This is a genomic window from Paraburkholderia sp. RL18-101-BIB-B, from assembly GCF_046026985.1.
Lineage (GTDB): Bacteria > Pseudomonadota > Gammaproteobacteria > Burkholderiales > Burkholderiaceae > Paraburkholderia.
In genome coordinates this window covers 57,672-115,342 of the sequence record NZ_JARESV010000007.1, presented here as the reverse complement: position 1 = coordinate 115,342, position 57,671 = coordinate 57,672, and the positions used below count along the sequence as shown (strand labels likewise).

General features: G+C 63.0%; 48 protein-coding genes, 1 tRNA gene and 1 pseudogene (1 of these 50 only partly in view). 34 read left to right on the top strand and 16 right to left on the bottom strand.

The features are described from left to right. Positions 1–131 precede the first annotated feature (131 nt). From P0D73_RS13710 to P0D73_RS13640, 15 genes are all read left to right on the top strand, one after another. Entirely contained in the window at positions 132–1,223 is a 1,092-nt protein-coding gene (locus P0D73_RS13710) for a RodZ domain-containing protein (RefSeq protein WP_408175878.1), read from the top strand. An 86-nt stretch (positions 1,224–1,309) separates the two neighbouring features. Further along, on the top strand, positions 1,310–2,626 hold the full coding sequence (gene ispG, locus P0D73_RS13705; protein WP_408175879.1) for a flavodoxin-dependent (E)-4-hydroxy-3-methylbut-2-enyl-diphosphate synthase: 1,317 nt from the start codon (positions 1,310–1,312) through the stop codon (positions 2,624–2,626). Positions 2,627–2,646: 20 nt separating this feature from the next. Then, positions 2,647–3,987 carry a histidine--tRNA ligase gene (gene hisS / locus P0D73_RS13700; protein WP_408175881.1) on the top strand — a complete coding sequence of 447 codons (1,341 nt, stop codon included), beginning with the start codon at positions 2,647–2,649 and terminating at the stop codon, positions 3,985–3,987. 78 nt (positions 3,988–4,065) lie between these two features. Further along, positions 4,066–4,695 (top strand): YfgM family protein, encoded by a 630-nt coding sequence (locus P0D73_RS13695; RefSeq protein WP_408175882.1) that lies wholly within the window; start codon positions 4,066–4,068, stop codon positions 4,693–4,695. Positions 4,696–4,781: 86 nt separating this feature from the next. Continuing rightward, a complete protein-coding gene (gene bamB, locus P0D73_RS13690; protein WP_408282704.1) occupies positions 4,782–5,927 on the top strand; it encodes an outer membrane protein assembly factor BamB in 1,146 nt (381 codons plus the stop codon). 457 nt (positions 5,928–6,384) lie between these two features. After that, a complete protein-coding gene (gene der, locus P0D73_RS13685) occupies positions 6,385–7,722 on the top strand; it encodes a ribosome biogenesis GTPase Der (RefSeq protein WP_408175885.1) in 1,338 nt (445 codons plus the stop codon). 153 nt (positions 7,723–7,875) lie between these two features. Beyond that, positions 7,876–8,112, top strand: coding sequence for an RNA chaperone Hfq (hfq, locus tag P0D73_RS13680; protein ID WP_006051315.1), 237 nt, complete (start codon positions 7,876–7,878; stop codon positions 8,110–8,112). A gap of 57 nt (positions 8,113–8,169) precedes the next feature. Beyond that, positions 8,170–9,357, top strand: coding sequence for a GTPase HflX (gene hflX, locus P0D73_RS13675; protein WP_132373863.1), 1,188 nt, complete (start codon positions 8,170–8,172; stop codon positions 9,355–9,357). Positions 9,358–9,406: 49 nt separating this feature from the next. Beyond that, complete coding sequence (hflK, locus tag P0D73_RS13670; protein ID WP_408282699.1) at positions 9,407–10,813, top strand: FtsH protease activity modulator HflK; 1,407 nt, start codon at positions 9,407–9,409, stop codon at positions 10,811–10,813. Between the two features lie 12 nt (positions 10,814–10,825). After that, complete coding sequence (gene hflC, locus P0D73_RS13665; RefSeq protein ID WP_408431659.1) at positions 10,826–11,728, top strand: protease modulator HflC; 903 nt, start codon at positions 10,826–10,828, stop codon at positions 11,726–11,728. Between the two features lie 44 nt (positions 11,729–11,772). Continuing rightward, the gene (locus P0D73_RS13660; RefSeq protein ID WP_408313416.1) at positions 11,773–11,964 is read left to right on the top strand and encodes a DUF2065 domain-containing protein; all 192 of its coding nucleotides are present in this window, start codon (positions 11,773–11,775) and stop codon (positions 11,962–11,964) included. A 257-nt stretch (positions 11,965–12,221) separates the two neighbouring features. Continuing rightward, complete coding sequence (locus P0D73_RS13655; RefSeq protein ID WP_408175889.1) at positions 12,222–13,373, top strand: ATP phosphoribosyltransferase regulatory subunit; 1,152 nt, start codon at positions 12,222–12,224, stop codon at positions 13,371–13,373. 203 nt (positions 13,374–13,576) lie between these two features. Beyond that, positions 13,577–14,923 carry an adenylosuccinate synthase gene (locus P0D73_RS13650; protein ID WP_132373867.1) on the top strand — a complete coding sequence of 449 codons (1,347 nt, stop codon included), beginning with the start codon at positions 13,577–13,579 and terminating at the stop codon, positions 14,921–14,923. 3 nt (positions 14,924–14,926) lie between these two features. Continuing rightward, on the top strand, positions 14,927–15,517 hold the full coding sequence (locus tag P0D73_RS13645) for a phosphoribosyltransferase (RefSeq protein WP_168794484.1): 591 nt from the start codon (positions 14,927–14,929) through the stop codon (positions 15,515–15,517). A 293-nt stretch (positions 15,518–15,810) separates the two neighbouring features. Beyond that, positions 15,811–17,697: a potassium transporter Kup gene (locus P0D73_RS13640; RefSeq protein WP_408175890.1), complete on the top strand. Its 1,887-nt coding sequence runs from the start codon at positions 15,811–15,813 to the stop codon at positions 17,695–17,697. Positions 17,698–17,858: 161 nt separating this feature from the next. On the opposite strand, the gene P0D73_RS13635 is transcribed toward P0D73_RS13640, so the two are convergent. Beyond that, positions 17,859–20,207: a Tex family protein gene (locus P0D73_RS13635; protein WP_408175891.1), complete on the bottom strand. Its 2,349-nt coding sequence runs from the start codon at positions 20,205–20,207 to the stop codon at positions 17,859–17,861. A gap of 145 nt (positions 20,208–20,352) precedes the next feature. Continuing rightward, positions 20,353–20,757 carry a hypothetical protein gene (locus tag P0D73_RS13630; RefSeq protein WP_408176195.1) on the bottom strand — a complete coding sequence of 135 codons (405 nt, stop codon included), beginning with the start codon at positions 20,755–20,757 and terminating at the stop codon, positions 20,353–20,355. Here P0D73_RS13630 and P0D73_RS13625 point away from each other — a divergent pair. The 3 genes from P0D73_RS13625 (at position 20,639) to yoaA (ending at position 24,179) form a co-directional block, all read left to right on the top strand. Next, a complete protein-coding gene (locus P0D73_RS13625) occupies positions 20,639–21,505 on the top strand; it encodes a hypothetical protein (RefSeq protein WP_408176175.1) in 867 nt (288 codons plus the stop codon). The two genes, P0D73_RS13630 and P0D73_RS13625, sit on opposite strands and share 119 nt — an antisense overlap. A 126-nt stretch (positions 21,506–21,631) precedes the next feature. Continuing rightward, entirely contained in the window at positions 21,632–21,850 is a 219-nt protein-coding gene (locus tag P0D73_RS13620; protein ID WP_408175893.1) for a DUF465 domain-containing protein, read from the top strand. Between the two features lie 64 nt (positions 21,851–21,914). Further along, positions 21,915–24,179, top strand: a complete 2,265-nt coding sequence (gene yoaA / locus P0D73_RS13615; protein ID WP_408431656.1) for a DNA repair helicase YoaA — start codon at positions 21,915–21,917, stop codon at positions 24,177–24,179. A gap of 146 nt (positions 24,180–24,325) precedes the next feature. On the opposite strand, the gene P0D73_RS13610 is transcribed toward yoaA, so the two are convergent. Both P0D73_RS13610 and P0D73_RS13605 read right to left on the bottom strand, forming a co-directional pair. Further along, positions 24,326–24,601 carry a hypothetical protein gene (locus P0D73_RS13610; RefSeq protein WP_083772052.1) on the bottom strand — a complete coding sequence of 92 codons (276 nt, stop codon included), beginning with the start codon at positions 24,599–24,601 and terminating at the stop codon, positions 24,326–24,328. A gap of 232 nt (positions 24,602–24,833) precedes the next feature. After that, positions 24,834–26,084, bottom strand: a complete 1,251-nt coding sequence (locus tag P0D73_RS13605; protein WP_408176177.1) for a JmjC domain-containing protein — start codon at positions 26,082–26,084, stop codon at positions 24,834–24,836. 32 nt (positions 26,085–26,116) lie between these two features. On the opposite strand from P0D73_RS13605, the gene P0D73_RS13600 reads away from it, so the two are divergent. Next, a complete protein-coding gene (locus P0D73_RS13600) occupies positions 26,117–26,656 on the top strand; it encodes an FKBP-type peptidyl-prolyl cis-trans isomerase (RefSeq protein ID WP_132373872.1) in 540 nt (179 codons plus the stop codon). Here P0D73_RS13600 and P0D73_RS13595 read toward each other — a convergent pair. The 4 genes from P0D73_RS13595 to P0D73_RS13580 form a co-directional block, all read right to left on the bottom strand. Next, a complete protein-coding gene (locus P0D73_RS13595; protein WP_408175896.1) occupies positions 26,636–27,994 on the bottom strand; it encodes a hypothetical protein in 1,359 nt (452 codons plus the stop codon). The two genes, P0D73_RS13600 and P0D73_RS13595, sit on opposite strands and share 21 nt — an antisense overlap. Continuing rightward, positions 27,981–30,668: a DNA mismatch repair protein MutS gene (mutS, locus tag P0D73_RS13590; RefSeq protein ID WP_408431654.1), complete on the bottom strand. Its 2,688-nt coding sequence runs from the start codon at positions 30,666–30,668 to the stop codon at positions 27,981–27,983. Before mutS ends, P0D73_RS13595 begins: the two co-directional genes overlap by 14 nt. A 171-nt stretch (positions 30,669–30,839) precedes the next feature. Beyond that, entirely contained in the window at positions 30,840–32,138 is a 1,299-nt protein-coding gene (gene lplT, locus P0D73_RS13585; protein WP_408175898.1) for a lysophospholipid transporter LplT, read from the bottom strand. 210 nt (positions 32,139–32,348) lie between these two features. Beyond that, entirely contained in the window at positions 32,349–33,152 is an 804-nt protein-coding gene (locus P0D73_RS13580; RefSeq protein ID WP_408175900.1) for an inositol monophosphatase family protein, read from the bottom strand. Between the two features lie 366 nt (positions 33,153–33,518). Here P0D73_RS13580 and P0D73_RS13575 point away from each other — a divergent pair, with 366 nt between their 5' ends. Together P0D73_RS13575 and cysE are read left to right on the top strand one after the other, a co-directional pair. Continuing rightward, positions 33,519–34,358, top strand: coding sequence for an RNA methyltransferase (locus P0D73_RS13575; protein ID WP_132376842.1), 840 nt, complete (start codon positions 33,519–33,521; stop codon positions 34,356–34,358). A gap of 203 nt (positions 34,359–34,561) precedes the next feature. Further along, positions 34,562–35,395, top strand: coding sequence for a serine O-acetyltransferase (gene cysE / locus P0D73_RS13570; RefSeq protein WP_408251258.1), 834 nt, complete (start codon positions 34,562–34,564; stop codon positions 35,393–35,395). A gap of 206 nt (positions 35,396–35,601) precedes the next feature. Here cysE and P0D73_RS13565 read toward each other — a convergent pair whose 3' ends face one another. From P0D73_RS13565 to P0D73_RS13550, 4 genes are all read right to left on the bottom strand, one after another. Beyond that, positions 35,602–36,399, bottom strand: coding sequence for a UDP-2,3-diacylglucosamine diphosphatase (locus tag P0D73_RS13565; protein ID WP_408282680.1), 798 nt, complete (start codon positions 36,397–36,399; stop codon positions 35,602–35,604). A 47-nt stretch (positions 36,400–36,446) separates the two neighbouring features. Then, positions 36,447–36,941 carry a peptidylprolyl isomerase gene (locus tag P0D73_RS13560; protein ID WP_074764298.1) on the bottom strand — a complete coding sequence of 165 codons (495 nt, stop codon included), beginning with the start codon at positions 36,939–36,941 and terminating at the stop codon, positions 36,447–36,449. Positions 36,942–37,092: 151 nt separating this feature from the next. Further along, the gene (locus P0D73_RS13555; RefSeq protein WP_408282677.1) at positions 37,093–37,674 is read right to left on the bottom strand and encodes a peptidylprolyl isomerase; all 582 of its coding nucleotides are present in this window, start codon (positions 37,672–37,674) and stop codon (positions 37,093–37,095) included. Positions 37,675–37,724: 50 nt separating this feature from the next. Then, positions 37,725–38,525, bottom strand: a complete 801-nt coding sequence (locus tag P0D73_RS13550) for a tetratricopeptide repeat protein (RefSeq protein WP_408431651.1) — start codon at positions 38,523–38,525, stop codon at positions 37,725–37,727. A 231-nt stretch (positions 38,526–38,756) separates the two neighbouring features. Between P0D73_RS13550 and cysS the strand changes: the two genes are divergently transcribed. The 6 genes from cysS to P0D73_RS13520 all read left to right on the top strand — a co-directional run bounded on the left by cysS (position 38,757) and on the right by P0D73_RS13520 (position 45,742). Next, entirely contained in the window at positions 38,757–40,154 is a 1,398-nt protein-coding gene (gene cysS, locus P0D73_RS13545; RefSeq protein WP_408282674.1) for a cysteine--tRNA ligase, read from the top strand. A gap of 47 nt (positions 40,155–40,201) precedes the next feature. Beyond that, the gene (locus P0D73_RS13540) at positions 40,202–41,251 is read left to right on the top strand and encodes a DNA-3-methyladenine glycosylase family protein (RefSeq protein ID WP_132373882.1); all 1,050 of its coding nucleotides are present in this window, start codon (positions 40,202–40,204) and stop codon (positions 41,249–41,251) included. 124 nt (positions 41,252–41,375) lie between these two features. Further along, complete coding sequence (locus P0D73_RS13535) at positions 41,376–42,347, top strand: acetyl-CoA carboxylase carboxyltransferase subunit alpha (protein ID WP_007181378.1); 972 nt, start codon at positions 41,376–41,378, stop codon at positions 42,345–42,347. A gap of 48 nt (positions 42,348–42,395) precedes the next feature. Then, a complete protein-coding gene (tilS, locus tag P0D73_RS13530; RefSeq protein ID WP_408431649.1) occupies positions 42,396–43,832 on the top strand; it encodes a tRNA lysidine(34) synthetase TilS in 1,437 nt (478 codons plus the stop codon). A 384-nt stretch (positions 43,833–44,216) separates the two neighbouring features. Further along, positions 44,217–45,467, top strand: coding sequence for an aspartate kinase (locus tag P0D73_RS13525; RefSeq protein ID WP_132373884.1), 1,251 nt, complete (start codon positions 44,217–44,219; stop codon positions 45,465–45,467). Between the two features lie 181 nt (positions 45,468–45,648). After that, positions 45,649–45,742 (top strand) — tRNA-Ser (locus tag P0D73_RS13520). 158 nt (positions 45,743–45,900) lie between these two features. On the opposite strand, the gene P0D73_RS13515 is transcribed toward P0D73_RS13520, so the two are convergent. Both P0D73_RS13515 and P0D73_RS13510 read right to left on the bottom strand, forming a co-directional pair. Continuing rightward, on the bottom strand, positions 45,901–46,812 hold the full coding sequence (locus P0D73_RS13515) for an amidohydrolase family protein (RefSeq protein ID WP_408431647.1): 912 nt from the start codon (positions 46,810–46,812) through the stop codon (positions 45,901–45,903). A 278-nt stretch (positions 46,813–47,090) separates the two neighbouring features. Then, positions 47,091–47,449, bottom strand: a pseudogene (locus P0D73_RS13510) (porin); the annotation flags it as partial. Between the two features lie 668 nt (positions 47,450–48,117). On the opposite strand from P0D73_RS13510, the gene P0D73_RS13505 reads away from it, so the two are divergent. Next, positions 48,118–48,465 (top strand): hypothetical protein, encoded by a 348-nt coding sequence (locus P0D73_RS13505; RefSeq protein WP_132373886.1) that lies wholly within the window; start codon positions 48,118–48,120, stop codon positions 48,463–48,465. Between the two features lie 145 nt (positions 48,466–48,610). On the opposite strand, the gene fabI is transcribed toward P0D73_RS13505, so the two are convergent. Beyond that, positions 48,611–49,402 carry an enoyl-ACP reductase FabI gene (gene fabI / locus P0D73_RS13500; RefSeq protein WP_408431645.1) on the bottom strand — a complete coding sequence of 264 codons (792 nt, stop codon included), beginning with the start codon at positions 49,400–49,402 and terminating at the stop codon, positions 48,611–48,613. A 126-nt stretch (positions 49,403–49,528) separates the two neighbouring features. Between fabI and P0D73_RS13495 the strand changes: the two genes are divergently transcribed. The 5 genes from P0D73_RS13495 (at position 49,529) to P0D73_RS13475 (ending at position 56,103) form a co-directional block, all read left to right on the top strand. Continuing rightward, positions 49,529–51,490, top strand: a complete 1,962-nt coding sequence (locus P0D73_RS13495) for an extracellular solute-binding protein (RefSeq protein WP_408431643.1) — start codon at positions 49,529–49,531, stop codon at positions 51,488–51,490. 35 nt (positions 51,491–51,525) lie between these two features. Continuing rightward, positions 51,526–52,563, top strand: coding sequence for a microcin C ABC transporter permease YejB (locus P0D73_RS13490; protein ID WP_132373889.1), 1,038 nt, complete (start codon positions 51,526–51,528; stop codon positions 52,561–52,563). After that, on the top strand, positions 52,563–53,669 hold the full coding sequence (locus P0D73_RS13485) for an ABC transporter permease (protein WP_408251236.1): 1,107 nt from the start codon (positions 52,563–52,565) through the stop codon (positions 53,667–53,669). The genes P0D73_RS13490 and P0D73_RS13485 overlap by 1 nt, the downstream gene beginning before the upstream one ends. After that, positions 53,666–55,300 carry an ABC transporter ATP-binding protein gene (locus P0D73_RS13480; protein ID WP_408313438.1) on the top strand — a complete coding sequence of 545 codons (1,635 nt, stop codon included), beginning with the start codon at positions 53,666–53,668 and terminating at the stop codon, positions 55,298–55,300. Before P0D73_RS13485 ends, P0D73_RS13480 begins: the two co-directional genes overlap by 4 nt. A 137-nt stretch (positions 55,301–55,437) precedes the next feature. Continuing rightward, complete coding sequence (locus P0D73_RS13475; protein WP_408431641.1) at positions 55,438–56,103, top strand: C40 family peptidase; 666 nt, start codon at positions 55,438–55,440, stop codon at positions 56,101–56,103. Between the two features lie 130 nt (positions 56,104–56,233). Here P0D73_RS13475 and P0D73_RS13470 read toward each other — a convergent pair whose 3' ends face one another. Then, positions 56,234–57,181, bottom strand: a complete 948-nt coding sequence (locus tag P0D73_RS13470; protein WP_408431639.1) for a patatin-like phospholipase family protein — start codon at positions 57,179–57,181, stop codon at positions 56,234–56,236. 408 nt (positions 57,182–57,589) lie between these two features. Between P0D73_RS13470 and gltX the strand changes: the two genes are divergently transcribed. After that, positions 57,590–57,671: the beginning of a glutamate--tRNA ligase gene (gene gltX / locus P0D73_RS13465; RefSeq protein WP_408175920.1), read on the top strand. It continues 1,328 nt past the right edge of the window; only the first 82 of its 1,410 coding nucleotides appear in the window; its start codon is at positions 57,590–57,592; its stop codon lies off the right edge, out of view.

Here is a 57,671-nt window from a genome sequence, read left to right as displayed (position 1 = left end):
AGTTTGCAGAAGCGATCGGAAGCGGCGCACAAGGCCGCACATTTTGTTATAAACGGTCTGCGATTCGGACGTGAGGCTTGAGCCCGTCCGGGTTGCACAAGTGAAAAAGAATCGACGCGAAAGGATTTGGGATGAGTGAGCCGCAGCACCCGCAGCCGCAGGACACAGACACGAACGAAGGCCATCCGGCGCCAGTCGCACGGGCGGCGGTGCAGCCTGTTGTGCAGCCGGGCATGGACTCGTTGGCGGCGGCTGGCGCGCGCTTGACCCAATTGCGTGAATCGAAAGGTTGGACGATCGACGACGTGTCAGCGCGTCTGAAGGTGTCCGCCATCAAGCTGCGCGCGCTCGAATCGGGCGACATCAGCCACTTGCCGGACACGACCTTCGCGTTGGGCGTGGTGCGCAGCTACGCGAAGATGCTCGGCGCCGATCCCACGCCGTTCACGGCGGCATTGCGCCGCGAAAAGGGTGTGCCGGCGCCGGATCTGTCGATGCCGGCATCGTCGGGTAGAGATTTGCCGCGCGGCAAGGTATCGCTCTCGCTGGGCGGCAGTGGGCAGAAGAGCCGCTCATGGTTGTGGGGCGTGGCGGCGGTGATCGTCGCCGTGATTGCGCTCGGCATGTGGCACACCAATGGCGGCGATTCGTCGGCGTGGCTTGCACGATTGAAAGCGAGCGCGAGCAGTGCCGCTGGCGGCGCGACCGGCGCATCGGGCGCGGTGGCGCAGGGTCAATCGGCAGGTTCGGAAGCCACCGCGGAAGAGGCTGCTTCGGCGCCGGACACGCAGGCAGCAGCAGACAACGCAGCGTCGGCTACGCCGATGCCCGCACCGCTCGCCACCGGCGCGGCGCCTTCGTCGGCGGCGGCAGTCACGGCAATGGCGGCCGCGCCTAAGGCTGCCGCCACGCTGGGAGCGAGTGCGCCGACGGTGGTCGCGGGGACGTCGGCGGCAACGGTGGCGCCGGCCGCGGGTCAGTCGATTGTTGCGTTGAGCGTAAAACAGGACAGCTGGTTCAGCGTGCGTGGCAAAGATGGCAAGGAAGTGTTTTCCGGCCTCGTGCACGCGGGCGACACCAAGGAAGTAACGGGCGAAGCGCCGTTCAAGGTCACGGTCGGCAACAGGGCCGGTCTCGACTCGCTGACGCTCGATGGCCAGCCGGTCGATCCCGCAAAATACGCGGCGGCCAAAGGCAACGTGGCGCGCTTCGCGCTGCCTTGACAGATACGGTATGCGCCGCGGCCAACCGGTCCGCGGCGCTTTTTCAATTCAGGCGCTACGTCTTTTGTGTGGCGCATGCGGCGTAAATGGGTTTTTCGATGCAATCCGAAGCTCAATCCCAATCCAGTAGCAAGATCGTTTCCAACGAGCCGGTGTTCGGCGGGCAGGCCGCGCGGCGCAAGTCGCACGCGGTCGACGTCCGTTGGGGCGGCCAGCTCGTCACCATCGGTGGCGACGCACCCGTGCGCATCCAGTCGATGACCAACACGGATACCGCGGACGCCATCGGCACCGCGATCCAGATCAAGGAACTGGCGCAAGCCGGCTCGGAACTGGTGCGTATCACGGTGAACACGCCGGAAGCGGCTGCGGCCGTGCCGGCCGTGCGCGAGCAGCTCGATCGCATGGGTGTGTCGGTGCCGCTGGTCGGGGACTTCCATTACAACGGCCATCTGCTGTTGCGCGATTACCCCGCGTGCGCGGAGTCGCTGTCCAAATACCGGATCAATCCGGGCAACGTGGGCCACGGCGCGAAGCGCGACACGCAGTTCGCGCAGATGATCGAAGCCGCGGTGAAGTACGACAAGCCAGTGCGTATCGGCGTCAACTGGGGCAGTCTCGATCAGGACCTGCTCGCGAAGATGATGGACGAGAACGCCGCGCGTTCCACGCCGTGGGAAGCGCAAAGCGTGATGTACGAAGCGCTCATTCAGTCGGCGATCGGCTCGGCGGAGCGGGCGGTCGAACTCGGTCTGTCGCGCAATCAGATCATCCTGTCGTGCAAGGTCAGCGGCGTCCAGGATCTGATCGCCGTGTACCGTGAACTCGCGCGCCGTTGCGACTTCGCGCTGCATCTCGGCTTGACCGAGGCGGGCATGGGCTCGAAGGGCATCGTGGCATCGACGGCGGCGTTGTCCGTGTTGCTGCAGCAAGGCATCGGCGACACGATCCGCATCTCGCTCACGCCGGAACCGGGCGCGTCGCGCACCGGCGAAGTGATCGTCGGTCAGGAAATCCTGCAGACCATGGGTCTGCGCTCGTTCACGCCGATGGTGATCGCGTGTCCGGGTTGCGGCCGTACCACCAGCACGTTGTTCCAGGAACTGGCGTCGCAAATCCAGACCTATCTGCGCACGCAGATGCCGGTGTGGCGCGATCAATATCCTGGTGTCGAGAAGATGCACGTCGCGGTGATGGGTTGCATCGTCAACGGTCCGGGCGAATCGAAGCAGGCGAATATCGGTATCAGCCTGCCGGGTTCGGGCGAGAACCCGGCCGCGCCGGTGTTCATCGACGGCGAGAAAGTGAAGACGCTGCGTGGCGAAAACATCGCGCAAGAATTCCAGCAAATCGTGAGTGACTACGTCGAGCGCCGCTATGGCCGCGCCGAAGCGCTCAACTAAACATCGGCTATCGAAGACAGATGACTGAACAGAAGAAAAAGCTCGAAAAGCTCTCCGGCGTGAAGGGTATGAACGACATCCTTCCGCAGGAAGCCGGGCTGTGGGAATTTTTCGAAACGACTGTCAAGTCGATGCTGCGTTCGTACGGATACCAGAATATTCGTACGCCGATCATCGAGCATACGCAGCTGTTCAAGCGCGGTATCGGTGAAGTGACCGACATCGTCGAGAAAGAGATGTACAGCTTTACCGACGCGCTGAACGGTGAAAATCTAACCATGCGCCCGGAAAATACGGCAGCGGTGGTGCGCGCGGCGATCGAACACAACATGCTGTACGACGGCCCGAAGCGCCTGTGGTACATCGGCCCGATGTTCCGCCATGAGCGTCCGCAGCGCGGCCGCTATCGCCAGTTTCATCAGGTCGGCGTGGAAGCGCTCGGCTTTGCCGGTCCGGACGCCGACGCTGAAATCATCATGATGTGCCAGCGTCTGTGGGACGACCTCGGCCTGATGGGCATCAAGCTCGAAATCAACTCGCTGGGCCTCGCGGAAGAACGCGCGGCGCACCGCGTGGAATTGATCGCGCACCTCGAAAAGCACATGGACGTGCTCGACGAAGAAGCGAAGCGTCGTCTCTACACGAACCCGCTGCGTGTGCTCGATACGAAGAATCCGGCCATGCAGGAAGTCGCGCAGAACGCGCCTAAGCTGATCGATTTTCTCGGCGAAGAATCGCGCGCGCACTTCGAAGGTTTGCAGCGCATTCTGAAGGCGAACAACATTCCGTTCACGATCAATCCGCGTCTCGTGCGCGGTCTCGATTATTACAATCTGACCGTGTTCGAATGGGTGACCGACAAGCTCGGCGCGCAGGGCACCGTCGCGGCCGGCGGCCGTTACGATCCGCTGATCGAGCAACTCGGCGGCAAGCCCACTGCGGCATGCGGTTGGGCCATGGGCGTCGAGCGGATTCTCGAATTGCTGAAAGAAGAGCAGCTCGTGCCGGAAGATGAAGGTTGCGACGTGTACGTGGTCCATCAGGGCGACGCGGCGCGCGAGCAGGCCTTCATCATCGCCGAGCGTCTGCGCGACACCGGCCTCGACGTGATCCTGCATTGCAGTGCCGACGGTCAGTCGGCCAGCTTCAAATCGCAGATGAAACGTGCCGACGCAAGCGGCGCGGCCTTCGCCGTGGTGCTCGGCGAAGACGAGATCGCGAACGGCACGGTCGGCGTGAAACCGCTGCGCGATACAAATGCTAACGGCGGTAAAAACGAGCAACAAAACGTGCCGGCCGAAGACTTGACCGAATTTCTAATCAATGCGATGGTTGCAACCGCCGAAGACGGCGACGACTGATCGCGATGTCGTCGAGCCGGTTGGTTCCCAATCGGGTTCGACACGCACACGTAGCAAGAAAGAGGAAATCGCCGGGCAATGAGTTACCACGACGAACAAGAATCGATTGAAGGTCTGAAGGCATGGTGGGCGCAGTGGGGCAATGCAACCACATGGATCGTGTTGGTGGCGCTGGTGGCCGCGGCCGGCTGGAACGGCTGGAATTTCTGGCAGCGGCGCGAGGCGGCGGAAGCCGCCGTGCTGTATGACCAGGTGCAGCAAGCCGTGGCATCGGGCGACAAGGCGAAGATTACGCGCGTCGCCACCGACATGGAAGACAAGTTCAGCCGCACCGCGTATGCGCAGATGACCGCGCTGGGCGCCGCGAAGGCGCTGTACGCCGCCGGCGACGAAGCTGCCGCGAAGGCGCAACTGCAATGGACCATCGATCACGCGAAAGATGACGAGTTCAAGCAGATCGCCAAGCTGCGCCTCGCTTCGCTGCTGCTCGACGACAAGGCTTACGACCAGGGCCTCGCGCTGCTCGCCGAACCGCAGTCCGACGCGTTCAAAGGCATCGTGGCGAACGGCCGCGGCGATCTGCTCGCCGCTCAAGGCAAGCGCGACGATGCGCGCGCGGCCTACAAGCTGGCCCTCGACTCGTTGTCGAAAAACGATAGTTCGGCACGCCAGTTGATTCAGTTCAAGCTGGACGCGCTGGGCGGCTGATCGCCGCATATGAGCGCCACAATCAGCGCCGCATGCGACGACCAACCGGTCTCCTTTAATTAATTTCCTGAATGCTTCGTCCACCGATGAATCTGCTGAAACGTTACGCTGTGCCCGTTGCCTGTGCGATGACCGTGCTCACCATGGCGGCTTGCTCATCCACGAAAGACGAGCGCCGCGTGCCGACGCCGCTCACCGAGTTCAAACCCGTGCTCGACGTGCAGCAGGCCTGGAAGGCGAGCGTCGGTAAGGCAGGGCGTTACCTGTTCTCGCCGGTTGCGGTCGGCAATGCGGTGTACGCGGCTGGCGCAAACGGTTCGGTTGCGAAGATCGACGCGCAGACCGGTCAGGACGTTTGGCGCGTCAAGCTGCACGACGACCTCTCGGCAGGTGTCGGCAGCGACGGCACGCTCACGGCGGTCGGCGGCCTGAAGGGCGACGTCTACGTGCTCGGCGCGGACGGCAAGCAACTGTGGACCGCCAAGGCGCCGGGCGAGATCATTTCGCCGCCGCTCGTCGGCAACGGCCTCGTGGTGGTGCGTACGGTCGACGGTCAGATCGTCGCGTTCAACGCGCAAACCGGCGAGCAGAAGTGGAACTACCGCAATCGCGCGGTGCCGCTCAATCTGCGCGTGTCGTCGGGTATGACGTTCGCGGGCGACGCGGCGGTGCTGGCCGGTTTCCCGGGCGGCGCGTTCGCGGCGATCAACCTGCAAACGGGCGACAACTACTGGCAAACGCCGGTGTCCTATCCGAAGGGCGTGACGGAAGTGGAGCGTATCAACGACGTGACCGGTCCGCCCACGCTGGTCGGCTCGGAAACCTGCGCTGTGACGTTCCAGGGCCAGATTGGGTGTTTCGACGCGAACTCGGGCCGCGCTGTGTGGGAAAAGGCGTTCTCCAGCACGAGCGGTCTGGCGCAGGATGACAGCGCCGTGGTCGCGGCGGACGACTGGTCGGTGGTATCGGCGTTCGACGTTAGCAGCGGCGCGCCGCTGTGGAAGAACGACAAGCTGAAGAACCGCGACCTGAGCGTGCCGTTCATTCTGGGTCACGCCGCGGTACTGGGTGACTATCAGGGTTACGTGCACTTCCTGTCCCGCGACGACGGTACGCTCGTCGCGCGCGTGAAGACCGACGGCAGCCCGATTACCGCGGCGCCGGTGCTCGCCGGCGAAACGCTGGTGGTGCTGACGCACGACGGCGATCTGTACGGCTACCGCCCGCGCTGATCGCGCGAGGCAATCGCCGTCTGGCGTGCAGGCCGGCTTCGCCGGCCGCACGCGTTTTTGTCGAGTTTTCCGTTTGAGTTGTAGTTGCAGGGCAGAGTGAGCAGAAGAATTCGCCGGACTGGCTGGTCCGGCAAGTCGGATCAGACATGGCGCACGGGCCCACGTGGCCATCGGTGGTTGCTTGCGGCACCACCTTCGGCGGCATCCCCGCACGTACCGCAAAGAATCGTATTCGAACTGGCGTGCGAGCCGTCGAGCAGTAAAGACTGAACCTGGCGGCCCCATGGCGCCGCCCATACAGCCAAACCCCCGTCCGCCCGGGTGCGCATATTGACAGCACATCCGGGGCTGGCCGAATTCGTGATAATTTTCGTCAAACGCTGCCGTGTAGCGGCCGCATGGCGTCGCTACGCGGGCGGTCGATTTCGATCCCGCGTTTCACCGTGAACAACATCTGATGAAACCCGTTATTGCCCTTGTTGGGCGCCCCAATGTGGGGAAATCCACGCTGTTCAACCGGCTCACGCGCTCGCGTGACGCGCTGGTTGCCGACCTGCCCGGTCTCACGCGCGATCGCCATTACGGCGAAGGGCGCACCGGCGAGCGGCCGTATCTGGTCGTCGACACCGGCGGTTTCGAACCGGTCGCGAAAGACGGCATCCTGCACGAAATGGCGCGTCAAACCCGCCAGGCGGTCGAGGAATCGGACATCGTCGTGTTCATCGTCGACGGCCGCAATGGCCTCGCGCCGCAGGACAAATCGATCGCCGACTATCTGCGCAAGGTCGGCCGGCCGATTTTCCTCGTCGTCAACAAGGCGGAGGGCATGAAGTACACCACCGTCGCCGCCGACTTCTACGAACTCGGCTTGGGCGACCCGCGCGCGATTTCCGCGGCGCACGGCGACGGTGTCACCGAAATGATCAACGAGGCGCTCGAAGTCGCCTACGCCGGTCAGCCTGAAGAAAACGACGACGAGAAAGCCACGCGCGGCGTGAAGATCGCGATCGTCGGCCGTCCGAATGTCGGCAAGTCGACTTTGATCAACGCGCTGGTGGGCGAAGAGCGCGTGATCGCGTTCGACATGCCGGGCACCACGCGCGATTCGATCTACGTCGATTTCGAACGCGGTGGCAAGCCGTACACGCTGATTGACACCGCCGGTCTGCGCCGCCGCGGCAAAGTGTTCGAAGCGATCGAGAAATTCTCGGTGGTGAAGACGCTGCAGTCGATCTCCGACGCCAACGTCGTGATCCTGCTGCTCGACGCGCGCCAGGACATTTCGGAGCAGGACGCGCACATTGCCGGCTTCGTGGTGGAACAGGGCCGCGCGCTGGTGGTGGGCGTGAACAAGTGGGACGGTCTCGATCCGCATGTGCGCGAGCGCACCAAGGCGGACCTCGAGCGCAAACTAAAATTTCTCGACTTCGCCAAATTCCATTTCATTTCCGCCGCGGAAAAAACAGGGATCGGCCCGTTGATGCGCTCCGTCGACGACGCCTACGCAGCCGCCATGGCCAAGCTGCCGACGCCGAAGCTCACGCGCGCATTGATCGATGCCGTGGAATTCCAGCAGCCGCGCCGCCGTGGTCCGGTGCGCCCGAAACTGCGTTACGCGCACCAGGGCGGCCAGAACCCGCCGATCATCGTGATTCACGGCAACGCGCTCGACGCGATCACCGAAACATACAAACGGTACCTGGAAAACCGCTTCCGGGAAACTTTCAAGCTGACTGGGACTCCATTGCGCATAGAGTTCAGATCGTCGACGAACCCTTACGCGGACAAAGGCTAGATTCAGGCTGAAACCCGCGTGTGTGCTGGCTTTGGCCGCCTGGCCAGGTCTCTCGCGCAAAAATGAAAATCGGCTATAGTGTAGCGGTTGACGGTGGATCTCTTTTTCTTCCTCGTCAATTAAGTCAACCTGCAAAAAAATACGGAGTTTGCTATGAGCAACAAAGGGCAATTGTTACAAGACCCGTTTTTGAACGCACTGCGTAAAGAGCATGTGCCGGTGTCGATCTACCTGGTCAACGGCATCAAGCTTCAAGGGAACATTGAATCGTTCGACCAGTACGTCGTGTTGCTCCGGAATACGGTCACCCAGATGGTCTACAAGCACGCAATCTCGACAGTCGTGCCAGCCCGTCCGGTGAATTTCCACCCGGATTCTGAACAGTCCTAACCCCCGTCGCGGCCGGCGTAACGTCGCCCGTTGGCGATTACTCCCGGCCGCCTCATTTTGATACCCTCCAATTTGATCAATGCAGCGCTTGTCGGCATCGACTTCGGTAAGATCGATTTCGAAGCCAGCCTAGAAGAACTCAGCCTGCTCGCGCAAAGCGCGGGCGCGAATCCCTTAGTCACCCTCACCGGGCGCCGGTCCAGCCCCGATGCCAAGATGTTCGTCGGCAGCGGCAAGGCCGAAGAACTGCGCCTTGCGTGTGAGGCGAACGACATCGAACTCGTCATTTTCAATCACGCTCTGGCGCCTGCGCAGCAGCGCAATCTGGAGCAGGCGCTTAATCGGCGCGTGATCGATCGCACGAGTCTGATCCTCGACATCTTTGCGCAGCGCGCCCGCAGCCATGAAGGCAAGCTGCAGGTGGAACTCGCGCAGCTGCAGTATCTGTCGACGCGACTGATCCGCGCATGGACCCACCTGGAACGGCAAAAAGGCGGTATCGGTTTGCGCGGCCCTGGCGAAACGCAGCTCGAAACCGACCGCCGTTTGATCGGCGAGCGCATCAAGGCGCTCAAGACGCGGCTCGAGAAATTGCGCCGTCAGCACGGCACGCAGCGCCGCGCGCGCAGCCGCAATCAGACCATGTCCGTATCGCTCGTCGGCTATACGAACGCGGGCAAATCCACGCTCTTCAACGCGCTCACCAAGGCCCAGGCGTACGCCGCCGACCAGTTGTTCGCGACGCTGGACACCACCTCGCGGCGCGTCTATCTCGGCGACGAAGCGGGGCAGGTGGTGGTGTCGGATACGGTCGGTTTCATCCGCGAACTGCCTCACCAACTGGTGGCGGCGTTTCGCGCCACGCTCGAGGAAACCATTCACGCCGATCTGCTGCTGCACGTGGTCGATGCATCGAGCGCGGTGCGGCTCGACCAGATCGATCAGGTGAACGAGGTGTTGCACGCAATCGGTGCAGACACGATCCGGCAGGTGCTGGTATTCAACAAGATCGACGCGGTGCCGGAGTTGGCGGCCCGTGGGGACGCGGTTGAGAGGGACGAGTATGGTAATATTTCGCGCGTCTTTTTGAGCGCGCGCACGGGGCAAGGGCTGGACACACTGCGCGCTGCCATCGCTGAAATCGCAACTGCCGAACCTCTTTCCGAAACGCTGGTCGATCTCTCGGAAGAAGACCGGGCGGCAGCACCACGCGACGACCATAAGGTCTCAGAATTCGGGCATTGACCCGTTCCAATTGCACTGACCCGCTGTCTACTCTGGTGAACGAACACAGGTGAACGATTACAACGAGCGGAGTATCTGGCTGCGCATGCGCGCCATGCTGTCACTGAACGATCCGCGCTGGGGCCGGGGAGAAGGCAATGGCGACCGGCAACGTCCAAACGAGCCCAAGCGTCCGCCGACCAAGGACGGTGAAGGCCCGCCCGATCTCGATGAGATGTGGCGCGATTTCAACCGCCGGTTGAGCCGCGTGTTCGGCCGCAAGGGCGGCGGTGCCGGCGGTGGCCGTCCGGACAACGGTCGCGGCGCGCGCATTGGCGTGGGCATCGTGATCGGCGTGCTGCTGGCCATTTATCTCGGCAGCGGTGTGTTCGTCGTGCAGGACGGTCAGGCCGGCGTCGTGATGCAGTTCGGCAAGTATCGCTACACGGCGGGGCAGGGCGTGCATTGGCGTCTGCCGTATCCGTTCGAAGCGCATGAGCTCGTCAATATCGGCCAGATCCGCCAGGTCGAGATCGGCCGCAATAACGTGGTGCGTCTCGCGAATGTGAAAGACGCGTCGATGCTTACGCACGACGCGGATATCGTCGACGTGCGCTTCGCCGTGCAATACCAGGTGCGCAAGCCGACCGACTACCTGTTTCGCAGCGTCGATCCCGATCAGGGCGTGATGCAGGCTGGCCAGGCGGCGGTGCGCAGCATCGTCGGCGCGCGCAGCACCAATGACATCCTCTATCAGGATCGCGAAACAATTCGCCAGCAGCTGATGGCGGCGATCCAGCAATCCCTGGATGAATACCAGTCCGGACTCGCCGTGACCGGCGTGACGATCCAGGGCGTGCAGGTGCCCGACCGGGTGCAAGCCGCCTTCGACGACGCCGCCAAAGTCCGTCAGGAAAACGAGCGCGCCAAGCGCGATGCCGAAGCCTACGCCGCGGATCTTCTGCCACGCGCGCAGGCCGACGTGGCGCGCCAGATCGACGAAGCGAAAACCTACAGCGACAAGACAGTGGCCCAGGCACAAGGCGACGCCGAGCGCTTCAAGCAGGTCTACGCGCAGTACTCGAAAGCGCCGGCTGTGATTCGCGAGCGCTTGTACCTGGAAACCATGCAGCAGATCTATTCGAATACGACCAAGGTGTATGTGGACAGCAAGAGCAGCAACAACGTGCTGTATCTGCCGCTCGACAAACTGGTCGAGCAGACCCGCCAGCGGGTCGCCGACGCTGCTGCCGCATCGGGCGGCACTGCCGGCGCCGCGGCCGCTGCCGCTGCCGCGCCGCAAGCGGCGAGAAGTGCCGCATCGCCGTTGGCTACACCGTCTGCCTCTGCAACCGGCCCTGCGGCCTCGGCACCTGCCGCGGCTGCCGCACCGGCCAGCCAGGCCGCAGCCAGCAGCGACGCGCTGCGTTCACGCGACTCCTTCCGCAGCCGTATGCGCGAAGACGACGTTCAATAAGGAGCGCACATCATGAACAAGATCATTGCGCTCGTCGTGGCTGTCGTCATCGTGCTGTTCGCTGCTTCGTCGATGGTGTTCGTCGTCGATCAGCGTCACATGGCGGTGCTGTCCTCGCATGGCGACGAGGCGCCGAGCCTGCTCGGCCCCGGCCTGCATGTGAAATTGCCGCCGCCGTTGCAAACCGTCACGCTGGTCGATAACCGCATCCAGTCGCTCGACGCACCGGACGAAGACCGTTACGTGACGTCCGACAAGATCGATCTGCTGGCCAACCCGGTCCTCAAATACCGCGTGACCGATCCGCTCAAGCTGCTCGCCGAAACCCGCGGCGATGCGCAGAGCCTGCCGGACCGGCTCGCGTTGCTGTCGCGCAGCGCGCTCGGCGATGCATTCGCGAAAGTCACGCTGTCCGACGCGCTCGCGAGGCAGCAGGCCGTCGCCGACGAAGCGCGCGCCGCAATGGACAAGGCCGCGGCATCGCTCGGCGTGTCGGTGGTCGATGTGCAGTTGACGCGCGTCGATTTCCCCGCGTCGATGGCCGACTCCGTCTACAAGCGCATGATCGCCGCGCGCCAGCAGGTCGCAGCGGATGAACGCACGAAGGGCACCGCCGAAGCCGACAAGATCAAGGAAGGCGCGGTCGGCCGGCAACAGGCGATTCTCGCGGACGGTTATCGCCAGGCGCAGACCATCAAGGGCGAGGGCGATGCGAAGGCAGCGCAAATCGCCGCCGACGCTTACGGCAGCGACCCGCAGTTCTACCAGTTCTATCAAAGCATGCAGGCATACAAGAACACCTTCAAGCCGGGCGACGTGATCGTGGTCGACCCGAGCAACGAGTTCTTTCGCTTCATGCGTAGCCCGACCGGCGGCGCCGCCCCGGACGCTCCCGCGGTCCCGCGCAAACCCTGATAACCGGAACGCCGCGGCACCCGCATCGCGGCCCTTTAATTCGCATGGATATAGCCGGCTCGTTACTGCTCGCGATCGCGTTGATGCTGATTATCGAGGGAATGTTTCCCTTCGTTTTTCCGAGCGCCTGGCGCGACACGTTCCGTAAGATAGCGGAACGGCCGCCGCATCAGATTCGCGTGGGCGGCCTGATCGTGATGGTGCTCGGGCTGGTCCTGCTGTTTATCGTGACTTGATGGGGCCTGTTTTGTCGATGGCGTCGCGGCCTGGCGGCGGCGCGGGTCATTGCCCCGCGGCCGCAAGCAACCAGCCGCCTTCGTCTGCCGCGGCCTGAACGCCGCGTAGTGCATCGCCCTGCGCCCGAAAGCCGGATGCGGTCGTTGCAGGCAATCCGGACGCCCGCGATGGCCGCCAAAATCGAGCCGCCGCCCGCCATTCACACTCACTTACCGGCGCACCCAGCCGCCGTGTTCAACGTCGTAGGACTGTATCGATGTCGACCTGGTTACTTCCCGAGAATATCGCCGACGTGCTGCCGTCGGAAGCCCGCAAGATCGAAGAATTGCGGCGGCATTTGCTGGACCGTTTCCGCTCGTACGGCTACGAGATGGTCATGCCGCCGCTGCTCGAGTACATCGAGTCGCTTCTGACGGGCGGTGGACACGATCTGAATCTGCGGACCTTCAAACTGGTCGATCAATTGTCCGGGCGCACGCTCGGTCTGCGCGCGGACATCACGCCGCAGGTCGCGCGCATCGACGCGCATCTGCTGAATCGCCAAGGGGTGACGCGTCTTTGCTATGCGGGCAACGTGGCGCATACGCGTCCGCGCGGCCTGCACGCCACGCGCGAGCAGATCCAGATCGGCGCGGAAATTTACGGACACGCCGGCCTCGAAGCGGACCTGGAAATCCAGCAACTGATGCTCGACGCGCTGCGTCTGGCCGGTCTCGCGAAAGTGCGCCTCGATCTGTGCCACGCGGGCGTGCTCGCCGCCTTGATCGAAGCCGAGCCGGCCGCGGCCGAACTCGGGCAGTCGCTCTACGACGCGCTGGCGGGCAAGGACGTGCCGCGCCTCGTCGAACTGACGGCCAACCTCACGCCGGTGATCCGCGACGCCTTGCGCGCACTGCCCACGCTGTACGGCGACGCCTCGGTGCTCGAGGAAGCGCGTGCGCGCTTGCCGAACGCGCCGGCCATCGCCCGCGCGCTCGACGACCTCGCGTTCCTCGCGAGCCAGGTCGACGGCGCCGAAGTGATGATCGATCTCGCCGATCTGCGCGGCTATGCTTACCACAGCGGCGTGATGTTCTCGGCGTATGTGGACGGCGTGCCGAACGCGGTGGCGCGCGGCGGCCGGTACGACCACGTGGGCCAAGCGTACGGCCGTGCGCGGGCGGCCACCGGCTTTTCGCTCGATCTGCGCGAAGTGGCGCGGATTTCGCCGGTCGAAGCGCGCAGCAGCGCGATTCTCGCGCCTTGGCAGCACGACGAAGCACTGCGCGTGAGCGTCGCCGCGTTGCGCGATGCCGGCGAAGTGGTGATTCAGGCGCTGCCCGGCCACGAACACGATCTGGACGAATTCGCGTTCGACCGCGTGTTGGTCGAGCGCAACGGAAATTGGGTCGTCGAACCGCGCGCCTGAGCGCGTTCCGCGGACCCGCCCGAGGGCGATCGCCAGGGCACGTCGGACGGCGTCGAACGTGCGGTTAAAACGCTGCGCGGCCACCGGCCGCGCTACTTTCGCAATACCCAACATAACGTGCATACCGTTGAGCGGAAACGGAAAAATTCGGAAGGTTCCGCGAACATAGGTAGAATACGTTTTTAACCAGCTTACGAAACAACATGTCTGCCAGCGCAGTGAATGTGAACCCCGGGCGTAACGTCGTCGTCGTGGGAACCCAGTGGGGTGATGAGGGCAAGGGCAAGATCGTCGACTGGCTGACGGACCACGCTCAAGGCGTCGTTCGCTTCCAGGGCGGTCACAATGCCGGTCACACGCTCATCATCGGCGGCAAGAAAACCATCTTGCGTCTGATTCCGTCGGGCATCATGCATCCCGGCGTCGCGTGCTACATCGGCAATGGCGTCGTGTTGTCGCCGGAAGCGCTGTTCAAGGAAATCGGCGAGCTCGAAGCCGCCGGGGTCGATGTCCAGAATCGCCTCTTCATTTCCGAAGCCACCACCCTGATCCTGCCGTATCACATCGCCATCGACCAGGGCCGCGAAGCGCGCCGTGGCGCGGGCAAGATCGGCACCACCGGCCGCGGCATCGGCCCGGCTTACGAAGACAAGGTGGCGCGCCGCGGTTTGCGCGTGCAGGACCTGTTCGAGCCGGAGATCTTCGCCGAACGTCTGCGTGAAAACCTCGACTATCACAACTTCGTGTTGACGCAATACCTGGGCGTCGCCGCTGTCGACTTCCAGCAAACGCTCGACACGATGCTCAGCTATGCCGACCGTCTGAAGCCAATGGTCACCGACGTGTCGCGCCGTCTGTACGACGCGAACGCGGCCGGCAGCAACCTGCTGTTCGAAGGCGCGCAAGGCACGCTGCTCGACATCGACCACGGCACGTATCCGTACGTCACGTCGAGCAACTGCGTGGCGGGTGCGGCCACGGCGGGCGCGGGCGTCGGTCCGCAAAAGCTGAACTACATTCTCGGCATCACCAAGGCGTACTGCACGCGCGTCGGTTCGGGCCCGTTCCCGAGCGAACTGTACGACGCGGATAACGCCGCCCGTCAGGAAGCGATCGGCCTCGAACTGGCGACCGTCGGCAAAGAATTCGGCTCGGTCACCGGCCGTCCGCGCCGCACCGGCTGGCTCGACGTCGCCGCGCTGCGCCGCTCGATCCAGATCAACGGCGTGTCGGGTCTGTGCATGACCAAGCTCGACGTGCTCGACGGTCTCGACGAAGTGAAGCTGTGCGTCGGCTACACGGTCGACGGCAAACACGTCGACCTGCTGCCGCGCGGCTCGTCGGAAGTCGCGCGCTGCGAGCCGGTGTACGAAACCTTCGCGGGCTGGAAGGAAAGCACCGTCGGCATCAAGGAATGGGACAAGCTGCCCGCGAATGCGCGCGCTTATCTGTCGCGTGTGCAGGAAGTCGCTGGCATTCCGATCGACATGGTGTCGACTGGTCCGGATCGCGACGAAACGATTCTGCTTCGTCATCCGTTCAAGGTTTAAGCCATGGTGCAAGGTGTGCCCATGATTGCGATGAAAGATCCGCGCAACGATGACAAGAACCTGTGGGTCGGCTGGGACGAGTATCACCGGCTGATCGAATTGCTGGCGTTGCAGGTGCACGAGTCCGGCTGGAAGTTCGACAAGATCCTGTGCCTCGCGCGCGGCGGTCTGCGCGTCGGCGATCAGCTCTCGCGCATTTACGATCTGCCGTTGGCGATTCTTGCCACGAGTTCGTATCGTGAAGCAGCCGGCACGGAGCAGGGCGAGCTCGACATAGCGCAATACATCACAATGACGCGTGGCGAGTTGCACGGCAACGTGTTGCTGGTCGACGATCTGGTCGATTCGGGCGTGACGCTCGCGCGTGTTCAGCAGCATCTGAAAGAGCGTTATCCGGCGATCACCGCGGTGCGTTCGGCGGTGCTCTGGTACAAGGGCTGCTCGAAGGTGAAGCCCGATTACCACGTGCAGTATCTGCCCACTAATCCGTGGATCCATCAACCGTTCGAGGAATGGGACACGGTGCGTCCGCATAACCTCGGTGCGTGGATCAAGCGCGGCATGCAGCAAGCGCAGGAGTCGTCGGGGGAGTGATGCGCAAGACGGCGCTGAACGTGTTGCGTCGTACCCTGCGCCGTACCCCGCGTAGTCTCGCAAAACGGAGCCCATCGGGCTCCGTTTTTTTATGTGTGGGCCGTGCGCGCCCGCATCGCAAACCGCGCATTGACGATGCCGGCAATGCGGCTCGTGCAGCAGACGCGCTCATATCGCAGTGCTACACTGCGCGGACGATCACGTGGTGTATCCACAACAAGCCGAGCGGCGCCATGCTGGCAGTTTAGAATGGCGGTCGTTTTTCCGCTCAGGGAACGGATTTCCTCGCGTTTATGACAGATAACAATCACGTGCACAAACAGCCTCTGCCTTCCCTCGCTCTCGCTGCGATCGGAGTGGTGTTCGGCGATATCGGCACGAGCCCGTTGTACTCGCTGAAAGAAGCCTTTAGCCCGTCTCACGGCATTCCGCTGACCGATCAATCAATCCTGGGTGTGATCTCGCTGCTGTTCTGGGCGATCGTGATCGTGGTCGGTATCAAATATGTGTTGTTCGTGATGCGCGCGGACAACAACGGCGAGGGCGGTGTGCTCGCGTTGATGGCGCTGGCGCTGCGCTCGCTCGACGAGAAGTCGAAAATGGCCGGCTTGCTGGTGATGCTCGGCATCTTCGGCGCCTGTATGTTCTACGGCGACGCGGTGATCACGCCGGCCATTTCGGTGATCTCGGCGGTCGAGGGTCTGGAGATCGCAGCGCCCCATCTGTCGCATCTGGTGCTGCCGCTCACGATGGTGATCCTAGTGCTGCTGTTCTGGATTCAACGGCACGGCACGGCGATGGTCGGCCGTCTGTTCGGTCCGATCATGGTGCTGTGGTTCGCGGTGCTCGCGGTGCTCGGCCTGTGGCATATCCTGCAGTCGCCGAATGTGATCCGTGCGCTGAACCCGTATTACGCTTACACCTTCATGGCCGCGCACGTGCTGCAGGCCTACGTGGTGCTAGGCTCGGTCGTACTGGTGCTGACCGGCGCGGAAGCGCTGTACGCCGACATGGGCCACTTCGGTGCCAAGCCGATCCGCATGGCGTGGTATTTCCTCGTGATGCCTTCGCTGGTGCTGAACTACTTCGGCCAGGGCGCGCTGCTGATGCACGATCCGAAGGCCATCGAAAATCCGTTCTTCCTGCTCGCACCGGACTGGGCCTTGTTGCCGCTGGTCGTGCTCTCGACCGTCGCGACCGTGATCGCCTCGCAGGCCGTGATTTCCGGCGCCTATTCGCTGACGAGCCAGGCAATCCAGCTCGGCTATGTGCCACGCATGAAGATCCTGCACACATCGGAGCTGGCGATCGGCCAGATCTATGTGCCGGTGGTGAACTGGATGCTGCTGTTCATCATTCTATGCATCGTGATTGCCTTCAAGAGTTCGGATAATCTCGCGGCCGCATACGGTATCGCGGTGACGGCCACCATGGTGATCACCACGATTCTCGCCTGCGTCGTGATGGTGAACGTGTGGAACTGGAACAAGCTGCTGGTGGCGCTGATCATCGGCGTGTTCATGACGGTCGATCTAGGATTTTTCGGCGCCAACCTGCTGAAGGTCGAAGAAGGCGGGTGGTTGCCGCTCGGCATCGGCGCGTTGCTGTTCTTCCTGCTGATGACCTGGTTCAAGGGCCGCATGATCGTGAAGGAGCGCACGGCCGCCGACGGTATCCCGCTCATGCCGTTCCTGCAGGGATTGCTCGCGCATCCGCCACATCGCGTGTCGGGCACGGCGATCTATCTGACCGGCAGCGATTCGCTCGTGCCGGTGAGCCTGCTGCACAACCTGAAGCACAACAAGGTGCTGCACGAGCGCACCATCTTCCTGACCTTCGTGACGCGCGATATTCCGTACGTGAACGACTCGGAGCGTGTGACGGTCAAGGATATCGACGGCGGCCTGTATCTCGTCAAGGCGGCCTACGGTTTCAACGAAACGCCGGACGTGAAGGCGGTCCTGCTCGAAGTCGGCCGCACGCGCGACATGACCTTCGAGATGATGGACACGTCGTTCTTCCTCGCGCGCGAAACGGTGGTGCCGACGCAACTGCCGGGCATGTCGGTGTGGCGCGAACGTGTGTTCGCATGGATGCATCAGAATGCCGCGAAGCCGACGGACTTCTTTAGTATTCCGGCTAATCGGGTGGTGGAGTTGGGGACGAAGATCGAGATCTGACGGCTGCCGCTGATTTTCAAGCGCCCCCATGCAGGGCGCAAACAAAAAAGCCCACGCGAATGCGTGGGCTTTTTGTTTGGAGCTTGATCGATCGAGCAATGCGCGCGCTCAACAAGCTCAACCAGCGCGTGAGCGAATCACGCGCCCTAAAAGCAGCAAACTTACTTCTGCTTGAGCTTGGCGAACGCAGCCGCCATTGCGCCGCCCGCTTCCGGCTCGCGCGAGCGCTGTTGCTGCGCGCCGCGTCCACCGCCGCCTGAGCGGCCCGCGCCGCCGCGATCCTGCTGGGCGCCGCCACCGCTGCGCGCCGTTGCCGCGCCGACCTCGTCATCCATCCGCATCGTCAAGGCAATACGCTGACGCTTCACGTCGACTTCCAGCACCTTCACCTTGACGATCTGGCCGGCCTTGACGACTTCATGCGGGTCCTTGATGAACTTCGTCGACATGGCCGACACGTGCACCAGACCGTCCTGATGTACGCCGATATCGATGAACGCGCCGAACGCCGCCACGTTTGTCACGACGCCTTCGAGCACCATGCCCGGCGTCAGATCGCTGACCTTCTCGACGCCTTCGCGGAAGGTCGCGGTCTTGAACTCGGGACGCGGATCGCGGCCCGGCTTTTCGAGTTCGAGCAGAATGTCGCGCACGGTCGGCAGGCCGAAACGATCGTCGACGAATTCCGCGGGCGACAGACCGCGCAATGCCTCGCGATTGCCCAGTACTTCACCGACATGCTTGCTGATCTTCGCCAGCATGCGTTCGACGACCGGATACGCTTCCGGGTGAACCGACGAGCGGTCGAGCGGATTCTCGCCGTTATTGATGCGCAGGAACCCGGCTGCCTGTTCGAAGGTCTTGTCGCCCAGACGCGGCACCTTGCGCAGATGCTCGCGCGACGGGAACGGACCGTTCGCATCGCGATAGTCGACGATGTTGCGCGCCAGCGTGGCGTTCAAACCCGAGACGCGGGCGAGCAGGGCGACGGAGGCCGTATTCGCGTCCACGCCGACCGCGTTCACGCAGTCTTCGACCACCGCATCGAGCGAACGGGCCAGTTCGCGCTGATTCACGTCGTGCTGATACTGGCCGACGCCGATCGCCTTCGGCTCGATCTTCACCAACTCGGCGAGCGGGTCCTGCAGACGGCGCGCAATCGACACCGCGCCGCGCAGCGACACGTCCATGTCGGGGAATTCCTTCGCCGCGAGTTCGGAGGCGGAGTACACCGACGCGCCGGCTTCGGACACGACAATTTTCTGCAGCTTGAATTCCGGATGACGCGCGATCAGTTCGCTCGCGAGCTTGTCCGTTTCGCGCGACGCCGTGCCGTTGCCGATGCTGATCAGTTCAGCCTGCGTCTGCGCGCAGATGCGCGCGAGTTTCGCGATCGAGCCGTCCCAGTCGCGGCGCGGCTCGTGCGGATAGATCACGTCGGTGGCGAGCACCTTGCCGGTCCGATCGACCACCGCGACTTTCACACCGGTGCGCATGCCCGGATCGAGGCCGATCACGGCCTTCGGCCCGGCCGGCGCGGCGAGCAGCAAGTCTTTCAGATTGCGCGCGAACACACGGATCGCTTCATGCTCGGCTTCGTCGCGCAGATTGGTCAGCAGCTCGTTTTCGATGTGCGGCTGCACCTTCACGCGCCAGCACCAGCGGCACACGTCGGAAAGCCATTTGTCGGCCGGACGATTCTGGTTGGCGATGCCGAAGTGGCGCGCAATCAGCGCTTCGCCCGGATGCGGCACCTGCGCGTCGAGTTCTTCGCCGAGGCCCAGCTTGACCATCAGCACGCCCGCGTTGCGGCCGCGGAACAGCGCCAGCGCGCGATGCGACGGCACGGTGCGGATGGTTTCCGCGTAGTCGTAGTAATCGCGGAATTTTTCTTCCTCGGCGTTTTCCTTGCCTTCCACCACTTTCGACGACACCACGCCCTGGTTGAACAGGTAATCGCGCAGCTTGCCCAGCAACTCGGCCGTTTCGCCGAACTGTTCCGAGAGAATGTCGCGCGCGCCGTCGAGCGCGGCCTTCACGTCGGCGACGCCTTTCTCGGCGTCCACGTAGGCGGCGGCTTCGGTTTGCGGGTCGAGCAGGGGATTGGCCAGGAGCGCGTCTGCAAGCGGCTGCAGGCCGGCTTCGCGGGCGATCTGCGCGCGCGTGCGGCGCTTCGGCTTGTACGGGAGATACAGGTCTTCCAGCACCTGTTTGCTGTCGGCGCCTTCGATCGCGGCGCGCAGCTCGTCGGTGAGCTTGCCCTGTTCGTCGATGCTGACGATGATCGCGGCGCGGCGGTCTTCCAGCTCGCGCAGATACAGCAGGCGTTCCTCGAGGTTGCGCAGTTGCGTGTCGTCGAGATTGTCGGTCACTTCCTTACGGTAGCGGGCGATGAACGGAACAGTCGCTCCTTCGTCGAGAAGTTGCACCGCGGCCGCGACCTGGCGCGGCTGGACGGACAGTTCGGCGGCGATGCGCTGTACGATCTTGAGTGCTACGGTTTCCGTCATAAGGTCTTGGTGTTCCTGCGGACTCAGTTCGGGGGTCGCGCGCTGACGCTACGTGAGGGCACGTGGGGCACGTCGGGACAGGCCGGGCGTGCGCGCTGCGACCAGGTTGCTGGAGCGGGGCATTTTGCCATAAATGCAAAAGGGCTCAACCGCAGGGTGATAGAATTTCGGGCATGTTCCGTTGACCCTCTACGACGTTGCCGATCTCCTTGTCCCTCAACCGCCTGGGCTCCCGCTTGGTCTCTCGCCTGTCACAATTGCCGCCGTTTTTGTCGCCGGGTTTGTCTCGTTCGCCGCGCACCTCGCTCGTGTCGGCGCCGCGCTCCGTGTTCAGGTCCACGTTCCTCTCCAATGGGATGTTTTTCGCGTCGTGCGCGTCGTGTGTGCTGGCCGCCGCGCTGGCCATGTCTGCGCCGGCCGTGGCGCAATCCGTGACGCCGGCGAGCAGCAGCGCCGCGCGGCCCGCAGGCGCCTTGGCGCCGGCCGCCGCATCGGGCGAACAGGCTATGAGCGCGACGAAGGCGCAGGGCGCCACGAACGCCGAGGGCATGGACAACGCCGGCAACGCGGCAGCGCCGGAAAGCGATTTCGACGCACGGCAAAAAGTCCTGGATCAGCGCACCGAGGAGAACAACTACCGCTACGGCATTGCGGAACACGACTGCTATAGCAAGTTCTTCGTCAACTATTGCCTGAACAAGGCGCGCGACAGCATGCGCTCGGTGCAGGCCGACATTCGCAAGGAACAGCTCGCGCTCGACGGCGAACAGCGCACGCAGCGCGCCCGTGTGCGTGACGAGCAGGCCGCGATCAAGCGCGCGCAGGACGAAGCGAGCGCGCCGCAGCGTGCCGCCGACGACGCGCGCAACGCCCAGGCTTACGAAGACAAGCAGCGTCAGCATCAGCTCGATCAGGCGCAGCGCGCCGCCGAAGCGCCGCAGCGCAGCGCGAATGCGCAGGCCTATCAGGAGAAGCAGCGTCAGCATGCGCTGGATCAGGCGCAGCGCGGCATCAGCCCGTCGCAGGCTGCCGCCAACCAGCAGGCGTACGATCAAAAGCAGGGCGACTTCCAGCGCAAGCTCGACGAGGCGCGTGCGCAAGGCGCGCAGAAGGCGCAGGAGCGCGTGCAGAAGCAGCAGAGCTTCGAGAAGAAGCAGGCGGACGCGGCGCAGCACAAGGCCGACGTGGAGGCGCGTCAGAAACAGGCGGCCGAGAAAGCCGAGCAGAAGCGTCAGGACGCGTTGAAACAGCAGCAACAGGAAGAGCAGCAAAAGCAGCAGCAACAACAACAGCAGTAAGCGTGCTGAATGGGCCCTGAGCGTGCGTGACAGGGCCGTAGCCGCCGTAGTGCGTTTTAAGCCGGACAGCAACCTCAGGTAGCGGGCTGCACACGTAGCCCGCACCATCGACGAGAGGAGGCGAGCATGCGGGATCAACATCACGTCATCAACGCGGACACACTGCGCGACCGCATTCTGCAACTGGAATCGGAGCATAGTGGGCTCGATCGGTTGATCGACCGAATGTCGGATGTGCCCGGCATCGACGACTTCGAGTTGCAGCGCCTGAAAAAGCGCAAACTCAAAGTCAAGGACACCATCATCTTGCTGCAGTTGCAGCTCGAACCGGACGCACGCGCCTGAGTTCGCGGCCTGGCAGGCGCCGGGCGCGCGCCGCGCGAGCCGGACTTTGCAGGAAACGCTTGCCTTGAATTCACCGCTTGAAACTTCATCCCGTGCCACGCCGGGCGACGACGCATCAGGAGCCGCTACACCGGCGCCGCGTCCCGCCGCGTCCGCACTGAGCGCGTCGCTCAATCCGCGCCGCGTCGTCGAACTGGACGAGATCTTCGCTGAGAACGGTTTGCTGGCCCGTCAGATCGACGGGTATCGCTCGCGCGCGTCGCAGATCGAAATGTCGCGCGCCGTCGCCGCCGCCATGGAAGCGTCGGGCCGCGCAATGCCCGAGCCGGCCATGTTCGAGGCGCAGAAGCGTCCGGCGCGGCGTCTGCAGGGGATAGGCACCGGCGCCACCGCCGAAGCCGCTGAGGGCGCGGAATCGGGCGGCCTCGACGGCAGCGAAAACACGCTGATCGTCGAAGCCGGTACGGGCACTGGCAAGACCTATGCGTATCTGGTGCCGGCCATGCTGTGGGGTGGCAAGGTGATCGTCTCCACCGGCACGAAGCATCTGCAGGATCAGCTCTTTCAGCGCGACATTCCGACCGTGCGCGATGCGCTCGCAGTGCCGGTGTCGGTCGCCATGCTCAAGGGGCGTGCGAATTACCTGTGCCACTACTATTTGCAGCGCACCGCGGATAACGGCCGTCTGCCGTCGCGCCAGGAAACCTCGTATCTGCAGGATATCGTGCGCTTCGCGAAGATCACGCGCACCGGCGACAAGGCCGAACTGGCGAGCGTGCCTGAAACGGCCGCGGTGTGGTCGATGGTCACGTCCACACGTGAAAACTGTCTCGGCCAGGAGTGTCCGCATTACAAGGACTGCTTTGTAATGCAGGCGCGCCGCGAGGCGCAGCAGGCGGATATCGTGGTGGTGAATCACCACCTGTTTTTCGCCGATATCATGCTGCGCGATACGGGCATGGCTGAGTTGCTGCCCACCGCCAACACCATCATCTTCGACGAAGCGCATCAGCTGCCCGAGACAGCCACGCTGTTCTTCGGCGAGACGCTTTCGACCACGCAGTTTCTCGAGCTCGCTCGCGATTCGGTGGCCGAAGGTTTAGGGCATGCGCGTGAAACGGTCGACTGGGTCAAGCTCGGCGCGACGCTCGAGCGCGCCGCGCGCGATGTGCGGCTTGCCTTCAAGGAAGACACGGTGCGCTTGTCGATCGGCCAGTTGCCTGACGATCACCCGTTGTTCCCCGCGCTCGAAACGCTCGAAACCGAACTCGGTGCATTGGCGTCCGCGCTGGCGGGTCAGGCCGAGCGAGCGGAATCGATCGGCGCGTGTTTGCGCCGCGCACGCGAACTGCAAGGCGTGCTTGCCGGCTGGACCACGCCGCCCACGCAGACCGAGCGCGAAGCCGCTGACGCCGCCTCTGCGGACGGCAAAACCGAGCGCGCCGACCCGAACGAAAAGGTGCGCTGGATCGAAGTCTTCTCGCATACGGTGCAGTTGCACGAAACGCCGTTGTCGGTCGCGCCGATCTTCGCGAAGCAGCGCGCCGGCGTGCCGCGCGCATGGATCTTCACGTCGGCCACGCTGTCGGTGCGCGGCGATTTCACGCACTATGCCGCGCAGATGGGCCTGAACGCGAAACGTTCGATGACGCTGCCCAGTCCCTTCGACTATCCGACGCAGGGGCTGCTGTACGTGCCGCGCAATTTGCCGCAGCCGTCCTCGCCGATGTTCACCGACGCAGTGTTCGACGCCGCGTTGCCGGCGATCGAAGCATCGGGTGGCGGCGTTTTCATGTTGTGCACGACACTGCGCGCGGTGGACCGCATCTCGGCCAAGCTGCGCGATACGATCGAAGCGCGCGGCTGGGACTATCCGCTGCTCGTGCAAGGTGATGCGAGCCGCACCGAGTTGCTGGAGCGCTTCCGTTCCTATGGCAATGCGATTCTGGTGGGCAGCCAGAGCTTCTGGGAAGGCGTGGACGTGCGCGGCGACGCATTGTCGCTGGTGGTGATCGACAAGCTGCCGTTTGCGCCGCCCGACGATCCGGTGCTGTCGGCGCGACTCGATGCGCTAACCAAGAAAGGCTTGAGCCCATTCGCCGTGCATCAGTTGCCGCAGGCCGTGATCACACTGAAGCAGGGCGCAGGCCGCCTGATTCGCGCTGAGACCGATCGCGGCGTGCTGATGATCTGCGATACACGTCTCGTCGACAAACCGTATGGGCGCCGTATATGGCAGAGCCTGCCGCCATTCAAACGCACCCGTGAGATCGAGGTCGTGCGCGAGTTCTTCGAAGAGAACGCCGCGCCGGCGCAACAGGCTGATTAGAAGCAATCGACGCCGCTGTAAAAAGCGGCGCCTAAATGACAAAACGCCACGAATGTGAATCCGTGGCGTTTTGCTTTACTGCATCGGGAAATCGCGATGATTTCCCGATGCAGTTTTCGCCGAGAGGCGAAACCCTATGCGACAGCTTACTGGCTTGCGCCCGAAGCCGGAGCAGCAGCCGAAGCGGCAGCGTCCGAAGCAGCAGCGCCTGCGTCCGAAGCAGCGGTCGTAGCCGAAGCAGCAGCGTCGCTCGCAGCAGCAGCAGCACCCGAAGCAGCAGCAGCCGAATCCGAAGCTGCGGCAGCCGGTGCCGAAGCAGCAGCTGCGTCGCTAGCCGGGGCAGCGGCTTGGTCGTTGCTCTTGTTGCATGCAGCCAGTGCCACAGCTGCCAACAGGGATGCTACGAGGAGGGATTTCTTCATGATCACGTCCTTTTATGGTTTAAAGGTAAGCAACAGCGCAAAATAAAACCGGTAATGTGCTCCAACACCGACCTGGGCCGCTGGCGGAGAAGCTCTTTTGACGAGCTCGAATCTTCCCTACGGCTTGGGCGGAAATTATATGCACTTTCGTACTGACAATCCATAAATCCGGGGTCAATACGTTGTCTTTCTCATACAAAATTTCACTGTACGGTATAGCAGGCAGGCAGAGTTACGCAAGCTCGCCCACTTGTATCCAGCCCGCACAATACCACTCGTGTAGCCGTGCTGTCACCGACGAATCGTCTGAGAGTGTTACAAAGCGTTTCGCACTCATGCACCGCTGATTTGCGAGGTCAAACAACCACTTTTTTGCGCCATTAAATGACGTTTCCTCTCCATTTACGAAGAAAAAACGGCGGTTGTACAACAAATTAGTCTTGCGGTCCAGCCGAATGCCTGACTTCGATGCCTGACTGATGAAACGGGCTTCATTAAGCGGCCTTTGCGGCGGATCAAAGACGACACTCGGCTTGGGTTCGCTGAGATACGTGCCAAGGAACGACGCAATATCCTGCTCATTCCATTTGACGCCAGCAAGGATTGCGCCAACTCTATCGACCAACGCCGCGGGCAGCTCGGCCGGATGCTCGACGGCAGGTTGCTGCGGATCGCGATAAAGCGCGCTTGGCTGGCCCGCCGACTCGCCGCGCTCCGCCAGATGATAGAGGAACTGCGCGGTCAATTCGCCCGCGGAAGGGGCGCGAAAACCGATCGAACAGGTCATGCATTCGCCTTCGGCGATACCGTCGTGCGCGATGTGCGGCGGCAGGTACAGCATGTCGCCCGGTTCGAGCAGCCATTCCTCTTCGGGCTGGAAATTCTGTAAAACTTTCAAAGGCAAATCGGCTTGCAGTGTCAGATCTTCCTGCGCACTGATACGCCAACGGCGCTTGCCTTTTACTTGCAAAAGAAACACATCGTAGGAATCGAAGTGCGGCCCTACGCCGCCGCCGTCGCTTGCATACGAGATCATGAGATCGTCGAGTCGCGCGTCCGGCACGAAGCGGAAACGATCCAGCAAAGCCCGCGCGCGATCGTCGTAGAGATCCACGCCTTGCACGAGGAGCGTCCATGCGCGTTGCTTCACCGACGGCAGTTCGTCAGGTGCGAATGGCCCGTGCTCCATCTGCCATTTATTGCGGAAATGCGTGATCAGGCGTGCTTCGACTTCGTCCTGATCGGCCAGTTCGAAAAATTCGTCGCGCGACAATGGCGCCTCGACGTTCGGGATCGCCTGGCGAATCAGCAGCGGCTTTTTTTGCCAGTAGCGGCGCATGAATTGCGACGGCGTCAGATTGCCGAGCAGTGGTGTCGGCGTGTCTGGCGAAGGCGGGAGAACCGGAACAGCCGGCTTTGAAGCCGGCGACAAATTCCGTGCCGAAGCTGCGTCGGCGGGGTGGTCAGTGGGCCGCTTGGGCATCGTATAATGTGAGTTGTATTCTGGAGAATCGAATGAAAATCGCAAAGAACACCGTCGTGTCGGTCGCTTACAAGCTGTCGGATGCGCAGGGCAATCTGATTGAAGAAAGCGACGAGCCGATGGTCTATCTGCACGGCGGCTATGATGGCACGTTCCCCAAGATCGAGGAAGAGCTCGACGGCCACGAGGCCGGCTTCGAGACTCAGATCCAGCTCGAGCCGCAAGACGCGTTCGGTGAGTACGACCCTGATCTCGTGAAGATCGAGCCGCGCAATCGCTTCCCGGAACCGCTCGAAGTCGGCATGCAATTCGAAGGCACGCCGGAAGAAGGCGACGAGGATCTCGATTCGCTCGTCTACGTGGTGACCGATGTCGCGGAAGACAAAGTCGTGCTCGACGGCAACCATCCGCTCGCCGGCATGGCACTGCGTTTCGCGCTGACGGTGAAAGACGTGCGCCCGGCTACCGAAGACGAAATCCAGCACGAACACGCGCATGGCGCCGACGGCCTCGAAGTTCTCGACGAAGACGAGGACGACGAAGAAGACAAGTCAGGGCCCACGCTGCACTGAGCTTGCAGGTATGCCGGGCAGGCTTGAAGAAGCGCCCGGCGTGTGCGGCTGTGAGGCTGGCGCGGGCGGCGTCGAGGTAGCCGGCCCGTAACCACCGCCGCCCTGATCCGCCGGTATGCGCGGCTGCTGATCCAGTTGCGACTCCCCGGGCGTCTGCAACAGCGGCGGCAATTCCGACGCGGGTCCGAGCGCCGGTACAGCTGGCATCGAGGCGGGCGGTTCATCGCGCGGCAGCACGGGCTGCGCCGCGGGCATCGGCATTTGCTTCGGCACATCGCGCACGCTTACGCGGAACGGCGGTTTTCTGCCGAGATCCGCATCCACCTGAATCCACTGATTAAGACGATCATGCGGCGCGAGCGCGACACGCGTGAGATTCGTCACCAGCATCCCTTTGTCATTGCGTAGCGGCTGATCGATCACGAAGCCGGCGCTCGCACGCTCGTCGTCGCAATGAATCACCAGCACGGGTCCGCGGAAAATCTGCGCGAGCTTCACAAGGCTGCGTTTGAATTCCAGAAAACCATCGCGGCGCGTGTTACGCGCAAAACGTAGCCATGCAAAACGGTCGGGCCGTTCGTAGCGCTCAGGGTCCGGGTCGCCTTGAATGAACACGACAATCGCGCGCGCGTCGCGGCGTTTCGCATATTCTCCGGCGTGTTCCAGCCAGAATGCATTGGCGATCACGCGGTCTTCGAACTCGCCGTTGCGTCCGCCCGCGGTCAGATAATGATTGTTCGGACTCGGCGCGTTCAGGCCGACGAACACGGTATCGCCCAGTTGCCAGCGCACGTTCTCGCGATATGGACGAAAGCGCGAGACTTCACTTTCACGCGTCAACGCGATCGGGTTCTGACCCATCGAGGTGGCGTCGGCGAAGAGCGTTTGACGCAACTGATCGAGCCGCTCGATCGGATCGAAGCCGCCGGCTTCGGCCGTGCCGCAATCGGCCCAGTCATGCTGGCCGGGAATGAAGAAGAGGGCGGGCCGTGACGTTTCGAGGAGCGCGTGGCGACGCTCGTAAAGCGCGTCGCGGCAGGCTTCTTTCGCGCCCTTCAGATTGCCGTCGTAGACGATGAACGACATGTCGCGCTCGCGGCTGATCGCTTCGATCAGCCGTTGCGTGGGCGCTTCGTCGGCGGCGCTTTGCATCGTGTTGGCGATGACCGCGAAGGTGTAGCGCGGCGTATCGGCGTAGGCCGCCGGCGCGAAACCTGACAGGCCCGCGAACAGTCCTGCGAGCGGCACGCCGCCGCCCGAGAGCGTGAGGGCGAGGGTCAGCGCCGCGCGAAGTTTGCGCGGACGCTGCGAGGGCCTGTGTGCGTCAATGATCCGCATCTGGCGCGGCGGCCAGCTCGTGCAGTTCGTACAGCAGATCGAGTGCTTCGCGCGGCCGCAAATCGTTCGGATCGATGCCGCGCAGACGCTCGACGAGCGCCTGCATAGCTGGCGATGCCGCCGGCTCCGCCTTGGCATCGTCGCGTTCGTCGTCGGCGTCTTCGAGCAGCATCGGCATGGGTGCGGCGAACAGATCGAGTTGCGGCGCGGGTTGCGCGGCTGACTGCTGTTCGAGATGCGCCAGATGCTTGCGCGCCGCGCGAATCACCGCGTTCGGCACGCCGGCGAGTTGCGCGACCTGCAGGCCGTAGCTCTGATTCGCCGGACCTTCGTTGACCGCGTGCAGGAACACGATGCCGTGCCCGTGTTCCACCGCCGACAAATGCACGTTGGCCGCCTGCGGAAATTCCGCCGGCAACTGCGTCAGTTCAAAGTAGTGCGTGGCAAACAGCGTATGGCAGCCGTTGTGCGCGAGCAGATGCCGCGCGATAGCCCACGCCAGCGCGAGCCCGTCGAACGTGGACGTGCCGCGGCCGATCTCGTCCATCAGCACGAGACTTTGCGGCGTGGCGTCGTTCAGGATCGCGGCGGCTTCAGTCATCTCGACCATGAAGGTCGAGCGGCCGCCGGCGAGGTCGTCTGCTGCACCGATGCGCGTGAAGATGCGATCGATTGGCCCGAAAGCGGCGCGCCGCGCGGGCACGTAGCTGCCCACATACGCGAGCAGCGCGATCAGTGCGGTCTGCCGCATGAAGGTCGATTTACCGCCCATGTTCGGGCCGGTGATCAGCAGCAGTTTGCGCTCGGGTGTGAGCGCGCAGTCGTTGGCGATGAACTGCTCGACCTGCGCCTCGACAACCGGATGCCGTCCCTGTTCGATTTCGATGCCGGCGTTCGCCGAGAACGTGGGCGCGACCCAATCGAGCGCACGGGCCCGCTCGCCGAAGGCCGCCAGCAGATCGAGTTCGGCGAGCGCCGAGGCGACCCGCTGGCAATCCGGAATGAAGGGCAGCAGCGCCTGCAGCAGCGCGTCGTACAGCGAGCGTTCGCGGGCGAGCGCGCGTTCCTGCGCGGACAGCGCTTTGTCCTCGAACGTTTTCAGTTCCGGCGTGATGTAGCGTTCGGCGTTCTTCAGCGTCTGACGGCGGCGATAGTCGTCGGGCACTTTGTCGGTCTGACCGCGCGTGACTTCGATATAGAAGCCGTGCACCTTGTTGTACTCGACGCGCAGATTGCCGATGCCCGTGCGCGCGCGCTCGCGCGTTTCGAGGTCGATCAGGAACTGCCCGCAGTTCTCCGAAATATCCCGCAGCTCGTCCAGTTCCGTGTCGTAGCCGCGCGCGATCACGCCGCCGTCGCGCACCATCGCCGACGGTTCCTGCGCAACCGCGCGCTTGAGCAGTTCGACACAGGCTTGCGGCGGTTCCAGCGAAGCGTCGATGCGCGCCAGCGAATCCGCATTCGACGCAACGGCCGCGAGTTGCGTGCGCAACTCGGGCAACGCAATGAAGGTATCGCGTAGGCTCGACAGATCGCGAGGCCGTGCCGACAGCAGCGCGAGACGCCCGGTAATCCGCTCGATGTCTGAGATCTGCCGCAACGCGCCGCGCAATGAGTCGACGCTCGTGCCCGGCGGCGCGTCGAGCAATGCGCCGATCGCCTGCTGACGCGCCTGCGCCACCGCCGATTCGCGCGGCGGATGATGCAGCCAGTGACGCAGCAGACGGCTGCCCATGGTCGTGCAGCAAGTGTCGAGCAGCGAACACAGCGTGGGCGATTCGGTGCCGCGCAGTGTTTCCGTGAGTTCGAGGTTGCGGCGCGTGGCGGGGTCGAGGCCGATATATTCGGATTCGTATTCGACCTTCAGGCTGCGCACGTGACGCAATTGCTGGCCTTGCGTGGCGGCGGCATACAGCAGCAGCGCGCCGGCCGCGCCACATGCGCAAGTCAGCGAATGCGCGCCGAAGCCGTCGAGGCCCGCCACTTCCAGTTGATCGCACAAGCGCTGCGTGCCCGAGGTGACGTCGAAGTGCCAGACCGGCACGCGGGTGAGGGCGCCCGCATTGACCGGCGGCGTCCAGCTTGCCGAGTCGCTGGGCGTGTCGGACACCAGCATTTCCGCGGGACGAATGCGCTCGAGCGCGGCCGCCACCTGGTCGGGCGCGACTTCGGCGAGGCGCAGCGCGCCGCTCGCCAGATTCAGCCATGCAAGACCGACGCTGGTCGCGACGCCGCGGCGGTTATGCGCCACGCACATGGCCATCAGGTAGACATCGCTCTTGTCGGACAGCAGCGCGGCGTCCGTGAGCGTGCCCGGCGTGACCACGCGCACCACTTTGCGCTCGACCGGGCCCTTCGACGTAGCCGGGTCGCCGATCTGTTCGCAAATCGCGACGGATTCGCCGAGCTTCACCAGCTTCGCCAGATATTGTTCGACCGCATGATGCGGCACGCCCGCCATCTTGATCGGATTGCCCGCCGACGCGCCACGCTGCGTGAGTGTCAGATCGAGCAGACGTGCGGCTTTTTCCGCGTCTTCGAAAAAGAGTTCGTAGAAGTCGCCCATCCGGTAGAACACCAGCGTGCCCGGATGATCCGCTTTAATGCGCAGGTATTGCTGCATCATCGGCGTGTGTTGTGCGACGTCGTTGGCCGCTGCGGTTTGAATGCCCATCCTCGGTATCTTCTTGCGTTAGCTGTTCAGGGCGTGAGTTTAACCTGCCGGCGCGGCGAGCGGACCCTGGCCGGACGGCCAATCTGAACCGCCAATCCACATTGCAGCCCTACGCCGCGGCGACACATCTCGCACGAGCCGCGCCGCGCCCGCTTCACCTGCATGAAGGCGTCATTCTTCCGCCATCGCCCGCATATCCACCGTGCGTTCATTCACCGCGCTACGCCGCTTGGCCAGCCACATCATGAAAGTGATGAAGGTGCCGAACACGACGATGATCCACTGCGCCGGCATCTTCGCCGTGAGCAGCAGCGCGTAGGCGCCGAGCATCAGCAGCACGGCGAGATTCTGGTTGAAATTCTGCACCGCGATCGAATGTCCCGCGGACAGCAGCGTCGCGCCGCGATGCTGAAGAATCGCGTTCATCGGCACGATGAAAAACCCCGAGAGCGCGCCGAGCAGGATCATCAGCGGATAGGCGAGCAGAATGTAGAACGGCAGCACGTAGGTGCCGATGCGAATACCCGCGCCCGGCGGGAACAGATCCTTGTTGTAGAACGCCATGGCGATCGCCACCGCGCCGGTCAGAATGCCGACCGGCAACACGCGCAGCGATTTGCGCAACGGAATCAGCGCGGCCGCGGCCGCGGCGCCCACCGCGATGCCGAGCCCCGTGACGCCTTGCATGACCGCCGCCTTCGAGAGCGACAGCCCGAGGTTCACGTTGGCCCATTTGAGCACCAGCAATTGCAGCGTGACCGCGCCGCCCCACATCAGCGTGGTCACCCATAGCGCGATCTGCGCGAGTTTGTCGGCCCACAGCACGTTGAAGCAATGATAGAAATCGCCGATCAGTTTCTTCGGTTCGCTCAGGCGGTTCTCATAACGCGCGCCAGTGTCGGGAATGAAGATGTTGATCGCGGCGGCGATCGCATATGTCACCATCGTCGCGAACATGGCGAGATCGGCGGAGGAGCGGATCAGCGGCAGATGCGCATGCGCGACGAATTTATCCGCGAAGGTGCTGATCAGCGCGCCGCCCACCATCGTGCCGACGATGGTCGACAGCACGGTGGCCGATTCGAGCCACGCGTTCGCCTTGACGAGTTTTTCCGCCGGCAGCAGTTCAGTGAGGATGCCGTACTTGGCCGGCGAATACGCGGCCGCGCCGAAGCCGACCACGCCGTAGGCAATCATCGGATGAACGCCCGCGATCATCATCAGGCAGCCGCTCGCCTTCAACGCGTTGGAGATGAACATGACGTGGCGCTTTTGCATCGAGTCGGCAAATGCGCCGACGAACGGCGCAAGCAGCACGTACGAAACGGTAAAGAAAATCTGCAGTAGCGGCGTGACCCAGGCGGCCGAGCGAATCACGGAGAGCAGCGCGATGGCCGCGATCAACAGTGCATTGTCCGCAAGCGACGAAATAAACTGCGCCGCGATGATTGTGTAGAAGCCTTTTTTCATGAAGCGGGTCGGAAGCTGCGCGCAAGTCAGGCGCAAAGCAGGGCGCAGCAAAAACGCGCAAAACGCAGCCAGCAATGGAGTGCGCCGGCGCGGCCTTCCGCTTTGTAGCACGAACGCCCGCTGCATGCAGGCGCGCCAACGAAAAAGCGGCCGAAGCCGCTCGTTCATATTCCGTTTGCCGGTGCTGACCCGGCGTCACGCGGGCAAGGCTTACGCCGGTTGCTGACGCGTGCGGCTGTAGCGCGACAGGATCGGGATCATCTGAGCGTAGACCTTCGGGTTGCCCGCGACGATTTCGCCGACGTGCAGGAAATCCGAATCGCCCGTGTAGTTGCCGACCAGGCCACCGGCTTCGGTGATGAGCAGGCTGCCAGCGGCGACGTCCCACGCATTCAGGCCTTGCTCGAAGAAGCCGTCCATGCGGCCGGCGGCGACGTTCGCCAGATCGAGCGCGGCGGCGCCCGGACGGCGCAGGCCGGCGCAGGCTTCGGTCATTTCAGCGAACTGGCGGCCGTACGCTTCGAGGCCGTCCTTTTCGCGGAACGGGAAGCCGGTGCCGATCAGGCCGTCGGCCAGACGGTCGCGCTTGGCCACGCGGATGCGACGGTCGTTGAGGAACGCGCCACGGCCGCGCGAGGCGGTGAACAGGTCGTTGCGGGTCGGATCGTAGACCACGGCTTGCGTCACGATGCCCTTATGAGCCAGCGCGATCGACACGCAGTAGTACGGAAAACCGTGGATGAAATTGGTGGTGCCGTCGAGCGGATCGATGATCCACTGATATTCGGATTCGTCATCCGACTTGCCGGATTCTTCGGCGAGGATCGCGTGATCGGGGTAGGCGGTCTTGAGCGTGTCGATGATCGCCGCTTCAGACGCTTTGTCGACCTCCGTGACGAAATCGTTGTGCTGTTTCTTGCTGACCTGGACGAGATCGAGGTCGAGCGACGCGCGGGTGATGATCTGTGACGCGCGGCGCGCGGCCTTCACGGCGATATTGAGCATGGGATGCATGAGACTGGATCCTTGTGCCGGGGCAGCACGGCTGCTGGCCGGTAAATGAGCGCTAACCTGCGCTAATTGGGCGCCCTCGAGAAAGGCGCGGAAACAGCACGGAACGTTCGCCCGGTACAGGACCGGTGCGCATTCCGCCGACGGAGACGAATTGGATAAGAACGAGGCGCTCATGCCAAGCCGGACGGCGAAGCTGGACGCGAATCTAGGTATTTTACCTGAGTCCGGGCGCCGCGGCAGCGTTCTCGGGACGGACGGGTCATCTCCCCGGGTTTTACGCGGCATTGGCAAGCCCGTTCGCATGCAAATCGGACTGGCTGCGGCGTTGGCGCTACCATACCCGTCTTTAGCATGCAGAATTCCATCGTGGACCACACCCACCATTCTTCCGATCCTGACGTAGCCGAACTGCGTGGGGGCTTCACCTCGACGCGCTTCGTGCTCGTCGAGCCGAGCCATCCGGGCAACGTCGGCGCCGCGGCGCGCGCGCTGAAAACCATGGGGTTCTCGCGGCTCGTGCTGGTGTCGCCGCGCGTGCCGCACGTGCAGAGCGATCCGGAAGCCATCGCCATGGCAAGCGGCGCCGACGACGTGCTGGCCTCCGCGCACGTCGTGCCGACACTCGCCGACGCCCTGAACGGCGTGCACTGGTCGATCGCGCTGACCGCGCGGCTACGCGAATACGGGCCGCCGCAATGGACGCCGCGCGCCGCGGCCGGCGTCGCGCGCGAGCAGGCGGTGCATGGCGAGATCGCGCTGGTGTTCGGCAACGAGCGCACGGGTTTGTCGAACGAGGACGTCGAGCGATGCAGCGCGCTGGCGCATATTCCTGCCAATCCCGCTTATAGCTCGCTCAATCTCGCGCAGGCCGTGCAGGTGTTGGCGTATGAGTTGCGCACGATGTATCTGTCGGCCGACAGCGCGCCCACGGCGGCTCAAGTGGCTGCGGCTCGGGCGGCTGCGGGGCAGGGCGAGCCGGCAGGCGCACGCGCCGCGAGCGACGAAATCGAAAGCATGTTCACGCATCTGGAAAGCGCGCTGGTCGCGCTCGAATTTCTCGATCCCGCCAATCCGAAGAAGCTGATGTCGCGCCTGCGGCGTCTCTTTGCACGCTCGGGTCTCGAGCGCGAGGAAGTGAATATCGTGCGCGGCATCGCCAAGCACATTCTGTTGAAGACCAAGTCCAAGGACGGCGACGCGTCCTGAGCGCTGCATGCCGTTCCTGAATGCTTTTCCGATAGCCGGCGACGACCCCGCCGGCAGCGTGGACTTCCGGCAGGTTTTCCGCAATCCCCCTACAATCCTCAAAACGTTCTAAGCAAAGCTGCCGCCGTGCTATCCGGCAAGCCGTGCCGTGGCGCGCGCCAGGTCGCGCGAGCGGCCCTTTCTCCCACAACACAGTCCCTGCCATGTTCACGAGACTTCGCGAAGACATCGCCACGATCCGCGAGCGCGACCCCGCCGCCCGCAGCGCCTGGGAAGTCCTCACGTGTTATCCGGGCCTGCACGCGCTCGTACTGCACCGGCTCGCGCATGCATGCTGGCGGGCTAAACGCCGCTGGCTCGCGCGATTCATCTCGCAGATGGCGCGGTTCATGACGGGCATCGAAATCCATCCGGGCGCGACGCTCGGGCGGCGCGTGTTCATCGATCACGGCATGGGCGTGGTGATCGGCGAGACCGCGCAGATCGGCGACGACTGCACGATCTATCAGGGCGTCACGCTCGGCGGCACGTCGCTCACGCGTGGCGCGAAACGGCATCCGACGCTCGAGCGCGGCGTGATCGTGGGCGCGGGTGCGAAGGTGCTCGGCGGTTTTACGATCGGCGCGGACGCGAAGATCGGATCGAACGCGGTGGTGACGAAGCCCGTGCCCGCGCGTGGCACGGCGGTGGGTAATCCGGCGCGGATCATCGTGCCGGCGGCGGCCGCAGTGGTTTCAGAGGCGGCGAATGCGGGTTCCAACGGCGCCGCGCGCGACGTCAAACGCTCCGCCGGAAGCAGCGGCTTCTGCGCATACGGCATTACGCCGAACGCGGACGATCCGGTGTCGCTGGCGATCCATGGCCTGATCGATCACGCCGCCACCCAGGCGAAACGCATCGACGAAATCGTCGACGCACTGGAGCGGCTGGGTACGAGTCTCGAAGGACTGCAAGGCGCGGATGCGGCGTTGCTCGATCTACGGCGGTTGTCGGCCGCGATTGCAGGGAAGGTGGAAGGGGCGGCGGCGGAGCGTTGACGTCTGCTTGCAGACGACGATGCCGCCGTTCACGCTGGCGGCCGGCGCTAACGGCAATGCGGCATGCGACGCGGAGACACGGCCGTATCGACGCTGGCATGCGCTGCGACAGTCGCTCTGCGATCAATCATTACGATCGCATTCAACCAACGAAAGCGCTGACATGCGGGGAGCCAGCGGCGCTGCAATCACCCGCACCACCACCTTCAACCTAATGGCAACGCCCGAATCCCTTCAGCATCGATACGCAAATACCCGCCACGGCGCTCGCCGTGGTCGAGATCCCAATCCGGCAAAACCCAGCGCGTGCCGCCCGGCTCGCGATGCCGCGCCGGCCGGTGCGTGTGCCCATGAATGATGGTCGCCGTTTTCGACGACTTGAATAACGCGGCCACGGCCGCCGCCGTCACGTCGTACTTCGGCGAAACCGGCCGCGAGCGGCCTTGCTCGCTTTTCGCGCGCATGTTCTCGGCGAGTTTCTGACGCCAGCGTAACGGCCACGCGAGAAACAGCATCTGCGCGAAACGGTTGCGCGCAAAATGCCGGAACAATTGATAGCCGCGATCCGCGGTGCACAAGCCATCGCCATGCGCGAGCGCGATGCGCGTGCCGAATGCGGTGATCACAAACGGATCGGGCAGCCAGATCGCGCCGGCCGCTTTCATGAACCGCTTGCCCAGCAGAAAATCGCGGTTGCCGTGCATGATGTAGAGCGCGATGCCGCGCTCGGACAACGTATGCAACAGCGCCGCCATGCGCGCGACGAACGGTTCGACGAGCATGTCGTCGCCGATCCAGTACTCGAACAGGTCGCCGAGTATGAAAACCGAATCGGCCTGCTCGGCCGTGAAGCGGATGAAATGCTCGAACGCGGCGACCGTATGCGGAATCGCCTCGCTCAGATGAATATCGGAGAGGAGAAAAAACGGGCGTGCGGCGTGCGGGCGTTTGCCCTCGCCAGGCACGCCCGCGGCGACGCTTCGCAGCGGCGTTTCTTGCAGCATTGAAGGTGCCTGATGTCAGTTCGAACGAGTCGACGCTTCGTTCACGTTCAGTCGACGATCACAGCCTTTTCGATCACCACGTCGTCCGCCGGCACGTCCTGATGGAAGCCCTTCGAACCCGTCTTGACCTTCTTGATCTTCTCGACGATGTCCAAGCCTTCGACGACCTTGCCGAACACGGCGTAGCCCCAGCCCTGCGGCGTCGGCGACGAATGGTTCAGGAAGTCGTTGTCGTTCACGTTGATGAAGAATTGTGCCGTGGCCGAATGCGGGTCGTTCGTGCGAGCCATGGCGACCGAGCCGTTCACGTTCTTCAGACCGTTGTTCGCTTCGTTGGTGATCGGCTCGGCCGTCGGCTTCTGCTTCATGCCGGGTTCGAAGCCGCCGCCTTGGATCATGAAGCCGTCGATCACGCGGTGGAACACCGTGTTGTCGTAGTGGCCGGCCTTCACGTAGTTGAGGAAGTTCTCAACCGACTTCGGCGCCTTTTCAGCGTCCAGTTCGAGTTTGATGACGCCGTGGTTCGTATGCAGTTCAACCATGATGGAATCCTTTGATGAACAGGGTGGGTAAAAGGCGCGGCCAGTCGTCATGAACTGACGCCGGGCCGCGCCGGGGCGTGGATTGAGCGCTGATGCTTTTCTCGTGGGCGCGGTGTCTTGCGCGCGCTTTCAGTGCTCGCCTTTGCTTCAATTACTTGCCGACGACCGTGGCCGACTCGATCACGACCGGCTTTTGCGGCACGTCGCTCATCGGGCCGCGCGAGGTAGTGGGCGTGCCTTCGATCTTCTTCACGACGTCCATGCCGCTCGTGACCTTGCCGAACACCGCATAGCCGTTGCCGTCCGGATTCGGATAGTCGAGGCCGGCATTGTCCACCGTATTGATGAAGAACTGCGCGGTGGCCGAATTCGGATCGCTGGTGCGCGCCATGGCGAGCGTGCCCGTCATGTTCTTCAGACCGTTACGGCTTTCGAGCGCAATCGGCGCGCGCGTCGGCTTCTCCGCGAAGCTCTGCGTATAGCCGCCGCCCTGAATCATGAAGCCGCGAATCACGCGATGGAAAATCGTGCCGCTGTACTGGCCGGACTTCACGTAGTCGAGGAAGTTGGCGACCGTCTTCGGCGCTTTCTCAGGATACAACTCGACGCGGATGTCGCCTTCCGATGTCTTGAAGAGGACGGACGGATGCGCGGCTTGCGAACCGGACTGGGCAAATGCGGGAGCGTTTGCGATCAGGGCGGCGCTGCCGAGCGCCAACATCAACCATTTCATGAAGATCCTCAGGGTTGGAAAAAACGTATTGCGCGAGAGCGTAATGGGCTTTACTTCGACGGCGCCATGTACGGCGGCATGGCGAGCGAGCCGTTCGCGCCGCCGTACTGGAAGCTCGGCGTCTGCGTCATGTTCGAGGTGGCGCGAGCGGTGTAGTCGTCTTCCGGGACGGCGGACTGCTTCGCCTGGGTCGGGGTCTTGACCGGCGAGATGACTTTCTGAATGTCCGCGAGGCGCTGCGTGGTGGTGGGGCTCACCTTGCCGAGGCTCTGTGCGCGGCGATAGGCCTCGTTGGCCATGCGCAGATACAGGTCGCCGAGATTCTCGTACGCGAGGCTGTAGCCCGGGTTGACCTTGGTTGCGGTTTCCAGCGCGGCGCGCGCTTCGGCATAATGGCCTTGCTTCGCATAAAGCGCGGCGAGGTTGTTATAGGGCTCGGGCAACTCGGGGTACGTCTGCGTGAGTTCGGTGAACGCGGCGATGGCTTCGTCGTCGCGATTCAGATGGGCGAGCACCGTGCCGCGCTTGAACTTTGCTTGCGCGTCGCGTGGATTCGAGGCGATGCGCGCGTCGAGCTGGGCCAGCGAGGCCGCCCAGTTTTTCTGCGCGATAGAGGCGTCGATTTCCGGCGTGTTGTCGCGCACGGCGGGGCCCTGCGGCCGCGTGGCGGCTTTCTGCGCGAAGGCGGCCGAGGCGGGCACGGCGGCAAGGGCGACAGCCAGGGTGACGCGCAACGTGAGGGCACGCGTGGCGCCGAGAGCGACGCCGCCGCTCATGCCGCGCGCGACGCCACCGAAGGCCGCCGCGGCGAGGGTCGCAGCGCTGCGCGCGCGGCCGCTTGAAGGTTTCATAGGCTCAGGTCTGGATGTTATACTCCGACCCATTCTAACAAAAGGTCTGCGCGTTCCGTCGAACCGCAAACTGTCTTTTCGCCACTCGTGGTCGTCTCCGCCTTGATCGCAGCCTGACCGCCGCACCAGGTGCACCGGTTTTGCTGTATGCGACGCACCCGCCATTTGTTCGCGGGGCGCGGCGCGCATGAAACACATTGCGGATTTCTTTCGGCCCACGCACCGTTCTCTATGGAATCACTGCGCATCTACAACACGCTCGCGCGTGACAAGCAAACTTTCGTGCCGCTGCAAGAAGGCGTCGTGCGGATGTACGTCTGCGGGATGACCGTGTACGACTATTGTCACGTCGGTCATGCGCGGGTGATGGTCGTGTTCGACATCGTGCAGCGCTGGTTGCGCACGCTCGGCTACGACGTGACCTACGTGCGCAATATCACGGATATTGATGACAAGATCATCCGGCGCGCAGTGGAGAACGGCGAAACGATCAAAGCGCTGACCGATCGCTTCATCAAGGCGCTGCATGAAGACGCGGACGCGCTTGGCATCCAGCGGCCCGACATCGAACCGCGCGCCACGGATTTCATTCCGCAGATGCTTGGCATGATCGAGCAGCTCGAAGCGAACGGCTACGCCTATCAGGCGACTGACGGCGACGTGAACTATGCGGTGCGCAAGTTCGCGAACTACGGCAAGCTCTCGGGCAAGTCGCTCGAAGATCTGCGCGCGGGCGAACGCGTCGCGGCGAACGACGCGAAGCAGGACCCGCTCGACTTCGTGCTGTGGAAGCAGGCCAAGCCGGAAGAGCCCGCCGACACCGGCTGGGATTCGAAATATGGGCGCGGTCGTCCCGGCTGGCATATCGAATGCTCGGCGATGGGCTGCACGTTGCTCGGCGAACATTTCGACATTCACGGCGGCGGACAGGACCTGCAGTTTCCGCACCATGAAAACGAAATAGCGCAAAGTGAAGCCGCTACCGGTCAAACGTTCGTCAATTTCTGGATGCACAACGGCTACGTACAGATCGACAATGAGAAGATGTCGAAGTCGTTGAACAACTTCTTTACGATCCGCGAAGTATTGGCGCAGTACGATGCCGAGGTCGTGCGTTTCTTCATCGCACGCGCGCATTATCGCTCGCCGTTGAATTACAGCGACGTGCATATCGACGACGCCCGCAACGCCCTCGCGCGTTTGTACACCGCGCTGAAGGACGTCACGCCGGACGACGCCGAGCTCGACTGGAACGAAGCGCATGCGCAGCGTTTCCAGGCAGCAATGAACGACGACTTCAACACACCGGTTGCAGTGTCGGTGTTGTTCGAGTTGGCAACAGAAGTGAACCGCACGCGCGACCCCGCGCTGGCCCGTCAATTGCGCTCGCTGGGCGCGGTGATCGGACTGCTCGGCCGCGAGCCGCGTGCGTACCTGCAGCAGGCAGCGGGGGCAGCAGCCGAAGGCGCGCTCGAGCCCGCCGCGATCGAAGCGAAGATCGCGGCGCGCGTGGCCGCCAAGCAGGCGAAGGACTATGCGGCAGCAGACCGGATCCGGGCCGAATTGCTCGAGGCCGGCGTTGCACTTGAAGACAAACCCGGCGGGTTGACCGAGTGGCGGCGCGTGTGAGCGCACCTCGACTTACCCTTTGATCGACTCGCCAGGCAGGAGGCAGGATGGCAACGGCCACGAAGACGCCGGCTAAACGAGCCGCGTCTCAAACAAACGCGGCAACCGCGGCAAAGTCGACACGCACGTCGGCTCGCACGGGCGGCGGCGCGGTAAGGAAAGCATCGTCGAAAGCCGCCGGGGTGGCGGCCAAGACGGCAGCGGGTGCAGCGACAAAGACCGCCGTGAAGCGCGGGCTCAATGGCGCGTCGGCGCATGCGCCTCTCGCGAAGCGCGCGAAGGCGCCGCGTTTGAAGAGCAATGGCGCCTTGCCGGCTGAATTGGCCGGCGACGTGCAGGAGCTCGCCCGCGTAACGGTCGAGGGGCACGAAGGCGAAGTCGTGCGCAAGACGCGCGCGTCCGCAACCGCGGGCGGCGAAGCGGCGAGCGCGAGCGAGGTCGCGGTGCCGGTGCAGATCGGCGGCCTCACGCCTGAAGTCACGCGTCCGGCCTATTGGGACAAGGCGTGTGCCGACCTCGTCAAGCGCGATCGCATTCTGAAGAAACTGATTCCGAAGTTCGGCCCGGTGCATCTGCTGAGCCGCGGCGATCCGTTCGTCACGCTCGCGCGCTCGGTGGTCGGCCAGCAGATTTCGGTCGCGTCCGCGCAAGCCGCCTGGGCGAAAGTCGAGGCCGCCTGTCCGAAGCTGGTGCCGCAGCAGTTCATCAAGCTCGGTCTGGAAAAGCTCACCACGTGCGGGTTGTCCAAGCGCAAAGCCGAATACGTGCTCGATCTCGCGCAGCATTTCGTTTCGGGTGCGCTGCACGTCGGTAAATGGACGTCGATGGAAGACGAGGCGGTGATCGCCGAACTCACGCAGATTCGCGGCATCGGCCGCTGGACGGCGGAGATGTTCCTGATCTTCAACCTGTCGCGCCCCGACGTGCTGCCGCTCGACGACCTGGGCCTGATCCGTGCGATCAGTGTCAACTACTTCAGCGGCGAACCGGTCACACGCAGCGAAGCGCGCGAGGTCGCCGCCAACTGGGAGCCGTGGCGCACCGTCGCCACCTGGTATATGTGGCGTAGTCTTGATCCGTTGCCGGTCGACTACTGAAAAAGAAGAAACGGGACCATTTCAAAAGCTATCGATTGTTAAAGATTGATAGTTGCGAGATGGTTTTGACATCGGCGAGCGCGGTTAGAATACGCGCTGCCGGTAAGTCCAAGGATTACAAACAATGAAGACCACGTTTCTGGATTTCGAACAGCCGATCGCTGAACTCGAAGCGAAGATCGAAGAATTGCGCTTCGTGCAGGACGATTCGGCCGTCGATATTTCGGAAGAGATCGAGCGGCTGTCCAAGAAGAGTCAACAGCTCACCAAAGATCTGTACGCGAACCTCACGCCGTGGCAGGTTTCGCAAATCGCCCGTCATCCGCAACGTCCGTACACGTTCGACTACGTCAACGAGCTGTTCACCGATTTCCATGAACTGCACGGCGACCGGAACTATGCGGACGACCTGTCGATCGTCGGCGGCCTCGCGCGCTTCAACGGCCAGGCGTGCATGGTGATCGGCCATCAGAAGGGCCGCGACACCAAGGAGCGCGCGCTGCGCAACTTCGGCATGCCGCGTCCGGAAGGCTATCGCAAGGCCGAACGTCTGATGCGTCTCGCCGAAAAATTCGGCTTGCCGATTTTCACGTTCATCGACACGCCGGGCGCGTACCCGGGCATCGGCGCGGAAGAGCGCGGCCAGTCGGAAGCGATCGGCCGAAATCTGTACGTCATGGCCGAACTGAAGACGCCGCTGATCGCGACGATCATCGGCGAGGGCGGTTCGGGCGGCGCGCTGGCGATCGCCGTCGGCGACAGCGTGCTGATGCTGCAATTCTCGACCTATTCGGTGATCTCGCCGGAAGGCTGCGCCTCCATTCTGTGGAAGAGCGCCGCGAAAGCGCCGGAAGCCGCGGAAGCGCTCGGCCTGACCGCGCATCGTCTGAAGGCGCTCGGTTTGATCGACAAGATCGTCAACGAGCCGTTGGGTGGCGCGCATCGCGATCCGAAAGGCATGGCCGCCATGTTGCGCCGTGCGCTCGCCGATTCGCTGCGCCAGTTCCAGGGCATGAGCATCAACGACCTGCGTCAACGCCGTTTCGAACGGCTGATGTCGTACGGCAAGTTCAAGGAAACGACGCCGGGTGCGTGAGCCCGCGCGCGTTCTCTTTCGTCCTGCAGCGCCCAGCGCGCGAGTGACGTGACTCCCACCGCCGAAACGCCCGCCGACCGCCTCGTTCTCGAGGCCGTCGGCTTTTCGTTGTCTACGCTGCCCGCTAACGCGCGTATTGCGATTGCGTTCAGTGGCGGCGTGGATTCGAGTGTGCTGCTCGATGCCGCGGTGCGTGTCGCGGGCGCGTCGCGTTGTCTCGCGCTGCATGTGCATCATGGGCTGAGCGCGCATGCCGATGCGTGGCTCGCGCACTGCGAGGCGTTTGCGCGGGAGCGTGGCGTCGAGTTCGCGGCAGAGCGCGTGGAGGTCTCGCGTGACGCGGGCGTGAGTGTCGAGGCCGCCGCGCGCGATGCGCGTTATCGCGCGCTGGAAGATATGTGCGCATCGCGCGATGTCGCCACGTTGTGGCTCGCGCAGCATGCGGACGATCAGGCGGAAACCGTGCTGTTGCAATTGCTGCGTGGCGCGGGTCTCGCGGGTCTTGCCGCGATGGCGCCTGAGTATTTGCCGGCGAATGCGTCAGCGACGCGCGTGCGGCCTTTGCTTCATCTGCTGCGCGCGCAACTCGAGCAATACGCGGGCGAGCGTGCGTTGCAATGGATCGACGACGAGTCGAACGCCGATACACGCTACGCACGCAATGCATTGCGCCACGAGGTGACGCCGGCGTTGGCCGTCCACTTTCCAGGGTTTCGCGACGCGCTCGCGCGCACGGCGGCGCACGCGGCGTCTGCGCAGCGTTTGCTCGACGCGCTGGCGCGCATCGATATGGAATCCGCTTCACGCGACGAAGGGCGTGCTCTATCGCACGATGCATTGCTCGCGTTCGACGACGATCGCGCGCTCAACCTGATGCGTTACTGGATGCGCACGTTGGGTTTCGTCGCCGCATCGAGCGCGCGTCTGGGCGATGCGCTGCGTCAGCTGCGTGAGATTGGCGCGGCAGGCGAGGGCCACGGTCTGCGTATCGATCACGCGGGTCATGCATTGCGCAGCTATCGCGGCCTCGTCTATTGGGAAGCGGGCGACAGCAACGAGCCCGCCGACGAAACCGCGCTCGCCGCTCGCGCGATCAGCGAACTCGCGTGGCAAGGTGAGTCGATCTGGCGTTTGCCGCAATGGCGCGGCACTTTCGTATTCGCCGACGCAGACGTTGCCGCCGGCGACTCCGACACGATTCCCGCGAGCGTTCTACGGCGCGCCGTGTTGAGCGCGCGTTCGCGCAGCGGCGGCGAGCGGATGCGCACGAGCGAAGCGCGCAATGCACCGAGCCGCACGCTGAAAAACCTGTTCCAGGAGCGCGGCATTCCTGCGTGGAAGCGCGACGTGCCGCTGCTTTACGCCGGCGACGATCTGCTGTTCGTGCCTCTGCTCGGCGTCAATCGCGCAGCGTTGCCGGAACAGGTCGACGAGGCCGAATCGCGCGTCAGAATCGTCTGGCGCGAGGATCTGCTGATCGCCTGACCGGCCGGTCGGACACTTGGATTAGCCGGGCGGTGAATCCGGAAATAGGGCGCAAATCCGCATGAAACAGGCCTTTGCAGCCCTTATTTGGCGCATTCGAATAGCCTTTCCGGCTTGTCTTTTTGCCCTCGATCGGGTACGTTTACTTGTTTGCCCGACCCGATTTCGCCGTCGCTTTTGTTGAATTAGTCGGTTTTCGATCGTGATCCGTCGTTTCCGGTAAGCCATCAGCGATCATTCCCGGGCAAATCCGCGCGTGCTGCACGCGTGCTGCATTTACGCCGCCACACACTCTGCCGTCGTTCACAAGACGTTGCGCGCCTGTGCTTTTGTGCGGTCGTCTCCAGCGCGCCAGCGCGGTTTCTCCTCCAGTTCAGAACGACAATGGCACTCATCGTACATAAATACGGCGGCACCTCGATGGGCTCGGTCGAGCGCATCAAGAACGTCGCCAAGCGCGTCGCGAAATGGCACAAGGCTGGCCACAAGATGGTCGTCGTGCCGTCGGCGATGTCCGGCGAAACCAACCGCTTGCTCGGTCTCGCGAAAGAAATCACGGGTCAGCCGAACCCGCGCGAACTCGACATGATCGCCGCCACGGGCGAGCAGGTCAGCTCGGGTTTGCTGGCTATCGCGCTGCAGGAAGCCGGCGTCGAAGCGGTCAGCTACGCCGGCTGGCAAGTGCCGGTCAAAACGGATAGCGCGTTCACGAAAGCGCGCATCAGCGAAATCGACGGCGAGCGCGTGCTGCGCGATCTCGACGCAGGCAAGGTGGTGGTGATCACCGGCTTCCAGGGTATCGATCCTGACGGCAATATCACTACGCTCGGCCGTGGCGGTTCGGATACGTCGGCGGTCGCGGTCGCGGCTGCGTTGAAAGCCGATGAGTGCCTGATTTACACGGACGTCGACGGGGTCTACACGACCGACCCGCGCGTGGTCGAAGAAGCGCGCCGGCTCGATCGCGTGACGTTCGAAGAAATGCTGGAAATGGCAAGCCTGGGTTCGAAGGTGCTGCAGATCCGCTCGGTGGAATTCGCCGGCAAATATCAGGTGAAGACACGTGTGTTGTCGAGCTTGACCGATCCGCTGATACCGCTCGACGCTGAAATGAAGTCGGGCACCCTGATTACTTTTGAAGAAGACGAGACCATGGAAAAAGCAGTCATCTCGGGCATCGCGTTTCAGCGCGACGAAGCTCGCATTGCCGTGATGGGTGTGCCCGACAAGCCGGGCATCGCGTATCAGATTCTCGGCCCGGTGGCGGACGCGAATATCGACGTCGACATGATCATCCAGAACCAGAGCGTGGAAGGCAAAACGGCGTTCACGTTTACGGTCGGCCGCGGCGATTATCAGCGCGCCATGGACATCCTCACGACCCAGGTGAAGGGCCACGTGCAGGCCGAGCAGGTGCTGGGCGATCCGAAGGTGTCGAAGGTCTCGGTGGTCGGCGTCGGCATGCGTTCGCACGTCGGTATCGCGAGCACGATGTTCCGCACGCTGTCGGAAGAGGGCATCAACATTCAGATGATCTCGACCTCCGAAATCAAGATCTCGGTGCTGATCGACGAGAAGTACATGGAGCTCGCCGTGCGCGCGCTGCATAAAGCGTTCGAACTGGATCAAGCGTAATTTGCTTCGAACAACGGGGTGGACAAGAGCGCTCCGTTTGTTTTGCGCGGCCGAGGTGAATAAATTGCGTCGCCGGTGACGAAACTGGCACAAAAAATGTTCGCGAGACATTGACCTTCGCGGTTCGGCCCGCTATTATCTTGGCTTCGTCGCGCTGACTCCCTGCGCGACCGAAAGTTTGGGAGACGTGGCCGAGAGGTCGAAGGCACTCCCCTGCTAAGGGAGCATCTGGGCCAAAACCTGGATCGAGGGTTCGAATCCCTCCGTCTCCGCCAGTGATGGTGGCAAACCCCGCAGAGTCTAGGCTCTGCGGGGTTTTGTTTTTGGGCGTTGCAGTTCGAGTGGATTGGTACAGTGACGGCCTGCTGTCGCTCAATCTCATTCGTGACCGTATGTGCAATCACGCACTCAATTCGGTCCTCCAAGTTAACGTTTAGCTCAGCTTGTAAATCCGAACTGCTGTGTCATGCAGCAGTCTTCGCTGTTCCGAAACACTGAACTCTGCAATCACCTCGAAGTACGCGCGATAAAGCTGTTCGAATGTGCAAGACAGCTTGCTGATCGGCATATGACTCGCGAACATGCAGCGGTCAGGCCCAAAAACCTCGATGGCTTGCAGTATCCAAGGGCGAACCTGAGCGACCGTCCAATGAATGCCGAAGATGCATTCCAGCCCAAAAATTTTGACAGCCACATTGGGACACGCGCCGACCAACGTCATTCCACGTCGCCACGCCGCCTGGCCTTCGCTAGTCAGATCGAGCGGCCAGCCCAGCACAGGCAGCACGAACTGAATGTCTGGAAACGCAGTCGCGAGCGATGCGAGTTCGGGAAGTTGCGGGGCGAATATCTCGATTTCGCAGATCAGATTGCGCCCGCGCAGCGAAGCGAGTCCGCGTCGCCATGCCGCGTCCGACGTGAGGCCCGGCGCCGTTGCATAGCGAAGCAGCGGGTTCGCCGGGTGCCAACCCAGATGCTGACGAACGCAACGGATCCGATTTGCTGATGCATACGCGTCCAGCGTGCCCGGCAGATCGGGACTCGAAAAATCGACCAAAGCGATGATGCCGTCCGGGCGTCCTGTGGTGTTCGCAAGGTCCTGCGCCCAGCAGGTTTCGCCCACCGGATCGGACGAAATGAATTCCGCCCAGACTGTGCCGACGACATTCAGCGCGCTCGTGTCGCGCGCGTAGTCGTCGGGTAAGTAGATGCGGGGGAGCGCACTGTAGTCGCCGACGAGGGCTTCGAAGCCTTCGCTGCGCGTCGCGAACACGGGGTAATGGAAGCGCCCAGCGTCGTAGAAGTGTTGGTGACAATCAAGGATCGGCAGGGCGGCGCAGTCCATCGTCCAGGTCTCCGTACGCGAGAGCCAGCACTGAAGCGCAGTGCTTGTCCGGCGAGGTTAGCATGAGTCGGTTCGGCGTCCTGTGAGGAGGCAGATGGCAGGTTGTCGTCGCCTTGCTGTTGGCGTGTTGAGAAGCAGCGAACGTTGTCTGAATGGCTGGCTTCGCCGGATCACTGAGCGTGGGTTAGCTGGAACCCGCGAAGTCCCACGGCGTGCTCTCGCGGCCGATTTCGTGCGCGGGTCTGCCGTTCGTCAATCGCCGCTCCAAGCCGCACTCGAAACGCGTGCTGCGGCCCCACCATCCCAACAAACTGCGATGGCCCCGACGACGGCGACGTCGTATTCTGCGAGTCGCCTACCACCGCCACCGCATCGGTAGTGCTCGTGGCGCCGCCCGCCGCGATCAGCGTCTTGCCGCGTGCGAGCTGTTACGCCTTCAGCGCGTACAACGTAGTGGGCGTAGAGCGGTTGTAGGTCTGCTCCAGCGAGATCTAGTGATAGCGCGCCGGATCGCTCATGCCGTTCGCCTTGCTCGCGCACGTGTTGCTGTACCCGGCGCCGACTATCACAGCGGGCGTGATGCGATATGTCGAAATCACGCCGTACGTGTTGAACACGGTTCGCTGGCGAACAGCGAACTATCGGCATTTGGTGTCAGTCATCGTATCACTGGTACGCGTGTGAGATACTCTAGGCAAAACCGTTCAACTTTGTCGATTTTCTGGTGAATTTCAATGATATCGGGCGTTTCAACATTAGGTGGCCGACTAGAGATCGGACGACCGGTCACCTTTAAATTTTCGCAGTTCGTTTCGCCTGCGCGACACAAATGGCAGATGGCTGCGTGAGTCCGCTGTGGCGGCGGCGTGCTATGCCTTAAACGAGCGTCGCCGTATGAGCCGGATCGACTGGCGCCTCGAAGCAGGTCGCATTCGATTCAATCCAAATCGAGCGAGAGCGTTTCTGCGCCGAGGCAGGGCAGACGCATGAATAAATAATGCTTCGACATCCTACAGATATTGTCCGCACTGGAAATGACAAATGCCATGCGTGCCTGGCTGCGCATATCGCCGTCGGCCGAATGCCCCGCTGCATGAACGTGCGGCGAGCAGAGCCGCCTTGCATTGCGCCGCGCTCTGATTACAACGCCACCGCTTCTTCACCAAAACCATGTCCAATGTAACGAGACGTAACCGGCCGGCCACGCACGCGATGTTATGCATCAGTTATTACAAACTTGAAATACGCGCAGCGGCGCCTTGCGCTATATTTCCGCCAACAACACATTCTTCCAAAGGGTGATCGATGAAGTCCGCTCGTCTTGTTCCACTTTTGATCGGGGTTTTCGCGCTGGGTGCGTCGGGTGCCGCAATGGCCGGCGGTCTCAGTGTTGGTGTCAACATCGGCATTCCCGCGCCGGTCTATGTCGCGCCGGCACCGGTTTATGCACCGCCGCCTCCGCCCCCGCCGCCGGTCGTCTATCAACCGGCACCCGTGTACTACGGCGGCCCGGCGATCGTGGTCGGCTGGCATGGCGACCGCTACTGGGACGGACGCCGCTACTGGGCGCGCGATGACTGGTATCGTCATCATCCCCCGGGCCATTACAACTACGGTCACGACCACTACGACAATCATCGCGGATGGCACTAAGCATCCAGACCCGCGGTTGATCGAATCGCGGCGTCAAAGAAAAACCGCCTGAAAAAGGCGGTTTTTTTGTTGGGCTTCTGCAATAAGCCAGCAAAATGCAGTGGCGCACACAAAGCGCCACGCGCTCACGCGCAAGGCGTGTTGTTCAATCCGTCACGGCAGCCATGCCACCCACCACCGCGCTAAAGCCGCTATCGACGTGCACGATTTCCGCCGTCACGCCGGCCGCCAGATCCGACAGCAGGAACGCCGCCGTATTGCCGACCTGTTCGATCGTCACGTTGCGCTTGAGCGGCGCGTTCTGTTCGACGAACTCGAGAATTTTGCCGAAGCCCTTGATGCCGCTCGCGGCCAGCGTCTTGATCGGGCCCGCCGAAACACCATTGACGCGCACGCCTTTTGCGCCGAGCGAGACCGCCAGATAACGCACGCTGGCTTCGAGTGAAGCTTTGGCGAGACCCATGGTGTTGTAGTTCGGAATCGCGCGCTCGGCGCCCAGGTAGCTCAGCGTGAGCAGTGACGCGTCCGGCGTGAACATGGATTGCGCGGCTTTGGCGAGCGCCGGGAAGCTGTACGCGGAGATGTCGTGCGCGATGCGGAAATTTTCGCGCGTCATGCCGTCGAGAAAATCGCCGGCAATCGCTTCGCGCGGCGCAAAGCCGATCGAGTGAACGAGACCGTCGAGGCCGACCCAGCGTTGCTTGAGCGAGACGAAGAGGGCGTCGATCTGCGCGTCGTCGACGACGTCGCAGGGGAACACCAGATCGCTGCCGAACTCGTTGGCGAACTCGGTGATGCGGTCCTTGAAGCGCTCGCCGACATAGGTGAACGCCAGCTCGGCGCCTTCGCGCTTGCAGGCTTGCGCGATGCCGTAGGCAATCGAACGGTTCGACAGCAGGCCAGTCAGCAGGATACGTTTACCAGCGAGGAAGCCCATGAAATCTCCTGATCAGATCGGCGCGCCGCGCACGTCGACAATGTGCGCAATGGACGTGCGGATCGCGCGGGTTTATTGGGTAGAATTCTCTCACACTGCAATTGCCCACTGACCAACAAGGCCCCCATGACAACTGGCTCGCGACGGGTTCCAACGCCTCGTGCACTCCGGTGCAGCGTGATTCACAGACCCTCGCGTGCCGGCCTCGCGATTGCGCCGCGTTCATGGCGCTCCGCTTGCGCAGCGCTGATGTGCGGCGTGCTGGCCGTGGCTGGTCTTCTCGTGGCGCCGCGGGCGCACGCGGTCTATGCGATCGCGCAATACGGTGAGCCGAAATATCCGGCGGAATTCAAGCACTTCGACTACGTCAATCCGGACGCGCCGAAGGGCGGCACGCTGGTGCTGGCCAATCCGAGCCGCCTCACCAGCTTCGACAAATTCAATCCCTTCACGCTGCGCGGCAATACGGCGCCGGGTGTGGACCTGATGTTCGAAAGCCTTACCACCGGCAGCAGCGACGAAGTGGCGTCCGCTTACGGGCTGCTCGCCGACGACATCGACATCGCGCCGGATGGACTGTCGGTGACCTTCCACATCAATCCGCGCGCGCGGTTTTCGAACGGCGATCCGGTCACCGCCGACGACGTCAAGTTCTCGCTGGACACGCTGAAAAGCCCGCAGGCCGCGCCGCAATTCGCCTCGATCTTCGGCGAGATCACGCGCGCGGTGGTGATCGATCCGCATACGATCCGCTTCGAGTTTCATCAGCGCAATCGCGAGCTGCCGTTGCTTGCGGGCGGCATACCGGTGTTCTCGCGCAAGTGGGGAATGAAGCCGGACGGCAGCCGCATTCCGTTCGACCAGCTCGCGTTCGAAAAGCCGATCGGCAGCGGACCTTATCTGATCGAGCAATACGACAACGGCCGCACGATTACGTACCGGCGCGACCCGAATTACTGGGGCGCGGCGCTGCCGGTGCGCGTCGGTATGTATAACTTCGATCGCGTCGTCTACAAGCTGTATTCGGATAGCACGGCGCGGCTGGAGGCGTTCAAGGCCGGCGAGTACGACGCCCTGGTCGAATACGTCGCGCGCAACTGGGTGCGGCGTGATGTCGGCAAGAAATTCGATAGCGGCGAGCTGATCAAGCAGGTGTTTGCGCAACATAACGGCACCGGCATGCAGGGCTTCATGCTGAACACGCGGCGGCCGTTGTTTCAGGACGTGCGCGTGCGCAAGGCGCTCGATCTTGCGCTCGACTTTCAGTGGCTCAATCGGCAGTTGTTCTTCAATCAGTACACGCGTATCGACAGTTTCTTCGCCAACACCGATTTGCAGGCGAAGGGTCTGCCTTCGCCGGGTGAGTTGGCCTTGCTCGAGCCGTGGCGCGCGAAGCTCGACCCGGCCGTGTTCGGTCCGCCGCCGAAACAGCCGGATACCGATCCTCCCGGCTCGCTGCGCGCCAACCTGCTGGAGGCGCGCGCGCTCTTGCAGGAGGCCGGCTGGACTTACCGCGACGGCGCCTTGCGCAACGCCAAGGGCGAGCCGTTCCGCTTCGAGATTCTCGACGACTCCGGCTCGTCCGCGCAGATGGAGCCGATCGTCGCGACCTTCATCCGCAATCTGCAGAAGCTGGGCATCCAGGCCACGTTTCGCGTGTCGGATTTCGCGGTCTATCAGAAGCGGCTAGACGCATTCGATTTCGACACCACCACCATCCGCATGCCGGACGTGCAGGTGCCCGGTTCCGAGCAGATCGAACGATTCGGCAGCAAGGCCGCCGATACGCAGGGTTCCGATAACATGATCGGGCTGAAGTCGCCAGTAGTGGATGCGATCCTGAATGCGCTCGTGCATGCGCAGACGCGCGAGCAACTGGTCGACGCCACGCACGCGCTCGACCGTGTGTTGATGCATGGCTACTATGTCGTGCCGCACTGGTACAGCGCGACGCATCGGGTGGCGTTCAAGCGCGGCCTTGCATGGCCGAAAACGCTGCCCCTGTACTATTCGGCGGAAGGCTGGATCACGTCGATGTGGTGGTTTGCGCAGCCACAGTCGCAATCGCAGCCGCAAGCGCAACCTTAACCGCGCTAACGCGTCATTCATTCGGAAACGCCGCCATGTGGAGCTACATCCTCAAACGCCTGCTGCTGATGATCCCGACTTTGCTCGGCGTGCTGACGCTGACCTTCGCTGTGATCCAGTTCGTTCCCGGTGGCCCGGTCGAGCAGATGCAGCACGAGTTGCGCAAAGGCGCCGAGAACGGCGCGCCGTTCGGTCTGCGCGCGCATACCGGCGTCGACGCGCAGCAGATCGCGCAACTCAAAGCGCTATACGGCTTCGACAAACCGCCGCTCGAACGCTACGTGCTGATGCTCAAGCGCTTCTCGACGTTCGATCTCGGTCAGAGCTACTTCCGCCATCAAAGCGTGTGGTCGCTGATCGTCTCGAAGCTGCCGGTATCGATCAGCATCGGCTTATGGACGTTCTTTCTGACGTATCTGATATCGGTGCCGCTCGGCATTGCAAAGGCGATACGCAACGGTTCGCGCTTCGATGTCGCGACGAGCCTCGTGGTGCTGGTCGGCTACGCGATTCCGGGCTTCGTGCTGGGCGTGTTGCTGCTCGTGCTGTTCGGCGGCGGTACGTTCCTGCAACTGTTCCCGCTGCGCAATCTCACTTCGGACAACTGGGCGCAACTAAGTGTCGTAGGCAAGATTCTCGACTATCTGTGGCATATCGCGTTGCCGATCACGGCTTCGGTCGTGGGCAGTTTCGCGGTTGTCACCATGTTGACGAAAAACGCTTTTCTCGATGAGATCCGCAAGCAATACGTGCTCACCGCGCGCGCCAAAGGGTTGTCCGAAAAGCGCGTGCTGTGGAAGCACGTGTTCCGCAATGCGCTGTTGCCGCTGATCGTCGGTTTTCCGGCCGCGTTTATCGGCGCGTTCTTTACCGGCAGTCTGCTGATCGAGACGCTGTTTTCGCTCGACGGCCTCGGGCTGCTGTCGTACGAATCGGTTGTGCGGCGCGATTATCCGGTCGTGCTCGGCACGCTGTATCTGTTCACGCTGATCGGGCTCGCGACCAAGCTGATCTCCGATCTTTGCTACGTGTGGGTCGATCCCCGCATCCAATTCGAACAACTGGAGCGCTGATGAATCGAGCCCGTCTTTCCGCCGATGCGTCGGCGCGCACCGAACCGGCGCGCGCGTTCGTCTCGCCTTCGCCCGCGCGCCGTGTGTGGCAGCGTTTTCGCCAGCAGCGTCTGGGCTACTGGAGCCTGATCGTGTTCGTCGTGGCATTCGCGGCAAGTCTGGCCGGGCCGTTGTGGTCGAACGACAAACCGCTCGTGGTGCGCTACGACGGCAGCCTGTATTTCCCGATGTTCAAGACCTACGCCGAGACCACCTTCGGCGGCGATTTCCCGACGCCGGCCGATTATCTCGATCCGTATATCAAGCATCGTTTCGACGCGCCGGGCAATTTCGCCGTGTATCCGCCGAATCACTACTACTACGACACGCTGAATTACTTTTCGAAGGCGCCGAACCCGGCGCCGCCGTCGCGCGAGAACTGGCTCGGCACCGACGACCGCGGCCGCGATCTGTTCGCGCGTTTGCTCTACGGCTTCCGCGTATCGGTGGAATTCGGGCTGGTGCTGACGCTGATCGGTACCATACTTGGAATCGCGGCGGGCGCCGTGCAAGGTTATTTCGGAGGACGTACCGATATCATCGGGCAGCGTTTGATCGAAATCTGGAGCGCCATGCCGGAGCTTTACCTGCTGATCATCTTTTCGTCGATCTTCGAGCCGGGCTTCATTCTGCTGATCGTGCTGCTCTCGCTGTTCGGCTGGATCGGCTTGTCCGATTACGTGCGCGCGGAGTTCCTGCGCAATCGCCAGCAGGATTACGTGCGCGCGGCGCGCGCGATGGGGCTGTCGAACTGGCAAATCATGTGGCGGCATGTGCTGCCCAATAGTCTCACGCCGGTGATCACGTTCCTGCCGTTTCGCATGAGCGGCGCGATTCTCGCGCTGACGAGCCTCGACTTTCTCGGTTTGGGCGTGCCGTCGCCGACGCCCAGCCTCGGCGAACTGCTCGCGCAAGGCAAGGCGAATCTCGACGCGTGGTGGATTTCGTTGTCCACCTTCGGCGTCCTGGTGGCAATGCTGTTGCTGCTGACCTTCATGGGCGACGCGCTGCGCAATGCACTCGACACCCGTATCTCCGATGCAATGCGCGCCGGAGGCAATCAATGAGCGCGAACTTGCAAAACAATGCGCCACCGGCCACGACCAAGCCGCTGCTCGAACTGGACCATCTGCATGTGCGTTTCGGCGATACGGTCGCGGTGAGCGACGTCACGCTCGCGATCCAGCGCGGCGAACGGGTGGCGCTGGTCGGCGAATCGGGTTCGGGCAAGAGCGTGACCGCGCTGTCGATCCTGCGTCTGTTGAGCGACGCGCAAGTGAGCGGGTCGATCCGTTTCGACGGCGCAGACCTGCTCGGCAAAACCGAGCGCGAGATGCGCGGCTTGCGCGGCTCGGACATCGCGATGATCTTTCAGGAGCCGATGACCGCGCTCAATCCGCTCTACACGGTCGGCGACCAGATTGCGGAAACCATCGTCGTGCATGACGGCGTGACGGCGAACGAGGCGCGCAAGCGCGCCGTGGCGCTCCTGGGACGCACCGGCATCGCCGAGCCGGGCAAGCGCGTGAACAGCTATCCGCATCAGCTGTCGGGTGGCCAGCGCCAGCGCGCGATGATCGCGATGGCGCTGGCGTGCCGTCCGCGTCTTCTGCTGGCCGACGAGCCGACCACGGCGCTCGACGTGACGATCCGCGCGCAGATCGTCGAACTGCTGCTGGAGTTGCAACGCGACGAAGCGGAAAAACGCGGCATGGCCGTGTTGCTGATCACGCACGACCTGAATCTGGTGCGCCACTTCGCGCAACGCATCGCGGTGATGGAGAAGGGCGTTCTGGTGGAGAGCGGGCCGGTCGAGCAGGTGTTCGCGTCGCCGCAGCATCCGTACACGCAACGTCTGTTGGCCAGTCGCCCGGAACGCACGGTGGTGCCGGTTTTGCCGATTTCGCCCGTGCTGCTCGAAGCGCGCGGGATTTCGGTCGATTTCAAAACGAAGTTGCCGGGTTTCAGCGGGTGGTTTCGCTCGGGACGGTTTCGCGCTGTTGCGGACGCGAACGTGTCGGTGCGCCAAGGCGAGACGCTCGGGATCGTCGGCGAATCGGGTTCGGGCAAATCGACGCTGGCGATGGCCTTGCTCGGCCTGCAACGCACCGTGCACGGCGAGATCGAGTTTCAGGGCCGGGCGCTCGGCAGTTATCGCGGCGCCGAACAGACCGCCTTGCGCTCGAACATGCAGGTTGTCTTCCAGGATCCGTTCAGTTCGCTTTCGCCGCGCCAGACCATCGAACGGATTGTCGGCGAAGGGCTCGCGTTGCACCGGCCGACCATGACGCCGCAAGCGCGGCGGGAGAAGGTGATCTCGGTGTTGCGCGAAGTCGGCCTCGATCGCACGGTGCTGCAACGCTATCCGCACGAATTCTCCGGCGGGCAGCGTCAGCGGATTGCGATTGCGCGCGCGCTGGTGCTGGAACCGCGCATCCTGATCCTCGACGAACCGACCAGCGCGCTCGATGTTTCCATTCAACAGCAGGTGCTGAAACTGCTCGCCGGGTTGCAACAGAAGTACAACCTTGGCTTCGTTTTCATCAGTCACGATCTGGCCGTGATCGGGGCAATGGCGCATCGTGTCGCGGTCATGCAAAACGGTTCGATCGTCGAAAGCGGCGAGGTTGAGGAGATTTTTGCGACACCCGCCCACCCCTACACTCGAAAGCTGCTGAAAGCCGCGCTGGACCATTGATTTACCGCTTTTTCACCAATTGGGTGCGGGTCTCGATTGTATTTTTCTATTTGTTTTGACATGTGAATACTTACTGGCTAGTATCGACCAAACTTTTTTCCGTAGACCCCTGATTTTTAGGCAAAAAATACCGACCAATGCAGCACAGAAACCTAACCCAGGCTTGCACGCGCGTCGTCGCCGGGATGTTCATTGGCGTCTTGATGGCAGCAGCTCCCGGCGCGTTCGCCGACGAAGTAAGCAGTTTCAATCAGAATGCCTCATATTCGACCCTCAGCGGGTCGAATTCTTTGTCCGCTCCCAATTCGCAAGCCGTCGCTCCCCCTAGCGACAGCAGCGCCAAATCGTTCCTCTCCGGCATGGCCGGCAAGGCGGGCGACGTGGTCGTCGGCGCCCTGAACATGATCGGCGTGCGCTACCGTTGGGGTGGCAACACCCCGGATTCGGGGCTCGATTGCAGCGGCTTCGTCCGCTACGTGTTCCAGGACACGCTCGGTATGGCGTTGCCGCGCCGCGCCGAGGAAATGAGCCGCGTCGGCGAAAAGGTTCGCGTCAGCGACCTGAAGCCGGGCGATCTGGTGTTCTTCAACACCATGCGCCGCACGTTCTCGCACGTCGGCATCTATATCGGCGACAACAAGTTCGTGCACTCGCCCTCCACGGGCAGCACGATCCGTGTCGACGACATGGATGACGGCTACTGGGAAAAGCGCTTTACCGGCGCGCGCCGGATCGAGGCGTCGTATCAGGACGGCGAGGATTTGCGCAAGCGCGTGAATGCGACCATCGGCGGCAATCAGTAAGAGATTGCGCCGGCGGTTCGCGGCATAAAAAAGCCTGCTTCGAACGAAGCAGGCTTTTTTGCGTTTGACCGGCCGATGCGGCCGTTCCAAGGACCGCTTCAGGTCAGCTTCAGGTCAGCTTCGGGTCCGCTTACGCCGCAGCGCGGCTCGCCGCCAGCTTGCGTTGCAACTCCGGCATCATCTTCGCCACCGCTTCTTCGCCCGCCAGAATCGCCGCGTTGCGCTGCGAGAAATCGCTGCCGCTCATGGCGGCCAGATTCGGCTGGATCACGACGTCCGCGTACTTGTCGAGTTCATAAGCCTTGATCGTCTGGCCCATGATCGTGAAGGTCTGCATCAGCACGTCGAACGAACTGGCCGTCAGGCCGCTTTCCGGGCGCTGCGAGATATCCACCGCGATCACGAAATCCGCGCCCATCTTGCGCGCGAACGACGCCGGCACCGGACTCACCAGCCCGCCGTCCACATACTCATGGCCACCGATCTTCACGGGCTCGAAAATCGACGGCACGCTGCACGACGCGCGCACCGCAATGCCGGTGTTGCCGCGCTGGAACAGGATCGGCTGGCCGGTTCTGAGGTCGGTGGCGACCACCCCGAGCGGCTTGGCCATTTTCTCGATCGGACGGTTGTTGAGCGTCGTGTTCAGGTAGTTCTGCAGCGCGACGCCTTGCAGAAAGCCGCGCGTGCGAAACGGCATGGCCCAGTCGCTGATCGACGCTTCGTCCATGGTCAGGGCGAGCTTGTTCAGCGCGAAGCCGTTCATGCCCGACGCGTACAGCGCGCCCACCACCGAGCCGGCACTGGTGCCGGCCACCAGATCGATCTGGATATTGCGTGCCTCGAGCCCCTTGATCACGCCGATGTGCGCGAAGCCGCGCGCAGCGCCGCCGCCTAGCGCAAGCGCGACGCGCAGCGGCCGTTGCGGTTTGTCGAGCGGCGGCGTGGCCGTAACGGGCGTGGTGGCGACGGGCGTGCTATCGGCCTTGCCTCCGGTCGTGGTGCAGGCGGCCAGCACCGCGGAGGCGGCGGCCAGTGAAAAGTTGCGGCGGGCGAGGCTAGGCGATGAGGGCTTCAACGAGTTCTCCAGCAACGGCGCGGGCAACGCAGTCGGCGTCGCCGGTGGCCGCGATCAGGCGGATAGTCAGACGGACGGCATCGCCGGCGGCGATACCATGCGCCGTGGATCTATCTCCGGCCGCAGCGCGCGCACATCATAAAGCAAAGCTTCGCGCGCGCGGCGGCGCGGTAATGAAACGTTGCAGAGGAAGCCCTCGGACGCTATGCGGCGCGGTATGCACGCCGCGCCTGGCCGTTCGGACCAGGGCAGGTAAGACGCTTCTCGAAGGTATAATTCGCCTCTCGCATTTAATTCCTTCGTGCCCATGCACGGCGCTGTTTTGCCGAATGGGCGCGCTCCGCTGCCGCGCTTCATGGGCGATTGTCTGCCCGCAGGCGCCGGCGCCTGTCTTCCGAGTAACCGCTAATGACCACCTCCGTTCGTACCCGTTTCGCACCGAGTCCCACCGGCTTCATCCACCTCGGCAACATTCGCTCCGCGCTTTATC

Bases quoted from the DNA above. Each gene is read 5' to 3' on its own strand.
- lplT (WP_408175898.1), bottom strand. From the start codon at position 32,138: ATGAAAAAAGGCTTCTACACAATCATCGCGGCGCAGTTTATTTCGTCG.
- P0D73_RS13555 (WP_408282677.1), bottom strand. From the start codon at position 37,674: ATGAAATGGTTGATGTTGGCGCTCGGCAGCGCCGCCCTGATCGCAAAC.
- P0D73_RS13655 (WP_408175889.1), top strand. From the start codon at position 12,222: ATGTCGACCTGGTTACTTCCCGAGAATATCGCCGACGTGCTGCCGTCG.
- P0D73_RS13480 (WP_408313438.1), top strand. From the start codon at position 53,666: ATGAGCGCGAACTTGCAAAACAATGCGCCACCGGCCACGACCAAGCCG.
- P0D73_RS13485 (WP_408251236.1), top strand. From the start codon at position 52,563: ATGAATCGAGCCCGTCTTTCCGCCGATGCGTCGGCGCGCACCGAACCG.
- fabI (WP_408431645.1), bottom strand. From the start codon at position 49,402: ATGGGCTTCCTCGCTGGTAAACGTATCCTGCTGACTGGCCTGCTGTCG.
- P0D73_RS13620 (WP_408175893.1), top strand. From the start codon at position 21,632: ATGCGGGATCAACATCACGTCATCAACGCGGACACACTGCGCGACCGC.
- P0D73_RS13580 (WP_408175900.1), bottom strand. From the start codon at position 33,152: ATGCATCCCATGCTCAATATCGCCGTGAAGGCCGCGCGCCGCGCGTCA.
- P0D73_RS13505 (WP_132373886.1), top strand. From the start codon at position 48,118: ATGAAGTCCGCTCGTCTTGTTCCACTTTTGATCGGGGTTTTCGCGCTG.
- P0D73_RS13710 (WP_408175878.1), top strand. From the start codon at position 132: ATGAGTGAGCCGCAGCACCCGCAGCCGCAGGACACAGACACGAACGAA.
- P0D73_RS13495 (WP_408431643.1), top strand. From the start codon at position 49,529: ATGACAACTGGCTCGCGACGGGTTCCAACGCCTCGTGCACTCCGGTGC.
- P0D73_RS13635 (WP_408175891.1), bottom strand. From the start codon at position 20,207: ATGACGGAAACCGTAGCACTCAAGATCGTACAGCGCATCGCCGCCGAA.
- P0D73_RS13610 (WP_083772052.1), bottom strand. From the start codon at position 24,601: ATGAAGAAATCCCTCCTCGTAGCATCCCTGTTGGCAGCTGTGGCACTG.
- P0D73_RS13560 (WP_074764298.1), bottom strand. From the start codon at position 36,941: ATGGTTGAACTGCATACGAACCACGGCGTCATCAAACTCGAACTGGAC.
- P0D73_RS13650 (WP_132373867.1), top strand. From the start codon at position 13,577: ATGTCTGCCAGCGCAGTGAATGTGAACCCCGGGCGTAACGTCGTCGTC.
- P0D73_RS13600 (WP_132373872.1), top strand. From the start codon at position 26,117: ATGAAAATCGCAAAGAACACCGTCGTGTCGGTCGCTTACAAGCTGTCG.
- P0D73_RS13605 (WP_408176177.1), bottom strand. From the start codon at position 26,084: ATGCCCAAGCGGCCCACTGACCACCCCGCCGACGCAGCTTCGGCACGG.
- P0D73_RS13695 (WP_408175882.1), top strand. From the start codon at position 4,066: ATGAGTTACCACGACGAACAAGAATCGATTGAAGGTCTGAAGGCATGG.
- P0D73_RS13525 (WP_132373884.1), top strand. From the start codon at position 44,217: ATGGCACTCATCGTACATAAATACGGCGGCACCTCGATGGGCTCGGTC.
- P0D73_RS13535 (WP_007181378.1), top strand. From the start codon at position 41,376: ATGAAGACCACGTTTCTGGATTTCGAACAGCCGATCGCTGAACTCGAA.
- der (WP_408175885.1), top strand. From the start codon at position 6,385: ATGAAACCCGTTATTGCCCTTGTTGGGCGCCCCAATGTGGGGAAATCC.
- P0D73_RS13645 (WP_168794484.1), top strand. From the start codon at position 14,927: ATGGTGCAAGGTGTGCCCATGATTGCGATGAAAGATCCGCGCAACGAT.
- P0D73_RS13660 (WP_408313416.1), top strand. From the start codon at position 11,773: ATGGATATAGCCGGCTCGTTACTGCTCGCGATCGCGTTGATGCTGATT.
- hflC (WP_408431659.1), top strand. From the start codon at position 10,826: ATGAACAAGATCATTGCGCTCGTCGTGGCTGTCGTCATCGTGCTGTTC.
- mutS (WP_408431654.1), bottom strand. From the start codon at position 30,668: ATGGGCATTCAAACCGCAGCGGCCAACGACGTCGCACAACACACGCCG.
- P0D73_RS13640 (WP_408175890.1), top strand. From the start codon at position 15,811: ATGACAGATAACAATCACGTGCACAAACAGCCTCTGCCTTCCCTCGCT.
- cysS (WP_408282674.1), top strand. From the start codon at position 38,757: ATGGAATCACTGCGCATCTACAACACGCTCGCGCGTGACAAGCAAACT.
- P0D73_RS13565 (WP_408282680.1), bottom strand. From the start codon at position 36,399: ATGCTGCAAGAAACGCCGCTGCGAAGCGTCGCCGCGGGCGTGCCTGGC.
- hfq (WP_006051315.1), top strand. From the start codon at position 7,876: ATGAGCAACAAAGGGCAATTGTTACAAGACCCGTTTTTGAACGCACTG.
- hisS (WP_408175881.1), top strand. From the start codon at position 2,647: ATGACTGAACAGAAGAAAAAGCTCGAAAAGCTCTCCGGCGTGAAGGGT.
- cysE (WP_408251258.1), top strand. From the start codon at position 34,562: ATGTTCACGAGACTTCGCGAAGACATCGCCACGATCCGCGAGCGCGAC.
- P0D73_RS13515 (WP_408431647.1), bottom strand. From the start codon at position 46,812: ATGGACTGCGCCGCCCTGCCGATCCTTGATTGTCACCAACACTTCTAC.
- P0D73_RS13475 (WP_408431641.1), top strand. From the start codon at position 55,438: ATGCAGCACAGAAACCTAACCCAGGCTTGCACGCGCGTCGTCGCCGGG.
- P0D73_RS13595 (WP_408175896.1), bottom strand. From the start codon at position 27,994: ATGCGGATCATTGACGCACACAGGCCCTCGCAGCGTCCGCGCAAACTT.
- P0D73_RS13540 (WP_132373882.1), top strand. From the start codon at position 40,202: ATGGCAACGGCCACGAAGACGCCGGCTAAACGAGCCGCGTCTCAAACA.
- P0D73_RS13490 (WP_132373889.1), top strand. From the start codon at position 51,526: ATGTGGAGCTACATCCTCAAACGCCTGCTGCTGATGATCCCGACTTTG.
- P0D73_RS13550 (WP_408431651.1), bottom strand. From the start codon at position 38,525: ATGAAACCTTCAAGCGGCCGCGCGCGCAGCGCTGCGACCCTCGCCGCG.
- bamB (WP_408282704.1), top strand. From the start codon at position 4,782: ATGAATCTGCTGAAACGTTACGCTGTGCCCGTTGCCTGTGCGATGACC.
- ispG (WP_408175879.1), top strand. From the start codon at position 1,310: ATGGGTTTTTCGATGCAATCCGAAGCTCAATCCCAATCCAGTAGCAAG.
- P0D73_RS13630 (WP_408176195.1), bottom strand. From the start codon at position 20,757: ATGCCCTCGGCGTTCGTGGCGCCCTGCGCCTTCGTCGCGCTCATAGCC.